This window comes from Candidatus Neomarinimicrobiota bacterium, from assembly GCA_034716895.1.
GTDB lineage: Bacteria > Fidelibacterota > UBA8477 > UBA8477 > JABMPR01 > JABMPR01.
The window spans coordinates 18470-76140 of sequence record JAYEKW010000114.1 but is presented as its reverse complement, the minus strand read 5'-3'; the positions used below and the strand labels follow the sequence as shown (position 1 = coordinate 76140).

Sequence of the window (57671 nt, the reverse complement as noted above, 5' to 3'; positions counted from 1 at the left end):
GGGATAGTGTAATTCCCAGTTCTTCCGGAACCAGTTTGGCAATGCGATCGGTTTCTTTGATGGGGATTTCTAAAACCCGACCCACATCCCGAATCACCGCCCGGGCTTTTAGCTTATTGAAGGTGATGATCTGAGTGACTGATTCTTCCCCAAAACGCCGACGCATATAGTCAATGACCTCTTCCCGGCGATCATAACAAAAATCGATATCAATATCCGGCATGCTAATTCGGTCCGGGTTAAGAAAGCGCTCGAACAGTAGATCATATTGCAAGGGATCCAGGTCAGTGATACCCAGAGAATAAGCAACCAGACTACCAGCGGCAGACCCACGACCAGGTCCAACAGGTATCCGTTGCTCCTTGGCGTAATGTACAAAATCATGGGTGATCAGGAAGTAGCCGGGGAAGCCCATCTTTTTGATAACACCCAGCTCATATTCCAGCCGCTCTTTATATTTTGAGTCAATTGTTTTAACCCGACGCTCCATACCTTCCCAGGTCAGATTGTCCAGATGATCGTTGAGTGAAAGTCCCTCAGGAATGGGGAACTCGGGCATATGGTTTACACCGGTTTCCAGCTTGAATTGGCACATCTCATCGATACGACGTGTATTGTCGATGGCTTCCGGGACATCTTTGAAAAGTTCCACCATCTGATCGGAACTTTTGATATAGATATCCTTTGTATCATATTTCAGACGCTTGATGTCGCTCACAAATTTTCCGTGTCCAATACAGAGCAAAGCATCATGGGCCTGATAATGGTCGGCGCTCACATAGTGGGCATCATTGGTGGCCACCAGGGGAATACCAGTGTCTTTGGAGATCTTGCGAATGACTTCTCGGGCAATGGCTTCCCGCTCCATCTCTCGACCTTCCAGGGTAAAGTGTCTCTGCAACTCAAGGAAATAATTACCCCGGCCAAAAATCTCATCATATTCAAGAGCCTGTTCTTTGGCCCTATCATAATCGCCGCGACTGGCGTGGTAGGTGACTTGACCGCTGAGGCAGGCAGAGGTGGCAATTAGACCCTCTGAGTATTTGCGCAGTAGGTCTTTATCAACCCGTGGTGTAAAATAAAACCCGTCCAGATAGGCCATGGACGTTAGTTTTAGGAGATTGCGATAGCCCGTATTGTTTTTTACCAGAAGGACAAGATGATAAGCTCGTTTTCCCTCTGTGGGCGTTCGCTTTTCAGTGTGGAGGCCGGGAGCAATATAAGCTTCCATTCCAATGATCGGCTTGATGTTGGCTTTGGTGGCAGCCTTGTAAAATTCAACAGCGCCAAACATGTTGCCGTGATCTGTAAGCGCAAAACTTTTCATCTCCAGTTCGGAGAGTTTTGCAATTATCTGGTCAATTCGAGCGGCACCATCCAGTAGTGAATAGTGAGAATGATTATGAAGATGTATAAAGTCGGACACGCGGTTTCCTTATAAAGATCCCTGACGGGAAAAACGGCTAAATTGGTCGACCAAGATAGAGTGCAGCCAGACCGATAAAAATATTGAGTTTTAAAAATAATTGAATTCGGGCAAAATTGTTTTTGGCAGGAAATCTCCATAAAATGATAGCGCAGATCAATATGGGGAAGTTTATCCCGATGATAACCAACCACAAGTACAACTCGTTGTAAGCCCCAAAAATATAGGGAAACAAATCCAGGACTATAAAAACAACCATGAGCAGAAGTGTAAAATTGATAGTAGCTGATTCTCCCCAGATCAGGGGCAGGGTTTTGGCGTTGACTTCCCGGTCACCTTCCTGGTCCTCCAGATCCTTCACAATTTCCCGGATAAAAGTGAAGCCGAATGCAAGGGCTCCCATGATTATCGTTTCTTGAATTGCTCCAAAAGCTGAACCCACATAAACAAAGGTCAATCCAAGCATAAAGGAAACCGTGATATTTCCGATCAGGGGCAGGCGTTTGAACCAGGCGCTGTAGGCGATGAGAAGCGGCATAGCGATCAACCCGGCTATGAGCAGAGTCGCGGCAGAAATGAGACTGGAAAAAAGGATACCAACCATAAAAAGGGTGATCATATATACTCTGGCGGTCATCAGGCTCATGTTTCCGGAAGGTAAGGGGCGACGTGGACGATTGATCTTGTCGATTTCAATATCGTAGATGTCATTGATAATGTTGCCTGCACCATTTATGGTGATAACCGAAAGAATAAGCCAAGCCAGGGTTTCGATCTGAGAAAGCTGATCTAGAAATGCAGCCGTCAGAATTACTGCCAGGGTGGCCTGGAGCAGGTTCAGTGGTCGCAAAATGGAGAGAAAAGCGGGCACGGTTTAAACTAAGGAAGAAGGAAGAAGGAAGAAGGAATAAGTAGAAAGGGGTCGGTGATTAAAATTACAGTTGTAGCGGACGAATATTCAAGTTCTCATTCTTTCTTGCTGTATTTCGACCTATACTTGACCCACTATTTTAAGTTAAGTAATTAAGAGGATGCAAAATGGATAAATTTTTAGCAGCAGCCATGGAAGAAGCCCGGAAAGGTTTGGCTGAAGGTGGTATTCCAATCGGCTCAGTCCTGGTAATTGATGGTGATATCGTAGGTCGTGGTCATAATCAACGCATCCAGAAAGGCAGCGCCATTTTACATGCTGAAATGGACTGTTTTGAAAATGCCGGCCGTCTAAAAGCGGCAGATTATCAAAAAGCCACTCTCTATTCAACCCTAAGTCCTTGTGATATGTGCAGCGGGACGGCCCTGCTATACGGGATTCCCAAAATTGTTATTGGAGAGAATCAAACCTTTCGGGGGCCGGAGGATTATGTAAGGTCACGTGGTGTTGAAGTTGAGGTTGTTGATAATCAGGAATGTCGAGATCTAATGAAGGCCTTTATTCAGACAAAACCTGAGCTTTGGAATGAGGATATTGGTGAGTGACAGGACTCCAGATATTGTTAAATCAGATTGAAGTCTTGTTGCCGTTCAAATATTGGAGAAATCAATAATGAATGAGAAAAAACAATCGATAGCTATACGAATAGTGTTGATCACCGCTTTTCTGCTAACGGTTCTATTTACATTACTGAGTGGGGTGGGAACCTATTGTGCTGCCTTTAAAACGGAACAATATCCCAGTATGGCAGCGCTGTTACCCTATCAATTGCTGTATCAAATACTGGTTATTGCCAGTATCAGTATCGGTTTGTGGGGGCTCTGGGGGTTTGGTGCACTGGTTCGAAAAAGAACCAATGCCTATCGGAATGCCATTATAATATTAAGTCTGGGACTATTGACTGGCACCATCCAAATGATTACTTCAGAAATAGTCCGGGGAAATTCAGTTCCAGTAAATTTTCGGGTTTACCTTACCCTGGTCACCCTGCTGATGTTTCTATTTGCCTGGTGGAAAGTCCAGGGGGCATTGATCGGCTTGGTAGAACCTGATAAAGAGGCCAATCCTGGATTGGTTGCCCTGGGGTCAGCATTAGTTGCTGGCGGGATTCTTACGCTAACAACCCACCTCTGGGTTGGGGACAGTCATTTTGCGGAGAATGGTTATAGTTGGGTTTATGATCTTAAAGGATATCTCCTGGTGTTTGGAGGAAGTCTGGTATTCTCAGGAAGCGGTCTCTGGTTACTTGTATTATTACGCAAACTGAGACACTTGAAGTCCCAAAATGTCGCGACTCTTGAGCGCAACGCATAGCTCTGAATCTAAAAGCAGAAGATGTGCTTGCTATTCTAGAGTTGGCTGATTTTAGCTTAAGTAAATATGAGCTAAGCGTCTTCTTTAGAAAACCGGACCACAAACACTACCGACGGCTTAGGAACCAAGTCCTGCGTAATTTTCTTAAAGGAATGCAAGTCAAGTACCAAGAAAAGCCAGAGTCTATTTCGCTGAGCTAAATGAGAAGACACCCTGCTTCCAGAAGATCCAACTGCTAAAGAGCAAGGCGGAACCGATGCTGATATCAAGTATGGCAACGGCTACCAGGAAAGTATGATTTCCTTGCGATGCCCGTGATAGGAATGATCCAGCCAGAATCATGATCACCAGAGCAATAAAGAACTGATAGCGGTAAAATTGCCACAACTTAGGTGATACCAGAGCATCAATACGAGCCATGTTCTTTTTGCAGCTCTTGATGAAGATAAAGCGGGTTTTAATTAAGCCGATACTGATACCTGCCATCCATGAAATGATCAACCCAAATCCTTCAGGTCGAAGTGTCTGGGCAGCATGGGAAAGAGTCCAACCTTTGGTTAAGAGCATATAGACACCAATGTACCAAAGGATGGCTGCCAGGACCTTTAAAGTTCTATGAGAGACATTCACCATGTCCCAAGGTAAGCAGGCGGATGCACGAGCAAAGCAAAACCGATTTTATACGAATTATTACAAAGTGTATTTTTAATACAGATGCTTGTATTGAGTAAAGTCGAAATGAAACACAGATATTCCCGGATTATACAAGCAGTATACTTTCTCGCCTGGAAGGGGTTGGACGAGTTCATGTTCAGGTTAATCGCGTCAGACGAAAAGTCCTCTCCTTGGGGAGGTGCCCAGCGGGCGGAGGGGGTCAATGACCTAGAGTAGATCACCTCCCGGCAAGAAGCCAAACATCAATATTACGGAGGATTAGGCTTTAAGGATGTTCTGGTACTGCTGTATGATCTCTGAGACAGGCAGTAGTTCCTGTATGCCCTCAACACTTTTCCCCGCTTGAAAATAGTTCTGGTAACTACCGCTTTTCCCAGAGGTGTCTTTCAGGTTTTTGAAAGAGCGTAGCGTATAAAACATCCGCATGTATTTCTTGGTCTTAGAACCGCGTAACATCCATTTGGCAAAAGAACCAGCCTTGACACCAATACGCTTGATATATCCATTTTCAATAACCGAAACAGGCACGCCAGATAGTTTATCCGTTAATACAATACTGGATTCATCTGCATCAAGAATGGCCTGCTTATAATCGGAGTGAGCGGTGCATTCGGTGCTGGCAATAAAACGGGTGCCCATCTGGATCCCGGAATAACCCAGGTCGATCATTGATTTGACATCCTGTGGATCACTGATACCACCGGCACAGATCAAGGGCTTTCCCAGGTCGATCAAATTTTCATAGAGTCGGGTGGCTGTCTCTGTCCCGGCATGTCCACCGGCCCGATCATTCACACCGATCAGTCCATCAACGCCACCATCCAATGCTTTTTCAGCCCATCTTCGGGTGGTTGTATTATGGTAGACCAGACCTCCCTGTGCATGTACTTTATCCACCACAAACCGTGGATTTCCCAATGCCGTCACAAAGAAGGATACCCCTTCCTCCAGCGAGATATCCAACCATTCCTTGACCCGGTCCAAGTACTTTTGTGAGCTCTTTTCAACCAGTAGATTTAGACCGATGGGTTTGTCTGTTAGTGTCCTGATGTAACGCAAACCAGCCCGGAACTCATAACCATGGACATAGGTCAGGCTCAAGGGCTGAACGACCCCAATGCCACCAGCCGCTGAGATTGCAGCGACTAATTCCGGATTAGAACAGGGATACATAGCACCCCCAATGATGGGCAGTTTGATATTTAGATCTTCACAAAATGATTTGGTTTGGTTTGTCATGATTTCCCCAACCTGTAATAAAACATTTATCCATAGATTTACGCAGAGACTTGATTGATATCATTGGTGTCTTTCCCTGACTTGGGATTTAAATAATAACTACTCCAGGCTGAGTAGACAGCGATGGTAAATATGATAACTGCCAGGCGAATCCAGTCATCACCCTCAGCGATCCGCAGCTGGATATATTGATAGGCAGAAAAGAGCCATGACAGGGCTGCCAGATATCCCACGCCCTGCAAAAGCGGAACTACCCAACCTCGCCTAATCAATAACAGGAAAGGAACAAACAGGACCAGCCCGGCAAAAAGGTTGTTATTAGCCCGGGAAAAGTGAGCCGCCAGAAGTAAGATCATAAAACTATAATTGATAATACGGATTCGCATGATGGTTGTCCTTTTTTTAAAGTACTAGGGGTGGTAACATCCGGAGATAACTCGCGGGTCACCATTATAATCTTGGATAATTTCCAAGTCACGATAACCTGCTTCCATAAAAATATTCAAGATGGATTTTTCCTGATGAACCCCTCCAAATTCGAAGTAGAAATGACCACCAGGGTTGAGTAAATCTGGCAAAATATCAGCATAGCGTCGATAAAAAGTAAGTCCATCAACTTCATCAAAAAGCGCGAGAGGCGGGTCAAAATCGACCACTTCTTTTTGAAGTTGATCTTTTTCTGAAGGGGCGATGTAAGGTGGGTTGGAAACTACCAGGTCAAAGCGTTCTTCAATATTAGGTAAGGTCTGAAGGATATCCAGCTCCTGAAAGGAAACCAGTGTGTCATTGAGAACAGCATTTTCACGAGCGAGTTGAAGCGCTTCAGAGGACACATCAATTGCCAGCACTTTTGCTTTTCCCAACTCTTGAGCAAGAGATAAAGCAATACAGCCTGAGCCGGTCCCAATATCCAAAATGCGAACCTCTCGATCTTGCACCAGACCCAGTGCTTTTTCAATCAGAACTTCTGTTTCAGGTCGGGGTATCAAAGCTGCCGGGCTGGTTTTGAGAGTCAGGTTCATAAACCCGGTTTCACCCACAATATGCTGAAGCGGTTCACGAGAACCCCGTCGCTTGATGTGTTCACGGTACTGATCCAGTTCTTCCGGGTTCAGAGGCCGGTCAAAGTAGAGGTAAAGTTCCAGACGGTTTTTGTCGAGAATGTCACCCAACAGTGTTTCCGCGTCCAAACGAGCATCAGGAACGCCTTTTTTTTCAAGAAAAGCAGTGCTCGACTTGATAATGTCTACTACACGCCAAATAGTCATGGGGGTCAATCTAGTTTTTATGGGTTAATGGTTGCTATTATATTAATGAAAATCGTATAATAAATAAGGTTTTTCTGAAGATATTTTAAAGGTTTAGGCCTTATCATCCTGAGATTCTCCAGGGATGATATCATCGCGCTTTGAGGGCACTTCGATAGATTCAGTGACTACTTTAGCGCGACACAGATGAGTGGGGTTTAACCAAACAAAATAATATTTACCAGCGAGACCAGGTCTTGAACATTGATATTTCCATCACCATTAATATCACCGGTTTCAAATTGAGGCGTGGTTGGAGTGATTTCACCAATGATAATATTTACCAGGATCACAATATCACTCACGGTATTTTGACCATCAAAATTCATGTCACCCGGCAAATATTGATCAAAGATTCTAATGTAATCAGTTTTTGTCTCAGTTAGAGGATTACCCAGGTTGTCCAGTACCGTAAGGCTTACCTCATAGAAACCGGCTTCGCGGTAAGTATGGGCTGGATTCTGTTCTATACTACTGCTTCCATCACCAAAGTTCCATTCCCACCAGCCAACGGGGCCTGCGGATAGATCACTAAAATGAATTTCTGTATCAACCAAAGCAATCGTCTCATCGGCCTGCAGGTCAACGGTTACAAGCTGGGGATCATTATAGACGGTTTCGGTAAATTCAACAGATGGATCCGGCATGGAAGAGCTATTACGTAGTTGCAGAAAATATAGATCATTTGGTGAGGTGATATTCAGGGCTGGAGCAGTATTCCAGTTGGTCCACTCGATCAAGTGAACCTCATCAAACCAGGTATAACCATCCCCTACGATGGGCATATCAGTATTTAGCCGGATATCAAAATACGCGGCGTTGTAAGGGGGGCTTGTTGCGTTGTGATAAAAGGTCCAATCGCTGGTTCCATCTACACCAGGTGTCAAATTATGGGTAGCCAAAGCAGTTGTGGTTGTCCGGCCAGCATAATAACGAACTTGAATCGTAGCGTTATTGCTGTTGAGGGTTTTGAGATAAGCCGAGACAGAATGTTGTTTGGTGGCATCAACCCGGATCCTGTTCTCAAGATTGGTGATCACATTATCACCAGAAGCCGGCGTGCGATGTTGACCGATGGAACGATCGCCGGCATAAGCTTCTGTGACATCCAGCCACTCATCACCACTGTTAATGTTCCATTGACTGGCGCCTTCATCTTCCATGTTTCCATACCAGAGCAGTTCCCGACCCAGCCGATATTCCCAGTTAGTGCCAGCAGGTGCCGACAAAGCAGAAATATTTCCCAGATGATGAATGTCCAGAGGAGCAGAAACCCAGTTGGGACCATTTTGTTCAAGCGTAAAAGAACGACGATTCAAAATATGGGTACGCGGCATGGATAGAGTATCCAGCCAAACCGAAGCGCGCACACCTTCCTGGTCAACATAGAGATAAGTGTCCAGTGCACGTGATCTTTCAGCCAGATAGTCCAGTAAATGGACACCCAGTGCTCCGGTTGCAGGCACGGGGATATAGTCATCAAGATATACTGGTGTTGCTGAAAAAGCGGTAAAGCCCGGCGCATCTATTTCGGCGTTGAGGATAACTGACGGAAAGGTTTCATGATAGTTCAGGTCAAAGACGAAATTCCCCAACGAATGGGCGATCAGTTTTCCGGCATAAACTTCAAGACCCTGGATAATATGTGGATGATGAACCACGACCAGGTCTGCCCCGGCATCAATGGCGAAATGTCTGATCTCACGATCCCACATATGCGGCACATCTAACAGAGGTGAATAGTTTTCGTCCTCGTCACTATCTTGAGGAAGATCCATATGCTCAATGATCTCTCTGGGAGCGATCCAGTCTTCTGGTAGAACTCCAGTTCCAAATTCATAGCTGTCATAACCAGCGCCGGGTTCAGAAGAGTATTCGCTGCCGGCATGCATTTGCATGACAACCAGGTCACTGACATCCCGAACGGTATTGACTTGCTGCAGCAGATAATAAGGTGTCAAATAGGCAAAACCGGGTTTGTTGTATCCGGCATTCAAGTAGGGTTGATAGTTGTTGTATTGACCGGTACGGTCGCTGTTGGCCAGCCAGGCGATAGCAATTCCTTTGGTGTTGGTGAAGATCGGTGAGTAGGCCTCATAAGTGTCAATACCAGAGCCGGAATAGAGAATATTATTGGCTGCCAAAGCCTGTTGAGTCGTCTGGAGTCCGATTAAACCATAGTCAAGCGTGTGGTTGTTTGCCAGGGTAACCAGATCGATCCCGGCTTCCACCAGTCCGGTGACATAATCCGGATGACCCTTAAAGACCACTGATTTGGTTGGATGTTCTTCACCATCTATGGTCATGGTACATTCTAAATTTGCAATGGTAAGGTCGGCTGCATTCCCCAGTTGCTCCAGTGTTGGCTCAAAAATTGAACCAACACCACCCGTTTCCAGAATACCACCTTCATTCTCATAGCGTCTGGCGATCATGATATCGCCCACAAAATTCAAGTTCAGAGGCAGGGAGCTGCTGCCGGGCTCAACCATAATTCGGGTGGTCGCCTGACCCATATAACCCGATTCATCACTGACCTGCAGCAAGACGGTATAATCATGGTCATCTTCGACCAGAAAAGAATGGATGGGGTGAACGGCCTGACTGGTTTCACCATCGCCAAAATTCCATAGATATGAGTGAGTATCGCTATCAGCATCATCAACAATGGATTGAAAACTAACGTCAACACTACGCTGATAGGTGCTATTACGATAAATCAGACCTTCGGTAAAACTGATATCAACTTCCGGGGCGAAAGCGATGGAGTTGGTGATATCAAACAGTTCGTCAAAATACACCTGCGCAGATGGATCTGAATCCCGGTCATTGATATATATAATATTGGTGAGTAGCGGATCGTAATCAAACCGGGCAAGCCAGTCATCCCCGATAGGCAAGCGATAGAGGTTCCAGGTGTCTTCAGGAAAATATCCCTGATAGACGGTGACCCACTCTTCGATATCCAATTGTTGGGAGCCGTCCAAAGCGTAGAACAAGGTGTTCAGGGAATCTTGAAAAGCGACCCCCTGGATCTCACCTAAATGATCCACATAAGCAGCGATCTGGAAAACCGAAGCCGGTGTAATGGAATAGGGGTCAATGGTTTGATTTTTCCAGGTGTTTCCCCATAGTTTCAGAGAATAGGGGGAATTCATAAAGGTACGACTTGAATTGAGCTCCCAGGAATCAGGATGTTGATCTTCATCAGAATATGACCCAAGGCTGATCTCGCCATCGTCAAAGTTCTCCAGGACATGGATCGATTCATGACCGGGAATACTATCCGTAATGGTTTCGCTCAATGGACCAATATTATCGAAATGATCCAGGGCCTGGATCTGGAATACATAGTTGGCAGATGGATCAAGGTTGTCAAACAGGAGGTGATCTGTGGCTGGATTAAGCAGGCGTACTTCTGAGAGGGCGTCCAGGTAGGGAGAGTCTTCAGTGAGACTATCGGTATCGTAAAAGATCCGGTAAGTCTTGTGATTTGTGTCGAAAACCGGATCCCAGTCCAAACTGACATAGGACTGTCCATCAAAGGCTGTATGCCAATTGTTGATCGCCTCAGGGGGTGAATTGTCGGGGACATCAACCCAGTTTTGGAGGTAGGCTTCCAGAGCATCAATAAATGGTTGATAATAATTCGCGAGGATACTGTAATTATGGTATGAACTTGGATATCCGCCTGCGTATAGTTCTGTCAGGGGCATCTCCATATTTTGAAAAAGCAGGGGTTTTTCAAATAGTTCGATCTGAACCCAGGGTTCATAGACAGCCCCATTGTTAAAAAACTGTCGGAGATAATTCATCTGAACACCGGTATTGGGTCCTAACAGGGTATAGGTATGGGGCATTTCATAATCCTGGCTGGCTCCATGATAGATCAGAGTGCCATTATAGTGGACCCTGTAGTATTCATCTACCCGGACGGCGGGATGTTCTCCAAAAGTGCCGGCGGCGATGGGGTATTCTGCAGTAAAATTTATCAGATCCAGATTATCATCTGCCAGATCCCGGATCGGTTTATTGGCGTTGCCGGCATCCCAACCCCCTGAGAGTACAATTGCTTGAAAATCAGTATGGGCTAAATTATCATCAAAACTATGGGTGTGAAGAATCAGGGGTGAATGTGGTCCGATCTGCATGAGCGAATCACACAAAACCTCATGGAACACCTGGAAAACGGTATTTGCATTACGGGAAGGATCAGAAAGTGATTTGTTGTTGGTATATGACCCGTAACCGGTCCATTTCAACTCACGACTTGCTCCGGCCATCATCATGGCAAAAGCATCGGTCTGGAGAAACATCTCAGTTCCGACATAGGGAGAAATAAAATCATCACAAGGATGGGGCATTTCGACCACAACATGTTGTCTGCTGGCATCAGGATTGAGAATAAACAAACCCCAGCCATTGGTAAAACTGCCTTCTACTTCATCACCGACAATATCGGGTTGATTGATATCCATATAGGATAGGTCAAGCTGTTCCCGTATGATGTAATAGGTACGGTTGTAGAGTACATCCTGGTACTCGACCAGTTCATAGTGAAAAGTGCTGCTGGAGTCACCGAGCATCTGGTCAACAGCATCAAGATCACCCACAAGCAAGGCCTCAAATATGTTACGCCAATGTTGCAGGGTGTATCCGAGTTCCGGGATAATCCGATAATCACCAAACCCATTGGTTTGAACATCAATCCAGTCCGGACCATAATCATTATAACCGGGATCAGCGATGCCTTCGGAAATATGGCTAACATAATTGTCATAAGCTGTCGTTGTTGATTCACCGCCGATAAACTCCATGAGATTCCCAGACTCATAAATGATCTCTGCCTGGAGGTCCGGCAGAAACAGGAGGAGCAAAAGGAATGCAGTGGATCGAGACCTGGAAATATTATTCACAATGGGCGGAAAATAAGGATTGTGAGGCTGAATGGTTACTGCCAATATCTAACATTTTAAGGCTCTTCCCCCAAATGCGTACCTGGAGACGAGGATATTAGGGATATAAGGGTATACGGTATAGAGGCTGTGTGAGAATAGGGACAACGTTTACCCCATGCTTTAGCTTGGGGGTATGATAACCTACTGTTTCCTTGGGCTTTAGCCCAGTATTGTTGGGCTAAAGCCCTCCTTTTTAATATTTTTATAACCCCCAGGCTGAAGCCTGGGGTAAGTATCGATAGTAACAGTACTATACGTAGATAATTAAAGATAATATTAGCAAGCAATTATTCCATTGCAATGAAGTTTTCACACAGCCTCTATAACCCTTATACCTTTATACCTCTGTACCCCAGAATATTTTATTGCCCCCCAATCTCAATGATTGTATCCAGGTACGCATTATTATAATGAACCCATTTTAAAAAGTGTCACCCCCTGATCTGTGGCAACCCCAGACTGGTTATTGACATAACTCTCCCCTTGCCCACAGTAGATCATATCGCATATTTTCACGAAGTAAAAACCAAAATGGGGATATTCATGTACACTAAGCTAAAAACAACCGTTCTGATCATGTTGCTAAGTGTGGGCGTCAGCGCTAAAAGCATTCACTATAAACTGTCCATGCCGGAGCCACATACTCACCTGTTTGAAGTCGAAATGCGTCTGGAGGGCGGTAGAGGTAAACAGGTTGTGGCCCTGCCAGTCTGGACCCCCGGATCCTACCTGGTGAGGGAGTATGCTAAAAATGTTCAGGACGTTTCAGCTCGTAGTGAAAATGGAACCCCTCTCATAATTCAAAAAATTGACAAGAACCATTGGGAAATTAGGGGGAAACGAGGGCAGGATATCATTGTTTCCTATAAGGTTTATTCCTTTGAGCACAGCGTCCGTACCAGCTTTCTCAACTCGGATCATGCTCTGGTCGTCCCAGCCAGCGTCCTGATGTATTGGCAGAAAAACCAGGGTCGCAAGCATCATCTGCACGTTGACCTACCCGAGGCCTGGTCGACGATTACCACCGCTCTTGAACCCTTTAATCAACCTGGCAATGTGGATTTTACCGCAGAAAATTATGATGAATTGGCGGACTCGCCCCTGGAGCTGGGCAACCAGCACGTCATCGAGTTTGAAGTGTTGGGTAAACCACATCTCATGGCTTTATACGGCGCCAGTAATTATATCGATTCGGTGCTGGTGGCTGATTTCACTCGGATCATAGAAGCAGAGGCGGCAATCTTTGGCGGCCTCCCCTATGATCATTATAACTTTATCTTTCATGTGGAAGAGGGGCGTGGTGGCCTGGAGCACGCCGGTTCATCGGTTAATTTTGTTTCACGCTGGTCATTTACAAACGAAAAACGGTATAAGCGTTTCCTGGCGTTGGTGGCCCACGAATTTTTTCATACCTGGAATGTGAAACGTCTCTATCCCAGAGGGATTGCCACCTTTGATTATGATAATGAGAACTATCTGGATGAGCTATGGATGGCCGAGGGATTTACCAGCTACTATGATGAACTGATCCTGCAGCGGATCGGTATCAGTAACCGGGAAGCTTATCTGGAAGTGATCAAGGATGAGATCAATACTCTGGAATCCCGTCCAGGTAAAAACCATCAGTCTGTCACCGAAGCCAGTTGGGATGCCTGGATCAAATATTATCGTCGCAATGAACATTCACCCAACTCTACGGTTTCCTACTACAACAAGGGACATCTTTTGGGCCTTCTGTTGGATCTGAAACTAATTTCAGCTACGGGGGGCAAAGCGGGTCTCGATGATGTGATGTTGAAGTTGTACCAGGATTTTGCCTTGAAGAAAAAGGGTTATTCTACCCAGGATGTGCGTCTGGCCTGTGAGTCCATCAGCGGACTAAAGTTGAATAACTTCTTCCAGGACTATGTTTTTGGGCTGAAACCACTACCCTATCAGTCAACTTTTGAGTTAGCGGGACTGGCATTGGATTCCACAGTCGAAAAAAGCGCATGGCTGGGTGCCAAACTGAGTAATCGGGGGGGCAAGGTCATGATCACCCGGGTGACGGAAGGATCTCCCGCCTGGAATGTGGGACTTAACGTGAACGACGAACTGATTGCCATCGATGGTTTTCGGGTAAAGTCAGCCACGCCTCAGTATTTCGGAGAAAAAGTCCCTGGAGACCGGATCATCTGTACTCTCAGTCGGAATGGTATTTTGCGGGATATCCATCTCACTGTAGGGTTTACCCCAACTACCATTGAAATAGTTAAACAGATCGAAGCACCAAGTGGTCAACAGAAGCAGGTGTTTGAAAAGTGGCTTGGTTTGGAGTGGGAGGCAGCAGAAACGGAGTCAGCACCGTAGGTACTTAAGTAGGATGACCTTTCCGAGGACTAGATCTACACCAGAAACAATCTCTGCGTTCATTGTGCACTCTGCTGTTCAACGTTTAAAGTGATCATTGCAAACAGGCATAAAAAAACCCCAGGAAATACCCGGGGTTTTTAATCTTCAGTGTTGTCCAGAGTTTAATATCTCGGACGCGTCTGACGGGCACGCTTTGCAGCTTTTGCTCGGCGTAAACGACGTTCTTCTGTAGGCTTTAAGTAGAAGGAGTTCTTCTTAACGTCTTTCAGAATGCCGGCTTTTTCATACTTCTTTTTGAAGCGTCTCAAAGCTTTTTCAAAAGGTTCATCCCGTTTTACGGTAACCATAACTGGCATAGTGCGATCTCACCTCCTTCCAATATTAACCTAAGTAGGTCTGCAGTTTACGACTACGGGATTTGTGCTGGAGACGCTTGATGGCTTTCTCCTTGATTTGACGAACACGCTCCCGCGTCAGGTTAAATTCTTCTCCAATTTCATTAAGGGTGAGTGCATACTCACGATCAATGCCGAAATACATCCGGATTACTTCCCGCTCTCGATCTTTTAAGGTATCAAGTGCAGAACGAATTTCTTTTTTAAGGGAATCAGACATGAGATCGAAATCGGGAGAGTCCTGATGCTCATCCTCGATCACGTCCATGAGTGAATTTTTTTCTTCTTCTTGAAAGGGCGCATCCAGAGAGTGATGACGCTTGGAAATCCTGATAGCATCGGCCACTTCTTCAGGTGCCATATCCAGCTCTTTGGCAATTTCGCGCTCAGTGGGTGTCCGTTCCAGCTTTTGCTCCAGACGATCGGAGGTTTTGGATATCTTGGAAATAGTCCCCACCCGGTTCAAGGGCAAACGTACAATTCTGGAATGCTCGGCCAGAGCCTGCAAAATGGACTGACGGATCCACCACACAGCGTAAGAGATAAACTTGAAGCCACGGGTTTCATCAAAGCGCTCAGCAGCCTTAATCAGTCCCAGATTACCTTCGTTGATCAGGTCAGTCAGTGGTAAACCCTGACCCTGATAATCTTTGGCTACAGAAACCACGAAACGCAGGTTGGCTTCAGTTAATTTTTTGAGAGCCAGACGATCACCTTGCTTCACCCGCTGGGCTAACGAGATTTCATCCTTAGGATCTAAAGGTTCGTATTGACCAATCTCCTCAAGGTACTTACTGAGGCTGCGATTTGTGTCTCCACCGATCCGTTTAACTTTTTTTGCCATAGGCTCCTGCTCTTACTGCTCAGGCCGTAGTTGACCCAGAGCCAGCGAAATTAATTTTAGACCCTAGACCTGTCAAGGCAAAAGGGGTTGTTTCTTTGATGAAAAAAGGGCTCTAAAGTGACAGGTTATTTTGATTTAACGGTGATAATAAATAGTGGCAATTATAATGGGGGGGCCGTGGTGTTTCGCACGGGTGGGCAATCAATCCAGTCGTGTTAATAGAATCTTAAACCGTTGAAACGGTTTCCCCTCTTTTCGAGTTTGCCGTTACCCACGATTGAAATCGTGGGCTTCCTCATCGTTCTTCTGGGTCTGTATCCGTGATTGAGATTGTGGGCTTCTCATCGTTTCTCTGGGTCTGTATCCGTGATTAAGATCGTGGGTGGATAAACATCTCCATGATGGTGAAAACCATGTCATTGGTCTATATGCAAATGATGGCTTTTGATCCTTCTGTGAAATCTGTGTAATCCGTGGTTAAAAACATTAGCTTGATGTGATCACGAACAAAAGGAAAAAGCTATGATTCGAAAGACCCAGGCGCGTAATCACTTCTACGATGGTTGGATCTATAAACAATTCATTGACCCTTCCCTGGGAGGTATCCGCAGACGGATCGCTGGAATTGTCCCCCAGGGCAGCCGGGTCATCGATATTGGATGTGGCACCGGTGATCAGCTCATGCATATCGCTGGACAGATCAGTACTGGCGTCTGTGTTGAGCTTTCAGAGACCATGGTAAAAACCGGTAGTCTTCAGGCCGAACAACAGGGCATCCAGAATTGTGAATTCCAGTTAGCAGACGCCACCAGTTTGGCGCATTTGGAGGACCAGAGTTTCGATTTTGCCATGAGCAGCATGGTGATCCATGAAATGCCTATTGAAAAGCGTCTGCCGGTCCTCCAGGAAATGAAACGATTGGGTAAACAGCTCATCCTGGTGGACTGGATCCATCCCCAGCCTTCTTATATCAAATTACTGGGCACTCATTTCATCGAATTTATGGCCGGTTGGGAACATTATTCAGGCTTCCGTTCATTTATGAAACATGGGGGTATACCAGCACTGATCGAGACGGTTGGCCTGGAGATCCTGGAAACTCAGATCACTACAAAAGGTACGATCCAACTCTGGATCTGTAAATCAAATTATTAAAGGGGAAAATTGAGCATGAAAAAGAATATTGAAATATGGCGAGATGAAAACGGAACACCTCACGTTAGCGCTCAATCCCTTGAGGATATGTATTGGGGACAGGGTTATGTCCATGGCCGTGACCGGGGTATGCAGATCCTGCTTATGAGGATCCTGGGCCAGGGGCGTGGTAGTGAACTATTAGATGCCAGTGATGATATGCTGGCTATCGACACCTTTTTTCGGCGGATGAACTGGCGGGATAAAACGGCTCCTGAGCTTGAAAAACTTTCCGCTAAAAACGCCCAGTATCTTAATGCTTACTGTGATGGCATCAATGCCGCCTTGGCCGAAAAAACAGCCTGGGAATATAAACTGCTAGGCTATAAGCCTGAGCAATGGGTTCCGGGAGACAGTATCATGCTGTCCAGAATGGTGGGTTACCTGACCTTATCCCAATCACAGGGTGAGGTCGAACGCTTGTTTGTTGAAATGGTGCAGGCCGGTGTCAGTCTTGAGAAGCTGGAAGCATTATTCCCGGGAATTTTAGGTGGACTGGATATCGAGCTTATCAAACAGGTCAAAATCCACGAACGCATCGTGAATCCGGAAACGTTGTGGAATCTGGCTGTCCCGCGAGCCATGGCATCCAATAATTGGGTGATTTCTGGAGATAAGACGCACTCAGGCAAACCAATTTTAGCCAATGACCCCCATTTAGAGGTGAATCGACTCCCTAATATCTGGAGTGAAATTGTACTTGGTTGTGATGGCCGGACCATGATGGGCGGATCCATGCCCGGTATGCCTGGTATCCTGGTTGGGCGTGGTCCGGAATTGGCCTGGGGCGCGACCTACTCCTTTGTTGATGCCGTCGATTCCTGGATCGAAAAGATTAAAGATGGTAAATACTATCGAGAAGAGGATGATCAATGGCATCAGTTTGAAATTCGAACCGAATTGATCAAGCGTAGGAAAAAGGAATCGGTCAGAGTTAAATTTTATGAAAATATACATGGCTCCCTGGATGGTCCACCCCAGGATGACGGTTACTATTTGGCAACACGTTGGGCTGCTGCAGATTCTGGTTCTGCTGCGGTTAATGCCATTATCGATATCTGGTCTGCGACATCAGTGGAAGACGGTATGAATACTTTGGGTCCTATGGAAACATCCTGGGATTTTGTGTTTGCTGATGCTCAGGGTAATATTGGTTTTCAAATGACAGGCAGTGCACCGATTCGTCGTAAGGGCATTAGCGGCTTTGTCCCCTTGCCAGGCTGGAAAACTGAGAATGACTGGCAGGGTTATCATTCACATCTGGATATGCCCCGTATAATCAATCCAGAACAAGGCTTTTTCTCCACGGCCAATCATGATCTAAACCATCTGGGAAAGACCAATTCCATCAATATGCCCATGGGTTCCTATCGAACGAACCGGATCGATGCTTTGTTGAAAGCAGGGTCTTCTTTTGGTGTGGAGGATATTTTTAAGATGCATGGTGATTTGTATTCCCTGCAGGCCAAAGCGTTTATGAATCATCTGAAACCACTTTTACCGGATACACAACTGGGACATATTCTGAAGGAATGGGACTTGTGTTACGATGCTCAAAGTCAGGGTGCTTATCTGTTTGAACAATTCTATAAGGAACTGTATCGAGAAGTTTTCGGCAAGGGTGGACTCAGTGAAACAGTGACTGACTACCTTTCCAGTGAGACCGGAACTTTTATCGATTTTTACAGCAATTTTGACGCGATTCTCCTGGCTGGGTCGTCGCCCTGGTTTAGTGGCAGAAGTCGTGAACAAATCTACAAGTCCGCGTTAGAGCAAATTTCTCAAGTTGAGATCAAGTCCTGGGGTGCTGTCCAGCAGTTCAAGATGAAGCATATTTTATTTGATGGCAAAATGCCTGGATTTTTGGGGTTTGATAAAGGACCTATAACCGGAGTGGGTGGACGAGCCACCATACACCAGGGACAGATCTATCGGAGTGCTGGTCGCGTGACAACCTTCATGCCTTCGTTTCGCATGACCATGGATATGGCAAGCTCAGAAATGCATTCCAATCTGGCTGGTGGACCTACTGATCGTCGTTTTTCCAAGTGGTATACTTCTGGTTTACAGGGATGGTTGGATGGTAGCTATAAACTGACCAAACCGGATGAGGATCAACCCAAATTAGAGTTTTAATTGCATGAGCCACAAAGACACAAAGGTTCTAAGGGTTTTTCTCTTTCTTTGCGAGAGAGTGATAACAACTGCAGTAATTCATATTAGCCCGGTGGATATTGAGCGTGTCTCCCTGAGACTCTCCAGGGGTGTACGCATGGGATTCTCTATGAACATAGCCCAACATTATTATCCGCCACTTTAATAATGCCCAAAAATAACCCTCATATCCGAGTCGAAATATCCTATTATCCGGGGACATTAAAATTATTGAAAGGGAATAAAATGCGGTTCAGTTTTATAGTAATTAGTAGTGTGGTCATGGTGACACTGGTTGCCTGTGATTCAAAAGAAAGAGTGAAAGCTCCCGAACAAAGTCAATCAACAGCTACTCCTCATCAGACTGCTTCAAATAATCATCAGGTCAAAGTGGAAGAAGTGATTCAGGCCAAATCGTACACTTATTTAAGAGTGACAGAGGGCAGTCAGGAATATTGGATCGCTACATCCAAACAGATCATTGAAGAAGGTCAGACTCTTCATTATGGGCAAGGTCTGGAGATGAAAAACTTTACAAGCAAGGAACTGGAACGAGATTTCGAGAGTATTTGGTTTGTGGGTCAAATGGACGGTGCCGGTAGTATGGCGCGAAGTACGAGTTCAACTTCTCCCAGCGGCAATCATCCAAACGTAAGAACTGAAAGTATCTCTGTCGAAAAGGTGACCGATGGTGTATCGATCCAGGAACTCTATGCTGATATGTCAGCATTTGAAGGTAAAACCGTGAGCGTGCGTGGTGAAGTAACAAAGTTTAACAGCAAGATCATGGGTCGTAATTGGGTTCATTTGCAGGATGGCACCAGCTCAGGTGAATATTTTGATGTGACCATCACCACCATGGATCCGGTTAAAGTGGGTGATGTAGTGGTTTTTAAAGGGAAAGTGACCCTGAAAAAAGATTTTGGCGCTGGTTACAAGTATGACCTGATCATAGAAGAGGCTGTGCTGGTAGCTGAGAGTTAAGCAAATTGTTTTCAGTTTGAAACTGCATTTGGTATAAACCATCTAACCCAGCTTCACAATCTTAAGAGACCGGTTGAAACCAGGACCTTGAATATTGAAGAAATAGATCCCGCTGGATTGCTGTCCCCCGTGATCACCTGTTCCATTCCAACTTAGCTCGTAATTGCCGGCCCTTTGCAGCTGCCTGTTCTGGATCGAGGTGACGACCCTTCCCCGGACATCAAGAATAGTGATCGTGACTTTCATATCCCGCTCCAAAGTATAATTCAGGGTGGTGCTGGGGTTAAAAGGGTTGGGGTAATTGAACATGGTGATCTGTGGTTGAGCGGGTTGGGGATTCCAAATTGCTGTCTCCGGATTTAAACGACTTTTCAGATTAAGAATTCGTTGATATGATTCTTCTATTCGAAAACGGGGAATAGTCTCACTCAGTACCTGAGTCGTGATATGTTCCACCAGCAGGGGCACAAGCCGGTGTCCATCCAGATCATCATCCCAGTTATAGAGTAAAATATCTACACCGGCATTGATAGCCAGGGTGACAGCCTCGGTCAAGCCATAGTTCTGGGTAATGGCACCCATCATCATGGCATCAGTCACGACGACGCCATTGTAGCCCATGGTTTCCCGCAACAGGCCGTTGATCGTGGCCGCCGAGAGAGTCGCTGGATAGAGAGGGTCAAAATCTGTGTTGAAAACATGGGCGCTCATAATCATATCCACGCAGCCGGAATCCATGAGTGAGTAATAGGGCTCCAGTTCGATCTCCTGCCAGGTGTCGGTTATATCCGTAAAGCCCAGATGACTGTCACCAACGGAACTACCGTGTCCGGGAAAATGCTTAAGGGCAGTGAGTTGATCATTCTGGTGGAATTCATCCATAAACCAATAGGCGTTCTGAGTGACGATATTCGGGTCGGCACCATAGCTACGATCACCAATGACATTTCCCGGATTCAAGCGTAGATCAACCACCGGGGCAAAATTGGTGTTAAGCCCAATGTCGTTGAACCAGGAACTGAACATCGAGGCTACCTCACGTGTAGTTGTTTCATCGTTTTGCTGACCCAGCTCATAGGCGCTTGGCGAATTATGGAAGCCATTTGAGAGCCTCAGATTTGTTACTGAACCGCCTTCCTGATCAGTAGCTATAAAGAGAGGTATCAGGGCGTTAGCCTGAAGTTCAGAGACAAGCTGAGATGCCTGACTCGCATTTTCAATATTACCATAGACCCGATAAAGTAGCACTCCGCCCACATTGTATTCAGTAATTTCATCCAGAACTACTTGAGGGGTTGTTTCCCCCGAGAAGCCGAAGATGATCATTTGACCAATTTTGTAACGTAGGCTGTCATGTTCCCAAAGATCGTTTTGGGCAGATAATGAATTTAATAGCAATACATGGCTTAAGAGCAGGAGAAGAAGTTTTTTCATGGTGTCCTTTTTAGCGTTGTTGAAAAATAACTAAAGGGCAGGAACAAGACCAACACATAATGACCTTTGTGCAAAATTGACGCCCTCGCAAAAAGCGCAGAGACGCAAAGTGTTGATATATAGGAATTTAGGCTTGTTCATTATATGTGGTTGTATTTAATGGTTTTAGGGCACATTTCATGAATTCTCAGATACTTCTAGCGGTTTCGTGCAAAATTGTATTATTCATAAGTGGGTACATCTGATTGCAGGACTCGGTCACACCGTTTAGATTGAGCCATGTCAAAACAAGCAGAAGCAAAGCGAAGCGATAAGCCAAAGATATTCATCATCCATGGTCCCAACCTGAACTTATTGGGTTCCCGTGACCCTGAGCAATACGGCACGTTAACCTTGGATAAAGTAAATACCGCCATCCGCAAAAAGTCCCGTGAACTGAACTTGGAAACCCGGATTATTCAGACCAACCATGAAGGTCGCATCATTGATCTCCTGCATCGACGCCGGAAATGGGCGGATGGCATTATTATAAATCCCGGTGCCTTCACCCATTATTCCTACGCTATTCGAGATGCCATCGAAGCCATCAGAACGCCTGTGGTAGAGGTGCATCTTTCCAATATTTATGACCGGGAAGACTTCCGCAAAATTTCCGTAACGAAAGAGGTCTGCGTTGCCCAGTTCTATGGTAAACAAGTCGAATCATATCTGGAAGCACTGGAATATTTCGGATTGAAGATTGAAGATTGATGGTCTCGCAAAAACTACCTCTCGCAGAGCACGCAGAGGCGCAGAGTATTGATATTTATGGATTTAGCAGCATTTGCGTTATATGGTTAATATTAAATGAGTTAGGGCGTATTTGGTGATTTTTATATTACTTTTTGCGGTTTCGTCAAGATTGAAGATTGAAGATTGAAGAAATTCAGCGTTCGTCAAATGAGTGTTTGATATTAATAATGCGCTAAGAAAAGAACACTTGTCAATAGAAGGGGTCTAGATATACGAGCAAGGATTAATTGACTTTGAATAAAGAAGAGGCTATTACTTCGGCGTTCTTCAATTGTTTATCGGTGCTCGATATTCACACCACCCCCAAACCTCTAACCCCAAACATCTAACTGAGGAATAACAATGTTATCAACCCTGGACTTTAGTATCATCATCATTTTCCTGGTGGGAATTTCTGCCTACGGGCTTTATAATAGTCGATTTAACAAAACCTCGGAAGATTATTTTTTGGCAGGACGGGATATGCCCTGGTGGGCGGCCATGCTTTCTATTGTGGCGACAGAAACGTCGGTTCTCACCTTCATTAGCATTCCGGGTCTAGCTTATCGAGATGATTGGTTTTTTCTCCAACTGGCACTGGGTTACATCTTAGGACGAATTTTAGTCAGCATTTTTCTACTTCCTGCCTATTTCAAAAGTGGAATCACATCCATCTATGAGGTGCTGGGTGAGCGTTTTGGTGCTCGAATCCAAAAAACAGCATCAGGCGTTTTTCTCGTCACCCGCATTTTGGCAGACGGGATCCGTTTTCTTGCCACAGCTGTTATTGTGCAAGTAGTTACGGGCTGGACATTACCGGTTGCGGTTCTGGTTATTGGGGCTGTGACAGTGATCTACACTCTCATGGGTGGGATTCGAACGGTGGTCTGGGTGGACAGTTTTCAGTTTGTTCTTTATCTCGGAGGGGGATTGGTGGCTGTATTCTATATTTTAGGTCATAGTGATGCAAGTCTTGGCAATATGCTTTCCCAGCTAAGCTCAGAAGGAAAGCTTGATGTATTACGATGGGGATGGAATTTCTTTTCAGACCCCTGGCTCCTCTTCTCTGCTGTATTGGGAGGAATGCTGCTGTCCTTTGCTTCTCATGGGGCAGACTATATGATGGTTCAAAGAGTTTTATCTGTACGTGACTTATCTGGTGCCAGGAAGGCCATGATTGGCAGTGGCTTCTTCGTCTTTTTACAGTTTTCTGTTTTCCTTCTGGCCGGCTCCCTGATCTATATCTATCTCGGAGGTATTGAGATTGAGAAAGATCGTGAGTTCTCCACATTTATTGTAAATGAGCTCCCGGTAGGATTAAAAGGTTTGTTACTTGCGGGAGTTTTATCGGCAGCCATGTCCACCCTGAGTTCATCAATAAACTCCCTGGCCTCCTCTACGGCAACTGATTGGATCGGCAAGGCTGTAACCATTAAGACCTCTCGGTTGATAAGTCTGGCGTGGGCTATCGTTTTAATTGGAATTGCCCTGGTCTTTGATGAGTCAGATAAGTCTATTGTGGTGATGGGCTTGCAGATCGCATCGTTTACTTACGGTGGACTATTGGGATTATTTTTACTGACCAAGATTGACAGAGACTTCTCACAAGCCAGTCTTATTGCAGGCCTGGTTGCTTCTATGCTGATCGTATTTGTCTTAAAAGAAGCTGGGTTAGCCTGGACCTGGTTTATAGGTTTTTCAGTATTGACCAATATGATCGTGGTTTATGCTGTTGATTGGGGAATGAAACTAGCGCCCCGTAAGTAATCCTAGGATCACAAGAATGATGGTCATCAACCAGGTGTTGAAGTATTGAGTGAGATTCAGCCCCAGCAGTAGCAAAATGTCGCGTTCCTCAGCAGAGAGATCTTTTGCTTGATTTTCGATGGTTCCTGAGCGCTGGAGGGGGCTGTCAATCCGGAAAACAAACTGTTCATTGGGAGCATCCTCTTTGATCCAACTCCAAGCCCCCCGGATCAGATCGAAAGACCTGAAATAATAAATGCTGCCACTGGATAGTTCCAGTTTACTACGTTGGAAATCCTTCCAGTGAAAATCAAGATGCCCCAATTCTTTCTCAGAGACACGATCAAAAATCGTCAGATGCATGTTGGCTTTTCCATTTGACCTAAAACGGAGCTTACGACTTCCTACTTCGGCCGAACCATCAGGGCTCCAGAATCCTTTGCGCCTCCACTTACCAAAGAGTTTAGGGCTGAATTGAAATCCATAACTACGAGGAACAGCGCCCTCTTTGGACCAATTGATCATCGATTTTTCAGTCATAGCATTAATCTCCTATAGGTTGCCACAAAGGCATGCAGTCACAAAGTATCACAAATTAAATAAAAAGTACATTTCAATATTTGCCACTATCCCCTGGTCATCCAGCGCATAATATTTGAAAATTTGAGAGGAACCCCCTGCATCAGGATGGCAGCCCGAAAGATGCGGGAGCCGCCCCAGACGACCAGCAAGGTAAACATTATCACACCGATCAAGCCGACCCAGGGTTGCCAGGCAGGGATAGTCACCGGAGTTGCCAATCGTAAAACCATTACCATGGGTGTGAAAGGCGGTATAAGTGAAAGCCAGGTGGCGAAGGTCGATAAGGGTTCCTTAAGGACTGGAAACATGACAAACATGGGGATCATCATGGGAAACATGGCTGGAAAAGACAGTGATTGGGCATCTTTAGCATCATTCGCCACAGATCCTAAACTGGTCATTAAAGCACCAAGCATAAATAAAAGGATGACCAGATTTACGAAGAACCAGGGCAGGATATCATAGGGAATAAAGGCATCAAAACCACGATATTTCATAAACAGAACGCCACCACCAACATAGACTAGTGTGCTGGTTAACGCCACGGCCAGGCCTCCAAGAATTTTGCCCAACATGAATTGAAAGGGCGTGATAGAACCCAGGATGACCTCAACGATCCGCTGAGTTTTCTCTTCCATAACGGCACTTAACTGGGGCATGGCTCCCATCATGGACATCATGAACATAAGCATGACCATTACCAGCGGGATTGCAATTGATTGTAATTCATTGCTGGCAACAGCATCAATAATGTTTCCGTCTTGATCTACAGTCAGTAAGCCCTGGGGGCTAATATTTGCCCAATTAAACAGATCGGGGATCTGGGATTCTTCTATTCCGGCCTGCTCCAGGCGTAATCGTCGGAGATGATCATTAATTGGACCACGGATCCAGCGCCGGACATCATCCAAAGCTGCACTTTCAGAATGATAGTTGATCTGAGAGTTTTCCGGATCAACCCCAGGATGTATTGCTGATGCTCCAATATGTAGGAACGCGTGAATTTCGGCATCACGGATCCGGTCAGAGAGTTGACTCATCTGGAGGGTCAGATCGGATTCGACCTGCTGCAGTTCGATCAGATACTCAGGTTGGTTCTGTTCACCATTTTCCTCATCAAAAATGGCCGTCTCATTGCGTTGTTCTGCCGCTGCAACCAGAATATGCCCCAATTGATGGGTCTCATCAATAACCACAACATGTCTTGTACGCGTGTCAACATGGTCTTTTAGTAGCGCCATGGCAATGATACTGCCACTCATAAATATGGGTAGCATGACCAGGCCGATGATAAACCCCTTGGTTTTAACAGCAGCGATATACTCACGTAAAGCCAGACGCCAGATCTTATACATTTGCGACCTCCTTTGCGCCGGCAATCCGGATGAAAATATCGTGCAGTGAGGGCTTCATGATCTCGAAGCTCAATAATGTGTTGGATTTCATAATTTCTTTTAGAATGACCTGGTGATCAAAATCTGGCGCGAGTCTCAGTTCCTGGATCTGTCCGAAATCATGCACTTTTTCAACGCCCGTGATTGTGTCCAGTCCCCTGGTTTTATCCTCGCAACGTATCTTTAAAGTGTCTGATCCATAGGTGTTCTGAATCTCTTCCAGTGTACCATCCAGCACCTTTTTCCCTTTATGGATCATGAAGATATAGTCACAAACCTTCTCAGCAGTGCCCATATCATGGGTTGAAAAAATGATGGTGGCACCCTGCTTCTGCAGATCCAGCATGGCGGATAGCAAGTTGTTGGTATTGACAGGATCGAGACCGCTGAAGGGCTCATCGAGAATGATCAGATCTGGCTTGGAAATGACAGTAGCGATAAACTGGACCTTTTGACTCATCCCCTTGCTCAGGGTATCCACCTTCTTGTTGGCCCAGTCACTTAAATCCATTTTTTCCAGCCATTGATCGATCTCGCCTGTTTCTGCTCGTCCTACCTTTAATTCACAGTAAAACTTGAGCAAATCCCGGATTTTCATCTTCTTATAGAGACCACGTTCTTCAGGCAGATATCCAATACGGTCGGTGTGTGTGTCAGTACGAGGTTCCCCAAAAACTTTAATTGAGCCTGAATCAGGATAAAAAATATTCATCATCATGCGAATGGTAGTTGTTTTCCCGGAACCGTTTGGTCCAATAAAGCCATAAATACTACCAGCGGGCACTTCTAGTGACAGGTCATCAACCGCTATAAAGCCGTTGAAGCTTTTGGTGATATTTTGAAGAGCAATTGTGTTCATTCAGCGTAGATCCTCTTTAATATTCGTATCAGTAAGTATGTGTCAATATAAACGGTAATTGAGGGTTAACTGATTAAATCGTCAAGTGGTCATGTAAAGCTTGTTGATCGGAGCTTGTCATTTTCAGGCAGGGAAGACCACTGGGGGTGACTAAAAATCTGCTTTTTCAAGGAGAGCTTTTGGATATCATCAGCAAAACTTTGGTCTGTTGCATCAAGCAATAGCTGTAGAATTTCCAGATCCGTGAATCGGTGGATCTCTCGAAGTCCCTGAAATTCGGCTGCAAGGGATGTTTGAAATAGAACAGGATCATCAGAATTGATAGAGATGGGGATGCCAAGATCGTAGAGTGTACGAACGGGATGGTCACTATAATGGGGATAAAGAGCTGTTCGAATATTGGAGAAGGGGCAGATTTCCAGTGGTATGCGGTGGTCTTTTAAGTAGGCGAGAAGTTTTGGATCCTCTACTGCTCTGATACCATGGCCAATACGATCGGGATGTAATTCAGTCAAAGCTTCCCAAATGCTGGTCGGTCCAAGGGCTTCACCAGCGTGGACTGTGGTGTGTAGATCATGATGTTTAGCTTTGGTATAAATACCTTTGTATAGACCGGGAGGATGTTTTGCTTCATCACCACCAAGGCCTATACCAATGACACCCTCGTTTTTCAACTCTAACACCTGATCAAGCATCAAGCCAGCCATGGCGGTGTCACTTCCCCGAACGAGATCAGCAATGAGATTGACATGGATGCCATCAACCATTGCTAAACCTTGACGAATGGATTGGCTGATTAACGAAACGTCCAAACCAGTATGAGCAAAATCAGGAGGAGAGAAAAATGCTTCCGCGTAAATAATATTTTGATGCTTTAGTTGCCGGGCAACAGCCTGGGCAATATGAGTGAAATCGTCAGGTTCTCGGATAAAAGTATTCTTCCAGGACCACAACTGCAGGAAGTGATGAAAGTTTGTGTATTGAAACTTTGAGTTTAATGATTCAAGGGTAAGTGTTTTACTTAAAACTGGATCATATTTATTGATGAGTTGCCAGAGTGTATCCAGCGGAATGGCTCCTTCCAGGTGAAGGTGGAGTTCGATCTTGGGTATCTTCGTAAAATTGACCATTTGGTGAGACATCCTCTTCGTTTTTAGAGACAAATAAGATAGGAGGTGACTCATGAATCCACAGTGGTTTCGTGAGGAGCAGAAATTTGCACTAGCGTAAAAGAGTGGCAACTCTCAGACAGAGAGATGTAGCCATGTGCTTTTAGCATACCCAGCAGGTCGCTATAGTTTGGCTGGAAACAGGTAATTATGGTGACTGTCCAGTCAGTCTGCAATATGTCATCATTTACTTCTTGCGGTATTTGTGCGCATCTGCTAAGGTAAGCAATTTCTGGTGTTGTGTTAATAGCTGATATTTATGTAGATACAGCATGACTAATGGGTCGGTATAAAATATTTTCTTCGAATATGTTGAGAATAGTGTCACATCTCATGATGTTGATAAGGTTATGGCTCTCGTAGCTATATTATGCGGAAAGAGGCTCATTTCAGGTGTTTTTGATCATTGCTTTGAAAGATAAACCGCTTTCCTGATGCGTTCATTCAGACCAGTGGGTGCAAGAACGTGCGTCTCACGTAAAAAATGTAAGGAATTGGATCGAACTGTGCACCTCGGGAGAAAAGCAAGATCAATGCTCAGAAAATGCAAAATCCTCTTCCAGTCACTACCTCCAACAAATATCTTGAAAGTTCGAATTGAGGAATTTATGCATAATGAGAAATTAATTGTTCATGGTGCTCGCGAGCACAACTTAAAAAATATTGATCTAGAACTTCCCCGGGAAAAGTTCATCGTTATAACCGGGTTATCCGGGTCAGGTAAAACATCACTGGCTTTTGATACGATTTATGCTGAGGGCCAACGTAGATATGTCGAGTCATTATCTGCCTATGCACGACAGTTTCTTGGTTTGATGGAAAAACCAGATGTTGATTACATCGATGGTTTATCACCAGCAATATCCATTGAACAAAAGACAGCCGGAAGAAATCCACGCTCAACAGTTGGAACCGTGACAGAGATACATGATTACTTAAGATTACTCTTTTCCAGAATCGGTAAACCAATATGCTACAATTGCGGTAGACCCGTAACCAAACAAACGGTTCAGCAAGTTGTAGATTCAGTATTGAACCTAAAACATGATGCAAACATTCAAATTCTAGCACCCATTGTCCGTGGTCGTAAAGGAGAGTTTAAGGAAACTTTCAAAGAGATCAAGCGAGAAGGATTTGTCAGAATTCGCGTTGACGGTAAAATACAGGAAGTAGCCCGGCTCAAAGCTCTAGAGAAAAATATAAAACACAACATTGAAATTGTTGTAGATCGCCTGGTTATCAACGAAAGATTCAAGGATCGATTAACAGACTCCGTTGAACTTGCCCTCAAACATGGTTCTGGAATGATCATCATTGATGTGGTAGGCGAAGAAGAACATATATTTTCAGAACACTACGCTTGTCCATATTGTGAGATAAGCTATCCAGAGCTGGAGCCAAGATTATTTTCCTTCAATGGTCCCTATGGTGCATGCCAAAGCTGCGATGGTCTTGGCATGCAAACGAGTATGGATGTAAATCTTATTGTACCAGATAAAAGGAGATCTTTGATTCAAGGTGCCGTTGCACCGCTTGGTGAACAACCCCGGGGCAATTGGTATGCAGCCATTCTAAAAAGTTTAGCAAAACACTATAACTTTAAATTTACCCAACCCTGGAATACAATAAGTGATGAAGCAAAGCATGCGATAATTCGAGGAACCGGTGACAAAAAAATTAAAATGGCTTATGAATCTGATCGCTGGAAGGGTGAATATGAGGGTGGCTTTGAAGGTGTGATTCCCAATCTGGAAAGACGCTATAAGCAGACTACATCGCCAGGGATAAGAAAATGGATAGAAGGCTTCATGAGTTCACTTCCCTGCGAATCCTGTGGTGGAACAAGATTGCGGGTTGAAGCAAATCATGTATTTGTTGGTGGAAAAAGCATAAATGACTTGAGTCAAATGCCCATTAAAGATATCTATCAGTTTATAGAAAAAATAAAACTCTCTAAAACTGATCAGATAATTGGTGATCAAATATTAAAGGAAGTGCAAGCCAGATTAAGATTTCTGATAAACGTTGGGTTGGATTACTTAAATCTATCACGAACAGCAGGCACTTTATCTGGAGGAGAAGCACAAAGGATCCGATTGGCAACCCAAATTGGTTCCCAGTTAGTTGGTGTGCTTTATATTCTGGACGAACCATCAATCGGCCTTCATCAACGCGACAACAGAAAGCTGATTGAGACCCTGAAACATCTTCGAGATCTTGGTAATACTGTGATTGTTATCGAACATGATCAGGAAACCATGGAAGAAGCCGATATCCTGGTAGATATGGGACCAGGAGCCGGAGAGCATGGTGGAGAAATTGTGGCAGTTGGCCCCCCAAAGTCTTTCCGGAAAAACAAAGCGTCGCTCACCGCAAAATATCTTACTGGTGAATTATCGATTCCTGTACCACTCCTGCGGCGTGAAGGACGCAATAGCAAGATCAAACTTATTGGAGCTCGGGGAAACAATCTTCAAAAACTGACCCTGGATTTTCCCTTGGGAAAATTTATTTGCGTCACCGGAGTCTCCGGTTCAGGAAAATCTTCTTTGATCAACCAGACTCTTTATCCGGCTCTGGCCAGATCGATATACAACACAAAGATCACAGCTCTCCCCTTTGACAGAGTTGAAGGCCTGGCATACATCGACAAAGTCATCAATATAGACCAGTCCGCAATCGGGCGCACTCCCCGATCAAATCCAGCCACCTATACGGGATCCTTTACATTCATTAGAGATCTGTTTTCACAACTTCCAGAGTCAAAATTGCGGGGTTACAAACCAGGGCGATTTTCTTTTAATGTTAAGGGCGGACGTTGTGAAAGCTGTCGGGGTGACGGAATTCGCAAGATAGAAATGCATTTTTTGCCGGATGTATATGTACAATGTGAAGATTGCAGGGGTAAACGTTATAATCGCGAGACTCTGCAAATTCAGTTCAAGGGTAAGAATATCTCCGACATTTTAGAGATGTCCATCGAGGATGCTTTCGCTTTTTTCAAAGCGATACCGGGCTTAAAACGTAAACTCAAAACGCTGGTAGAAGTAGGCCTGGGCTATGTCAAGTTAGGTCAGCAAGCCACTACTTTATCCGGAGGAGAAGCTCAACGCGTTAAACTTGCCAGCGAATTGAGCAAAATGGGAACAGGGCGGACATTCTATATTCTGGATGAGCCGACAACCGGTCTGCATTTTGAGGATGTGAAAATGCTGCTTTCCGTGCTTAATCGTTTGGTTGACAAAGGCAATACAGTTCTGGTTATTGAACACAACCTGGATGTGATCAAATCAGCAGACCATGTGATCGATTTGGGTCCCGAAGGAGGAGATGGCGGAGGCGAAATACTGGCCATGGGCACTCCTGAAGAGATCATCCGGGTTGAAAGATCGTATACCGGACATTATCTAAAAACAATGCTAAACAAGTAGACATGCAGCACGCTACCCCCTACGGGATTTGAATCATTATCAAACATTTCAATACGTTTTCTATGACAGGATCTGAATGATAAAACAAAACATGACCATATTCTTTGTCAAGAACCAGGAAGTCGCGACCTGTTTTTACCAGAATCTATTTGAAGTTGAGCCAATTCTCAACGTGCCCGGAATGACCGAATTCAGACAGGATACAGGTTTTAGCTTGGGCTTGATGCCGTTGACAGGTATAAAAAAGCTGATTGGTGAACAATATTTCCAACCATCCCCGGGAAAGACCCCACCGGTTGAATTGTATCTGACAGTGGATGATCCGGAGGTCTATCTGGAACGAGCAATAAAAAATGGTGCCGAGTTAATATTGCCCGTGGCAAGACGTGACTGGGGTGACCGTGCTGGCTATTGTATGGATATAGATGATCATGTCCTGGCTTTTGCAGAACCGAATATAAATGATGGTCTCAGATCTTAATTCTTCAATAATCAATTGTTAAAGGCCTATCAGGCTTCCCTTGGAAAACGCCCCACCCACCGACTATATTTGCCGGTTCAAATTTTGCCGAAATGACATCTGCAAAAACAATATGAAAGATAAGTATTATTACATTTGATGAGTGATTTGACCCAACCCGGACAATTAACAGAGGAGCAGGAATTCGACCGGGCTTTACGGCCCCAGAGTTTGGCTGATTTTGTGGGACAGAAACGTACTGTTGATCAGCTGAAGATTTTTATTGAGGCAGCCAAGCAACGAAATGAGGCCTTGGATCATGTGCTTCTTTTTGGGCCTCCCGGATTGGGAAAGACCACCCTGGCAATGCTCATGGCCAAAGAATTAGAAGTGAATATCAAGATCACATCTGGTCCGGTTATGGATAAAGCAGCTGATCTTGCCGGGCTTCTGACCAACCTGGAAGATCGAGACGTGTTTTTCATTGATGAAATACACCGGCTGAACCACGTTGTTGAAGAATATCTTTACTCAGCCATGGAAGATTACCGAATTGATATCATGATCGATAAAGGTCCAAGCGCTCGAAGTGTCCAGCTCAATCTAGAACCTTTCACCCTCATCGGGGCAACTACCCGGGCTGGTTTGTTGACGCCGCCCATGCGGGCTCGTTTTGGAGTGGTTCTGAGGTTAGATTTTTATGAGCCAGAGCAGCTACAACTGATTATTAAGCGTTCCGCCAATATTCTTAATGTACCCATTGATGATGAGGGTGCAATGGAACTGGCCAAACGCAGTCGTGGTACCCCGAGAATTGCTAATCGGTTGTTACGCCGTACCCGGGATTATGCTCAGGTAAAAGGTAGCGGATCCATCAATAAACAGATCGCAAATAATGCTCTGTCCATGCTAAGTGTGGATGAATACGGTCTGGACGATATGGACAAAAGAATCCTTTCCGCATTAATCGAGAAATTTGATGGGGGACCAGTTGGCCTGAATTCTTTGTCAGTAGCTGTGGGAGAAGAAGCCAACACACTTGAAGAAGTTTACGAACCCTTTCTGATTATGGAAGGGTTTTTAGTGAGAACCGCCCGGGGACGTCAGGCAACACCACAGGCTTATCGCCACCTGGGCTTTGTCCTAAAATCTGAGTTACCGCAAACCAGTTTATTTCAAAAAGAGAAAGACTAATATATGTTGTTTGATCGCGCAAAGGCTCTGACCTTATCCGACTTTGACTATGAACTTCCAGATGATATGATCGCCCAATATCCGGCTACCAAGAGAGATGGTTCAAAACTATTACTCCTGGATGCCCAATCTGGCGATGTAAAACATAGTAAATTTTCAAGTGTTGTTGATGTTCTGGAATCTGGAGATCTCCTGATTTTGAACAACACGAAAGTTTTCCCTTCCAGATTATTCGCCCGTAAAGACAAGACCGATACCGAAATAGAACTGTTTCTGCTTCGCGAACTAGGTAATAATTTATGGGAAACACTAGTAAAACCAGCTCGCAAGGTTAGGGTTGGCAACAAATTGGTTATAGGGGATAAGATCACCTGTGATGTTGTTGATAATACGGTTTCAGGGGGACGGGTTGTCCGGTTTGACAAGAATGGTGGAGACTTCTTTTCAATCCTGGATGAAGTCGGTCACTGGCCTCTACCGCCTTATATTGATCGTGAAGCTGATGACAAGGACAAAGAGCGCTACCAAACGGTTTATGCTGAACATCGGGGAGCTGTTGCAGCTCCAACTGCCGGTCTCCATTTTACCGAAGCTTTGCTGAAAAAAGCTGAAGCCAAAGGTGTTGAGTTCCAATATGTGACGCTGCATGTAGGCCTGGGAACGTTCAGACCGGTGAATGTTGAAGATATCACCAAGCATCAAATGGATGCGGAATATTTTAATGTTCCTGAAGAGACGGTGGCCGCCATTAAAAAGGCCAAAACCGAGGGCCGCCGGGTGATCGGTGTGGGGACTACCGTGGTAAGAGCTTTGGAATCGGCTGTTATGTATCCCCGGGAATTGGAAGCCGGTGATGGGTGGACCAACAAGTTTATTTATCCACCTTATACATTTCGGGTGATTGATGGGATCATTACGAATTTCCATCAACCCAAATCAACTTTGCTAATGCTGGTTTCGGCCCTGTCGTCCAAGGAAAAGATTCTCAATGCCTATAAGATCGCAGTGGAAAAGGGGTATCGCTTCTTCAGTTATGGCGATGCAATGTTCATTCGATAACATGAAAATTTGAAACCACGAATTACGCGAATTACGCTAAGAAGAAAAACTTCATGGTGAATTTGAAAATAGAAAATAGAAAATAGAAAATAGAAGACAGAAGACAGAAGACAGAAGACAGAAAATGCCCAAACCACCTAACCCCCAACCCCTAACCCCTAACCTCAGAATAGGAACTGGTTATGATGTTCACCGCCTGGTAGAGGGGCGGGATATGATCCTGGGGGGGGTTAAAATTCCTTTTGAGAAAGGAACCTTGGGTCACTCCGATGGCGATGCCTTGACCCATGCCATTGCCGATGCTGCGCTTGGCGCTCTGGCTCTTGGTGATATTGGTCAGCATTTTCCTGATACAGCTGCAGAATATGAAGGCGTTTATTCTATTGACCTTTTAAAACAGGTGAATGGGCTGATAAAAGCACAGGGCTATGTGGTTTTCAACCTGGATTCAACTATCGTATTACAACGCCCCAAAGTGATGGGTTTTCTGCCAGAAATGCGTCAAAAGCTGGCGATTGCATTGGACATTTCATTAGAACAAATCTCGGTGAAAGCCACAACCACCGAAGGTCTTGGAATAACTGGTCAGGGTGATGCTGTAGCGGCTCAGGCCGTTTGTTTACTGACCAGGTGTAAATAAGCCGCTGATTCACGCGGATAAATGCGGATAAAGCATAGATATGTACTTTATTGCCACCTTTGATTATTACGTTTCAATCCGTGATAATCTGCGAAAACCCGTGGTAAAAAGAGTATATCGATAATTCTGATCTATGCTAGATACGCTTTTTAATTTTATTGAACAAGCACCAGCCTGGCTCGTCTTTGTAGCGGTATTCTTAGCCTCATATATCGAGAATATTTTTCCGCCCATTCCTGGAGATACCATTCTGATCTTTGGTGCTTATCTGGTTGGTCGAGGTGATCTATCTTTTAGTATGGCCATGGGCACAACTCTACTGGGTAGTGTGCTGGGATTTATGACGCTCTATGTTGTGGGCTATAAATATGGCCGTGGTTTCATGTACTCAAAACAGCAGACCTGGTTTTCTGCGAATAGTATGGAGCGGGTTGAAAAATTATTTGATAAGTGGGGCTATGGTGTTGTTTTGATCAATCGCTTTCTGGCCGGTCTTAGAAGTGTGGTCGGTTTGTTTTCTGGTATTGGTCAATTAAAGGTTTGGAAGGTCCTGGTCCTTTCAACAGTTTCAAGTTTACTCTGGAATGGTACGCTCATCTGGCTGGGTAGCTCAATTGGTGAGAACTGGGATCAGATAGCGGCTTACTTAAAGCGCTACAACACAGTTGTGACCATCATCATCATGCTGGTTATTAGTGGTTTTCTGATTCATCGCTATGTTATCGTGAAAACCAACATAATGGAAAAGCCAGATTAGAATCTCAGTTTGACACGAATGCCACGAAAAAAATGACTTGGTATAAAAAAACACCGATGATAATAATCCGGACACTTTTGTGAACATTTGTGATATTCGGATCTAAATGAAAACAATGAATTTCAAACCTTTCTCTATTCCCGCTCACACCAAGGTAAATCTGGCTCTTCGGGTTTTACAGAAACGCCCGGATGGTTACCATAATCTGGATACGATCTTTCAGGAACTGGACTGGGGTGATGTGCTCTATTTTAAACCGGCTGACAGTTTTTCATTTGAAATGACCGGTCTCGCCTTTGATGATGGCGGCAATAATATTTGTCTACATGCAGTTGAATTATTCAAGAAAATGACCAATGAAAACTACCCGATCAAAATCACACTGGAGAAAAAAGTACCACCTGGCTCTGGTATTGGTGGGGGCAGCGCTGATGGTGCCGCCGTTCTCAAGGGCTTGAATCAGATTGCTGCCAAACCACTTTCCACCAGTCAGTTGCATGAACTCGCACTTCAACTAGGGGCTGATGTACCTTTCTTTCTAGAAGGGGGATTGCAACATGGTTGGGGTGTTGGTGAGAAACTGGAACAGCTGGAATTGGGCTTTGAAAGTGTCTTTCTGTTGATCATTCCACCTATTCATGTATCGACAAAACAAGCATTTGAAGCATTAAAAATACCATTGACAGCCCCTAGGCCGCCGTTTACTTTTGGCCGCCTTTTAGATAAGGCGACACTGGTACGGTTTTTTGAAAATAATTTTGAATCTGTTGTCTTTCATATACATCCAGAAATTGGCACCCTGAAAGGGGAGCTCCTGAAACAGGGAGCATTCTTCGCCAGTTTGTCGGGTAGTGGCTCGACTGTGTATGGCATCTTTGACAATCTGGCCCAAGCCCAGGTTGCGCAATCGTTTTTTATAAACCGTTACCATACTCAGATTACCCACCCCTATAACTGATTTTTTTCCGGGATCGTTCAATGGTAGGACCCCAGCTTTTGGAGCTGGTTATGGGGGTTCGAATCCTCCTCCCGGAACAATTCAATAATTCATACAACAGTGCACTTGCGGTTTGACCAAAGTCAGCTTCAGGGCGGTATGGATTAGAATTCAACCTAAAACGCCAATTACTAAAAACGGAAACAGCGCTAATGAAGGCAAAACTGTTTTGTGGCCGATCAAATCCCGAATTCGGGATTGCTGTCGCCAATTATCTGGATATGAAATTAGGGAAAATGACCATCAAGCCCTTTAGTGATGGAGAATTATGGATCCGCTTTGATGAAAATATCCGTGGTGAGGATGTCTTTATCATTCAGAGCACCAATCCGCCTGATACCAATATAATCGAGTTGTTACTCATGCTGGACGCTGCCAAACGTGCCTCAGCTAGAAGGGTAACGGCAGTGATTCCCTACTATGGATATGCCCGTCAGGATCGTAAAGATCAACCTCGGGTTCCCATCAGTGCTAAACTGTTTGCTGACCTGATCCAAACAGCTGGTGCAGACCGGGTGGTTTCCATGGATCTTCACAGTAGTCAGATCCAGGGGTACTTTAACAGCCCCTTTGATCACCTCTACTCAAAGAAGGTGCTGGTCGGTGCGATTAAAGATTTGGAACTTGAGAACATGGTCGTTCTGGCACCTGATATCGGATCTGTTCCCATGTCCCGTTCGTATGCGAAATTGTTGAATGCTACCTTGGCGATTATTGATAAACGTCGACCAGGCCACAACAAAGCTGAAGTGATGCATTTGATCGGCAAAGTGGGCGCCAAGAATGTTTTGATCATGGATGATATGATCGATACAGCTGGAACCATGGTTGCTGCTGCGAAAAAAGCAAGGGCCATGGGTGCTGTATCCGTGAATGCCGCAGTTACCCACGGTGTTCTTTCAGGACCGGCTATCCGGCGTTTGAAACAGGCTCCAATCGATCGGATTTTGATCACAGACACGATCAAGATCATCGAGAAGAAACAAATTGATAAATTGGTGCCGGTGAGTGTGGCATCAGTATTTGGAGAGGCGATCCTACGGATTCATCAAGAAAAATCGATCAGTGTTTTATTTGATGTATAGTATATAGAGATAAAGGAAGTAAGAAAATGGCTCAAGCAAAAACCAAAGAACGTTTTGAATTGCAAGTTGAGCAGAGAAGTGATTTCGGCAGAAAAGCTACCAAAGAGCTTCGAAAGAAGGGCTACGTCCCCGTGAATTTTTATTCAAAGGGTGATCCAGCACATTCATTCGTTATGACCGAAACACACCTCCGCGAGGCATTGCACTCAAGAGAAAAGATCTTTAATATCACTATTGATGGCGAACAACTTCGCGCAATGGTGAAAGATGTTCAGTGGCATCCAGTCACAGAAAAAATCTTACATATGGATTTTCTAGGTGTTCGTTTACGCGACATTATTGAAATTCCGGTACCAGTCATCGCTATTGGAACCCCTCTTGGTGTACAAGAAGGTGGTCTTCTTCAGCAACCGATTCACGAAGTTTTAGTTAGTTGTAAGGGTGAAGATGTACCTGATTCTATAGAAGTGGATGTTTCTGAATTGAATATCGGAGACGCTATTCATGCTGCTGAGATCACAAGCGATACTTATGAAATCCTGATAGCAGATGACATCACTATCGTATCTGTGGTTATACCGCAGAAAATGGAAGAAGCTGTTGTTGAAGTGGATGAGGATGAGTTGGAATTCGAAGATGAAGAAGGTTCCGAGGACTCTGATAGCTCTGACAGTTCTGATGAAAGTAAAAAAGAATAATTAATCACTTTTTTAAGAGACGTACTGTGCCACGAGCTATCATTGGACTGGGAAACCCGGGTGAACGCTATGCCAAAACCAGGCATAATGCCGGCTTTATGGTCGTTGATGAACTGGCTCAACGTTGGCAGGTCACTTTTCGGCCCGGCAAAGGCAGCTATGTTTTTGCCAAAAGTCCCCAATGGGATGCCGTCCTGATGAAACCCGCCACTTACATGAATCATAGTGGACAGGCCGTACGTCATTTAACTGATTATTTCAAGATCGATCCGATGGACTGTATGCTCGTTTTTGATGATCTGGACATACCTTTTCCTGAGATTCGCTTTCGCAAACAAGGCGGAGCCGGAACTCACCGGGGAATGCAATCAGTCATCACACATTTGAATACGCCGAGTTTTCCCCGAACAAGGATGGGGATCGGGGGTTCACAAGGGCGCCGTCTTGCAGAAGATTTTGTTTTGGAAAATTATTTAAAAGTTGAATTAGATATCCTATCTGAACAGTTGGGAAAAGCAGTCGATGCTCTTGAGTATTGGCTGAAGGAAGACATTGATAATACAATGAATCGTTTCAATGTGAATCCACGTAAAGCTGTGACTGAGGATATAAAGGAGGAAAATTAATATGAGTGACATGATGATTTGGGTCCCTGTCATGGGTTTTGTTGCGCTGGCATTTTCATTCTGGCGTACTGATTGGATTACCAAGCAGGATGAAGGCTCGGAAAAGATGATTATGATCGGGAAGCACATTTCTGATGGTGCCATGGCTTTTCTGAAAGCGGAATATCGCGTTTTGGCAATATTCATTATTGCAGTTGCCATCCTGTTGGGAATCGCCAATAGTGGTGAAGGTAAAAGTCCCCTGGTAGCGGCTTCATTTATCGTGGGTGCCCTGGCTTCCGGTTTAGCCGGTTTTCTGGGAATGCGCGTTGCCACTAAAGCAAATTATAGAACTGCCCAGGCTGCCCGTAGTAGTTTGTCGAAAGCGCTTGGAGTTGCCTTTACCGGTGGGTCAGTTATGGGCCTCAGTGTGGTTGGATTAGGTGTCATTGGATTGGGCGGTTTATTCCTGGTCTATCGTGAGATTTTTACCGATCTAAGTATGGTAATGTCTGTGCTTTCAGGGTTCTCTCTAGGAGCCAGTTCCATTGCTTTGTTTGCTCGCGTTGGTGGTGGTATTTATACTAAAGCTGCCGATGTTGGTGCTGATCTGGTTGGTAAAGTTGAGGCCGGTATCCCTGAGGATCACCCCTTGAATCCTGCAACTATCGCTGATAATGTTGGAGACAATGTTGGTGATGTTGCTGGCATGGGTGCTGATCTTTTTGAATCATATGTTGGCTCAATCGTTGGTTCCATGGTTTTAGGAGCCACTATTGTAGTAAGTGGAGCACTAGCTCCCCAATTCGTTTTTCTGCCCCTGCTCATCGCCGCAGCCGGTATACTGGTTTCCATATCAGGTACTTTTATGGTTGCTGTAAAAGAGGGTGGTGACCCGCAAAAGGGTCTCAATATTGGCGAGTTTGGATCATCGGCTATCATGGTTGTGGTCATGTACTTTATGATCACCAAGATGCTGCCGGCTACTTTCACCCTGGGTGGTGCAGAATATACTAATTATGGTGTTTTCTGGGCATCTACCATCGGGTTGATAGCTGGACTAGGTATCGGGTTCATTACAGAATACTATACTGGAACAGATTCTTCACCAGTGAATTCAATTGTGAATCAGTCAAAAACTGGTGCTGCTACAAATCTGATCGCCGGTCTTGGCGTGGGTATGCAGTCTACAGCTGTTCCCGTGCTAATCATTGCTGCCAGTATCATGGGTGCTTTTTATTTTGCCGGTCTGTATGGTATTGCTATGGCTGCATTGGGTATGCTGGCTAATACCGGTATGCAGTTAGCAGTCGATGCCTATGGTCCTGTCTCTGACAATGCCGGCGGCATTGCCGAAATGGCTCAGTTACCAGCTGAAGTTCGCAAACGGACAGACAAACTGGATGCAGTAGGAAACACGACAGCTGCCATTGGTAAAGGTTTTGCCATTGGTTCTGCTGCTTTGACTGCTCTGGCTTTGTTTGCCGCTTTTCGCGCAACCGTGGATGCTATTCGTGGAGGGGACCCCATGAGCATTAATATCACGGATCCAAGTGTTATGGCCGGCTTGTTTGTTGGTGGGATGCTGCCCTTCCTCTTTTCATCAATGGCAATGGGCGCGGTTGGTCGTGCCGCCATGGCCATGATTGAGGAAGTACGTCGTCAGTTCAAGACCATTCCTGAACTGGCTGCTGCTTTGACAGTTATGAAAAAGTACGAAGAAGATGAGAAAATGTCTGCCGAAGATCAAAAGACCTTTGATGCTGCTGATGGCAAAGCTGAATATGGAAAATGTGTAACTATTTCCACTGAAGCCGCCATCAAAGAGATGATGCTTCCTGGTTTGTTGGCTATCCTGACACCAGTCGTTGTTGGCTATATCTTTGGTGCTGAGGCACTGGGTGGAGTATTGGCTGGCGTGACTGTTACCGGTGTACTGATGGCTATTTTTCAGTCCAATTCAGGTGGTGCCTGGGACAATGCCAAAAAAATGATTGAAAACGGAGTTGAGATCAACGGAATCAAATATGGAAAAGGTTCTGATGTTCATAAAGCTGCCGTAGTTGGTGACACTGTAGGTGACCCCTTTAAGGATACCTCTGGTCCATCGCTGAATATTCTGATAAAATTAATGTCGGTTGTCGCATTGGTGATTGCACCTCTGATCGCAACCATAGGTTATTAAGGAGGTTCGCTCTTGAAAAAGTATGAGTGCCTTTATATTGTAAATATCAACTATGATAGTGAGGGAACCTCTGCCGTTGTTGCTAAAATAGAAGAGGTTCTGAAAAACGTTGGTGCCGAAGTTGTGAACACACAACATTGGGGCAAACGGAAATTGGCATACGCCATTGATAAAGAACGTTATGGCAATTATATCCTGTTGCATTTTCAGGGTGAGAATCCTGATGTTACTGAGCTTCAGCGTGAGTTTGAAATTGAAAAAGGGGTGCTGCACTATATGACCATCCGTCTGGGTGAGTTCCCTGATTTCGAGGCCCTGTCTGTACCTCAAGCTTTTGAAACCGATCGTCGCAAACCAGCTTATGGAAGTCGTAAACCTCGTCGCTATGATGAAGATAGCCAACCGCAAAACACAGAAGCAGAGAAAGCTAAAAAACCGGCTGAAAGTGAAACTGTAGAACAGACAGAGGCTACTGAAGCGGTAAAGGATGAGACTGTTGTAGAAGTTGCTGAAGAAGTTGCTGAAAAGGTTGCTCCGGCAGCTGAGGAAGTAACTGAATCCGCCGATGAGCCCACAAAAGAAGAAGCTGATAAACCTGCTGACGCAGAGTGATCGGCCGGATTAGAGAAAGAGAGTATTCAACATGAGAATGTTCACCTATAGAAAAAAGATCTGCAAATTCTGTGAGAACAAGAAAATGCAAATTGATTATAAGAACCCGGCCATGCTGCGTCGCTTTGTTACCGAACAGGGTAAGATATTGCCTCGTCGCATTACGGGAACCTGTGCTCGTCATCAGCGATCTTTGGTAACGGCTATCAAAAGGGCGAGGAATATCGCACTGCTGCCGTACACCAACGATGTAAAAAACGCCTAATGGAAAGGATCTGATCATGAAAGTAATTTTACGTGAAGACGTCGAATCCTTAGGACACGCTGGTGAAACCGTCAATGTTAAAGATGGCTTTGGTCGCAATTATCTGATTCCACAGAAGCTGGCCTACCCGGCGACTCGCAGTTTTTCTCGGGTCTTTGAGGAAGAGAAAAAGCTGAAAAGTAATCGGGATGCACGGGCTACTGTTCAGGCAGAACAATTGGCAGCCAAACTGGGCAACTTGTCATTGGAAACTTCCGTCAAGGTTGGTGAAGAAGACAAGGTCTTTGGAGCGGTTACAGCTGCAGATATTGCCGCGTTGTTGGCTGATAAAGGCTATGAGATCGATAAACGCGATATCTTGCTGGAAGAGCCCCTCAAGGCCCTGGGAATATATAATGTTCCTATAAAAGTTGCCTCAGAGATCAAGGCTGAAGTAAAAATCTGGGTCATCAAAGAGTAAACTGAAAGCAAACTGCTTTTCGGGGTGAGAATGGTGGCTGTAAACACAGTCCTCATTTTCACCCCTTATAATTTTAACAAGTATAGCCCGCAGATTCCATGAGGGAGCGCAAAAGAACAAGTCAGATTGTGCTGCTTCATGAAATATACGGGATAGAAACAATTGCTAAAATAACCACGGTCTAACTCAGAATATATCATCGTTGATATGAAGCATAACTCACTACACATCTTTACAACCAGGGAAGCATATTTGCTGGTCGCCACCAGCATGTTCATGGGTCTATTCGTTAGTCTCGCCTTCCAGGGTATCTTCTCAGGACGTGAAAACGCAGCTCTCCTGGGGCGCATTGTAGTACTGTTGGGCGAACTGGCAATTCTGCTACCACCGCTTCTGATCTTAAAACAAAGAAATGTAAAGCTACAACAAGTACTACCCTTAAAGCAAATTTCTCCAGTGACAGCTATCATGGCTATTGTGCTTGTCGCTGGTGTAATTGGATTAGTCTCTGTATTTGAGGTTGTTGTATTACCCTATTTCCCGATCCCGGATTTTCTCAAACAGCTCGAGTCGGATCTTATCAGGGCTGATCTTATTGATAATTTGGTTTTGATCATAGCCAGTACACTGGCAGCTCCTCTTGTTGAGGAATTTATTTTCAGGGGGATCATGCAGCAGAGTCTGTTTTACCGCTACGGATCATTGATGCCTGCCATAGTGGTTCCCACAGTGATCTTTGCCCTGTTCCATGTTGCCTATCTTTTTTATCTGCCAGCCTTGATAGAGTTGATCGCCTTGGCCATACTACTGGCTTGGCTCATGATCAAGACCGGCAATATCTTCATTCCGATCCTGGTTCATGGACTATTTAATCTTTCTTCGTTTTTTGGTGTTTTTATCACTGATTTGGAGGAGGTCACCTCTTTGGCAGACCTGGGTATACTCTGGATCACCTTATCTGTGATTTTATCTGTTATCGGTTGGTTCTATTTCAAACAAATGCATATTGTGGTGTTTGAGGAAGTGTATCTAATACCACCACTCAGAGAAAAGGAAGTCTAGGATATTGGATATTAGTAAGATCCTGGCTGTTGGCCTGGGTGGATTTATCGGTGCAGTGAGCCGTTATTGGGTGAGCGGATTGGCTCAAAGAATGAGTGATCGATTCCCCTTTGGAACCCTTTCTGTCAACTTGTTTGGAAGCTTTCTTCTGGGGGTTTTGGCGACTCTCTTTCTAGAAAAAGTAATTGTGAGTCAGGAAGTGCGTCTCTTCGTTCTCGTAGGTCTTCTGGGAGCTTTTACTACCTATTCGACCTTTTCGTTAGAGACTTTGAACCTCATGCGTAATAATGAGTGGTTGTTTGCCGGTTTCAATATCCTTACCAATGTATTGGGGACACTTATTGCTGTGTGGGCGGGGGTTAGCATTGCTAAATTGTGGTGATAAATGCGGAAGCCACCACAACACCAAAACGCTTTATTTTTTGGTCCGTGTGTTCTCTGCGACTTTCCAGCTGAATGTTTGAGGTAATTATGCGAGAAGAATACTCAGGTCAAAAGCTTTGCATCTTTATTGGTGAAAATGACAAACATGAGGGCAGAGCACTTCAGGAACTGCTTTTGGAAGTAGCGCTTAAAAGTGGTTTATCAGGTGGTACGGTTATTCGAGGACGAGAAGGATTTGGAGCACATGGTGAGATCCACTCTATCAAGATCCTGCGCCTGGCTGAGAATTTACCGTTGGTACTGGAGTTTATTGGTCGGGCAGAGAAGATCGATGATTTTGTTGAGCGCATCGAACCCATGCTTACAGAAGGGTTGATGACCAGAACGACAGTAACCATCACCAAATTCAGACAAACCGATTGATCTAAAGATGTGTTTGACATCACAGCCCGATTAATAAATGATAACAATCACACAATTGATGAATTGATAGAGTAATTTTCAACGATTTATTATTGATAACAAACCAAAGGAGTATAACATGAAAAAAATCATCGTCCTTTTAATCACTCTCACAGTTGCAGGTAGCATTATGGCCGCCAGCCCTCCCTCATCATATTCAACATCACGTGGCTCCGGCACCATCATGATCTCAGGATCAGGAACCTATACAACTGATCTTGGCCAGGATTTAAAAAGTTCAGCTTGGAATTTGGGTGTTGATGGAGCCCTGTTCCTCTTTCCCCAATTAGCAGGCGGGATCGAGTTTGGATACCAAAAGTCCATGGATGAGTCTGGAGATATGGACGATCCTACGGTTGAGGAAGATGTGGTCATGTTTTTAGGACCAAGAGCCTACTTTTTTCTGGGTGGCAAGAACAGTGAGCTGACCCCTTTTGTGAAAGGTGGTGCCAATTACCTGATCAATAAATCCTATATCGATGATGATGAACAGGGACGAGATAATACCGAGTTGGGTTTAACCGCCAGCGTCGGTGTCTTATTGAATCTGGCAAAAAATGTGGGACTGTCCGTTGAAGCGGAATACAATTTTGAAAAAGGGACTGCTGTCGAAGATATAGATACTCAACAACTTCTGATCAAATTTGGTATCCGTTCTTTCCTCAGTGATTAACAATTGATCATCATTCTTTTCCTGGGATTATGATGGTCTCAACATTTGACGAGCTGCACCGTCTGGTTCAAGGTGCTAAGCCCAAAAAAGTTGCTTTGGTGGCGGCTGATGACCCCATTCTTATTGAAGCTGCCGGAAGAGCACAAAACGAAGGATTGGCTCATTTTATCCTGATAGGGGACCAAGCTAATATTCAATCTTTGATCTCTGGTGTAGAGACTAAGTTCGAGATCATTGATTCACGAATGCCTGCTGAAACTGCTGTAGCTCTGATCAATCAGGGGCAGGCAGATCTCATGATGAAGGGCAAGCTTCCGACAGGAGACCTGCTAAAAGCAGTTTTGAATAGAGAGACCGGTTTAAGAAAAGGTGAGCTACTCAATCATATTGCTGTCATAGAGTCGCCCTCCTACCACAAACTGCTTTTCATCAGCGATGGCGGTATTAATCTCAAGTTTGATGAGCAAACTTATTGTCACATGGTTCAAAATATTGCTGATTATATGCAACGACTTGGAATTGAAGAACCTCGTTTTGCCATGCTGACGCTGATCGAAAAAGTGAACCAAAAGATACCGGAGACAGTCATTGCTCAGAATGTAGTAGCAAGACTTGGTTCAGAATATCGGATCGAAGGACCGATTGCTCCAGATGTAGCTCTCTCTGTGGATGCCGCCAGACTCAAGGGGCTGAATTCTGAGATTGCCGGTGAAGTAGATGTCTTTCTGATGCCTAATACCACGGCGGCAAATCATCTGGTCAAAGGCTTGTCTATTTTAGGTGGATGTAAGGTAGGTGGTGTTATCGTTGGTGCCAGGGTGCCCATTATTCTACTCAGTCGTTCTGATGATGCGGAAGCCAAATACAGATCGATTCTGTTGGGGCTGGTATAAAAAACCATTTCAATGGTTTATCGGGATTAAACAAAACCAATACCATCTTTTCGAAACTCATCTATTGCAGCGTTACTTAACTCATGCTGGGTCATTTGAATCAAGGTTTCATAAGGAAGCGTCAGGTGTTGTGCACCTGATGTGAAAGCATCAACAGCTTCTGCTGGTGACTTGAGGCTGGCCGCCAGCAATGCAGTATTACTACCGATAAGTACTGCTGCAATATCACGCACCAATTGAATGCCATCTCCCATGAGTCTTGAAGCTCTGTTCACATATACTGCAAGATATTGAGCGCCAGCTTCCCGGGCAACCAGGGCTTGAGCAGGGGCATAGATCGCTGTGGGACAGCAGGCAATTTTTGAGGAGAGTTGGGCGCAAACATTAAAACCCAGATCGCTAGGCGGTAACTTAAGGACTAATTGTTTATCCAGAATTTCTTGCACTTGATAGGCTTCAGCAATCATCTGCTCAAAGTGGGTGGACGTGAGCTGATAAAATATGGGGCCAGATGTTAATTGTTTGATCGCCGAAAGCAAGCTGTCAACCAGCATCCCTGACTGGGCTAACAGTAAAGGATTGGTGGTGACGCCTTTGATCCATCCCTTATCCGAAACAGTTTGAAGATGTTGTAGATTTGTTGAGTCAATAAATATGGACATGCGTTCTCCTGGGTCAGCCGCAAATGTTTCACATAAAAGGGCAGATTCAAAATAATATTTAATACAGTTCGGACTGGAATATATCTGTGTTTTGGGTTCACAGAACAGCTTGAGAACTATTAGTTGCTGCAGAGCAATACCTTGCTACAGTCAAACCACAAATCGCCTCTGTATTCTCAGCGTTGTGGTTAGAAAATAATTGCATATCGTTTTGGACATCAAGCCCCTCGATTACATTGTGGCATGGAAAGCATGAACCATCAGAAGATCCACTCACGCAATACCATCTTCAATGTCATTGGTGAAGGCTTATGGGGTTTTGCCATGGCTTTTCACAATATGAATTCAGTGATTCCAATGTTTTTGGCTCAAATGGGTGCCTCGGCCTTTATTATCGGAATCATTCCCGGGGGGTTTGTTCTGCTGGTGGCCATTCCTCAGTTGATGTCTGCAGCCCTGTTTCATCAGGCATCCGATATTAAAAAATTAAATATCGGGTTTCATTTTGCTCTTACTCCAGTTGCTTTACTTATTGCCCTGGCTTTTTATAAATATGAATTCACAGGACAAACCGGTGTTATGGTCTACCTGCTTCTCTGGGTTATCTGGTCTCTTGGTGTTGGTCTTCTGATTCCGATTTGGGCGGATTTTCTAGCATCAGTCACTGTCGCTACCCGGCGTGGACGTTTTTTTGGAATAACATTTACTGTGAGTGGGATCATGGGTATGGTTGGCGGATATGTGCTGAAAGAAGTCCTGGCCTTGGAGAGCCTGACGTTTCCACAAAATTTTGGTGTGGCTTTTTTGATCATGACAGCAGCTATTTTTATAGGCAACAGCTTTTTTTTGCCCATCAACGTTATTCATCCACCTACTGCAAAGATAGGGCAGGTTGAGTATTGGTGGCGTAGGCTAAAAGCGATCTATGTCAGTGATCATAATTTTCGCAATTACATCATCAGTCGGGCGCTTGCCGCCGCCACTATGATGCCCCTGGCTTTTTATGGTGTAGACCTTCAGGCGCGTTTTGATCTACCATTAAGTGCTGCCGGTACCTTCACTTTTTTCCTGGTGGTCGGTCAGGCAATCTTCAATATTTTATTTGGGTATCTGGGTGATATTTATGGCCGCAAGTTAGCTATCAGCGGATTTTTTATTGGTCATTTTCTGGCTGGTTTTATGGCTTTGATCGCCACAGAACCATGGATGGCTTATCTGGCATTTGTTTTTGTAGGAATGGGTTTTGGTGCAGGGCAATCATCCTTTATGGTCTATATCTACGAATTTGCCGGGGAAAAGGGAGATCGCAAACTGTACTATGCTGCATTGGATACAGCGGTGGCGCCATTCATAATTGTCTATATTTCTGTAGCAGGATTAATTGTGGAAACTTTTGGTCATGCCACCTTATATATACTTTCAATGGCTTTGGTTGCAGCAGGTCTCACGCTCTTCCTCTTAAAAGTACAATCACCGAAAGCAGCACAACAATAAAAATGCAGGCTAGCCTGGCTCTCAAGAAAAACTATCTAAGTACCAAGCTGATGGGACAGTGATCCGACCCCATGACATTGGGGTGAATTCGGGATGCCTCTACTTGATCTTCGATCTTTTCACTTACCAGAAAGTAATCGATTCTCCAGCCCACGTTGTTCACCCGGGAATTGGCTCGGAAACTCCACCAGGAATAATAACCTTTGGCACCAGGATGTTCTTGGCGGAAGGTATCCACAAAACCAGTATCTAGATAACGATCTACCCAAACCCGTTCTTCAGGCAGAAAACCAGAAGTTTTCTCGTTAGGTTTTGGTCGAGCCAGATCGATGTCTGTATGGGCCGTGTTAAAATCACCTACGATGATCACCGGTTTTATCTTGTCCTTTTCCCGCATGTGTTCCTGTAGGGCACCATAGAAACGCAATTTATAGTCCAGCCGATCCTGGTCTTTCTGACCATTGGGGAAGTAAACATTATACAAAAAGAATTTGGGATGTTCAGTAAGTACAATACGACCTTCCCGATTAAAAGAATCATCCAGGATAGCGGTTTCCACCGACAAAGGCTTGGTCTTGCACCAGGTGGCAACACTACTGTAACCCTTCCGCTCGGCCGAGTGGTAATAGGCGTGATAACCCAGTGGCTTGGTCAGGGTTTCATCCAGTTGATCCGGTTGAGCCTTGGTCTCTTGAAAACACATAATATCAGGTGTCTCCAGATTAAACCAATCCCAAAAACCTTTTTTAACAACGGCACGAATACCATTAACATTCCATGAAATAATTCGCATGCAGATCTCCTTTGCTGCCATGAAAATAGTCAGAATATTAAGCTGGAGTACTTAAAATATGATTGTATGAAAAAGGTCAAACTTGTCAACTCAAAACCTGAAAGACGGATCTGAAAACCGGCATTTATAGAAAATAGTTATTAATAAATTAATGACAAAGGGTCAATCTCCGACTAATTTGCACTAAAGTAAAGGAACCTGAAATGATCCCCAAAATTGCACTGACGATAGTGTCGACCATACTATTATTGACTTGCGCTAAAACCGTTGAAACTGCTATCCCTGATCCTCTTCCCATTGTTGAGCCTACTTTGGAAATAATGTCCCGGGCTGACTGGGGTTGGGTGCCCCTAACTGATAGTATTCCCACCCACGAGATCAAGTATATCACTATTCACCATGGTGGTGAGAATTTTCCGGAAGATAAAGATGTCATAGCTTATCTGCGAGGTTTACAATCCTGGAGTCGCTCGGAGAAACATTGGATCGATAACCCCTATCATTATATGATCGATCTCAAGGGTAATATCTATGAAACCCGTCCTATTAAATATCCCGGTGATACCAACACCAGTTATGATGTACGTGGTCATGCTTTAATATGTGTTATGGGTAACTATGAGCATCAGATTCTCAGTCAAACACAATTTGAGCAATTGGCCAAACTAACGGCGGTTTTAGCAGATAAATATGAGGTAGCTCCTGATCTTATTAAGACCCACAAAGATTATGTCGAAACCCTGTGTCCGGGTAAAGACCTGTATCGCTACTTTGAAGATGGCAGTTTTCTGGAGCGGGTAGCTGAGATAAGACAATAATTTACCAAGGCCCTTTTTGATTATGCAGTTTAATCCCTTTAGTATTCCCATTATCCTGGGTATTGGTTTTCTTTCCTTTTTGATGCGCCTGGTTGTGCATCGTAATAGAGGGCGGGTTGTGATCGCTTTTACGGTCTTTGGCAGTCTTGTGCTGTTGCACGGCGCCTTTTTCAGCGCATACCTTATTGCTGCAAACCCAACTGTGCAAACGCTTCTGTTTTACCTCATGGTTTATAGCACGATGCTGATTCCCGTGGCCGTTTTATTCTTTGTTCTGGAATATTTTGGCTACGAAAACTGGATTACCTGGAAAAGCGTCTCCACCTTACTGTTTTTTCCGATCCTCTCTGGTGTTATGGCACTTACTGATCCAATACATGGACTTTTCTGGGAAAAGGTCAGTATTGTTGCTTACAATGGTTTTTCTTATGTGCAGGTAACCATGGGTTTGATCCCGATACTGGTTACAACCTATTTATATTTTATTCTGGGGATATCTGTTGCGCTCATGTTCTGGGGTATTTCTCATATTCCCAAACAACGACGACCGGAAATAAATATATTGATCGTTGCGCTATCCATTCCCCTGCTTGTTGATATGGTGCGTACCTTTGATCTGAATCCCTGGCCTCATCTATATATTACGCCTTATGGTACCCTGGTTTCAGTTATTCTGTTAAGTATCAGTATCGTTCGATATGACTTTTTGAATGCCATTCCGGCCGCCTACAGTCGTCTTTTCTCAGAGGTTACCGATGCGATCCTGGTGTTTGACCACAAGCTAAACTTGTTGGATCTTAATATTGCCGCCCGACAGTTGTTTTTTAGCCAGGAAGATGCTCGAACAATGGTTTTTACCAAGGAACTACCTGAATTATTGCAGCAAGCCATACGCAATCAGGATGTAGAAATTGCATTAAGTACAAAAGATAGCATAAAATACTATGATTTAGAACGCTCTGAAATAGCTGAAAAATCCGGATTATTAAGATCTGTGGTCATTACACTGCATGACATCAGTCTACGAAAGCAAACAGAATTACAGCTTCAGGGGCTCATTGAAGAAAAAGAGTCACTTCTAGGCGAAAAGGAAGTCCTTTTACGAGAGATCAATCATCGCGTAAAAAACAATTTCAATCTGGCTGGCAGCTTGCTTTTTCTGGAAGCTCAAAAATTTAAAGACAAAGCAGTCAAGAATGCTTTTGAAGTCAGCCGAGATCGTCTCAGAACGATGTCACTGCTGAACGAAAGGCTGTACCGGTCGGACACGTTTAATAATCTGGATCTGGGCAATTATCTATGCTCCATTGCTGAGGACCTGATGAGCGTTCTGTCGTCCCAACAGGATCAAGTTAAATTGCATTGTAATACCGATGTAGTTCTTGTGGAACCACGTGAAGCGATTCCCTGTGGATTGATCGTAAATGAGCTGGTAACAAATTCACTGAAATATGCGTTTAGGGAAAAATGTGAGCGGGCACCAGCTATCTTCATCAAGCTGACCCAGGGGAAAGAAGGCTTAATAAAACTACAGGTAGATGATACAGGTTGTGGTTATCCGGATTCTTTTGACCGTGAGAAAAGTGATTCACTGGGGTTGAGGCTGGTATATATGCTGGGGCAGGATCAACTTGGCGGGAGCGTCAATATCGGTAATGAAAAGGGCGCCTTTTTCAGCCTGTCATTTTTTGCCGAGCCGGAAGAAGCTTGAGGTTGTAGTCCGTGGCATCCAGAACCAAACAAAGATATTTTAAGCAATCCGGTGTTATCCCGGTATACAAAGGAAAAGTTGTTCTCATCACAGCCAGAGGAAGTCAGCGCTGGATCACGCCAAAAGGTTCAGTTGAGTGGGAATTGTCAGCACAGGATTCGGCTGCCAAGGAAGCGCTGGAAGAGGCTGGGATAAAGGGTAAGGTTTTCCCGGAAGAGATCGGAACCTATACCTATGAGAAAATGGGTGGTCGCTACAAAGTGCGCCTATACTTCATGGAGGTCACCAAGCTTAAAGATAAATGGGATGAAAAACATTTTCGAAAACGGAAATTGTTTTCTCCAAAACAGGCCATCAAAAAGGTTGTGCCCGTATCAGTATCTAAGATCATGGCTAAATACTTTCATGAGAGTCGCCATTCGATCAAAAAGAAAAGAAAAAAAGCAAAGAAGAAGGGATCCAGCACAAAGTAACGATTCAAATCGTCGTCTGGACCAGGTGGATCTCGCAGTGAGTATGTGAACGAGAACATGAACAAACCAAGCAAATGGGAAGTGATTTATTCCGTGGTCAAACAGATCCCCTTTGGGAAAGTGGCTACCTACGGTCAAATTGCCACTCTGGCAGGCTATTACCGCCAAGCCCGGCAAGTTGGCTATGCCCTGCATGCCGTCCCTTCTGAAGATATCCCCTGGCACCGGGTGATCAATGCCCAGGGCAAGATCAGTCTCAACCTGGAGATGGGGGGAGCGGTTCAACGCAAACTGCTGGAAAATGAAGATGTGGTTTTTAGTCGTGCAGGAATTGTTGTGCTACGGGAATATCAATGGCAGCCGACTATTGATCCTTTGGCTGGCGAATCACGCGAATAGGATCGTTAACCCCTTTTTGTTAAATGCCAGCCATGTCCATGCTCACATTTATAAACAGATAGTTTAACCCCTTGTTCCTTGCGAAGATGTCCAGCTCGGCGCAGGGCATCTCTTTCTGAGGTATAAGCTTCTTTGGGCTTGCCATCTGCTCCGCGGCAGACCGGACAGGTCTCGCTGGGTGTCTGTCGGTCAGTGGGAGAGAGATGCCAGAAGCCACACTGATTGCACTTGTAGGGAATCAGATCGTTTCCAGCATAGTTTTTATTCGCGTGCCGAGCTGCTGTTTTTGCTTCAGCTTTAGTATCGTACTCCATGAGAGGACGTCCGGTTTTCCCAGCTTTACAGGTAGGGCTTTTTCGATTCACTAATATCCTTCCTCTAATTGCGCTGAATATAGATGTTTAGTATGATTTACAGCTAATCAAAATCTTGTTTTTTACAACGAACTTCAATTTGTACAATGCCAAAAAAAGCCCCGGAATAACCCGGGGCTTGATTAAAAATCTCGAATTTGGGCCAGGATGTTACGAACCGGTAGAATCAGCCTTCATTTCTTTGATACGGTTCTGCAAAGTACGGGTTTCCCGAGCCATGGGTGCCAGAGCTGCCAGACGGTTGACCCACTCCTCACCTTCCACAGCATTTCCATCCTTGACATAAGAGCGGGCGATCTCATAGACAACCTGAGCATTCAAAGGAGCCTCCATGCTTAAAGGAAGGAGAATGTCAAGTGCTTTGGAGGTTTCATCAAAGAGATCATTCCAGATCGAGGCCACTTTCACTTTTTCCATGAGCGGCAGATCTTCACGTCCATTTTTAAAGGCATCATCCATATAGCGCCAGGCACTGGTGTCATCCTCAAGTTGATGATACATTTGTGCGATCTGCAAGTATAGATCCATGTAGGTAATGGGGATTGTTGCATCAGGAACCAGCTCGTCCATCTTGTGCAAAACGTGAAGCGCCTTTTCACGGTTTTCTTTTCCGGTTAAACCGTACTCATAGACCAATTGTAGAAAGCCCTTGCGGTAATTTTGCAGCAGGCGTTGGACATTTGGTGGATAATACACATCCGGATCATCCAGGTTGGTGTAGCGATAGGTGTCAATGATCTTCTCGTACATAACATCTTCATCGATACTTAAACCAACTTTGTAAGGCATAAGCTGATATGCCTGACCATCCATACGCAGATAATCACCCAATCCGATCTGATTGCTGGGTGAAACTGTGACAGCAAAATAGATGGGCTGTTTCCAGGCATTCATGCGCAGGATCTCAAAGATCATGACATCCTGAACCCTTAAACCACCAACGAGTTTACCCGTTTGTGGATTCTTTTGCCGGGAGATGGTTGGCTGCAAATTCCAACTTAAGCCGGAAGCACCTTTTTCCAGGGAGCCAGCTTCCGGTTTATCATAAAAATTGGCAGGACCGGGAATAAACATCTCACGCTCTTCAAATCTGGTCAGACCCAGGCCATCGATCTCATCATCAGACAAACTGATGGGAACAGTTGGTTCAATGTTCTTTAATTGTTTGATATACCAGGGCGTATTCAGAAGACTTAGATTTACAACCCTCACATCTTTCCGAATGCCCTCAACCTCCTGAAGATACCAGAGCGGAAAGGTATCGTTATCACCATTGGTGAAAATGATTCCATCCGGTTCGCAGGTGTTGAGTAGATTATAGGAATATTCCCAGGCAACATAATTTCCGGAACGATCATGGGTGTGGTAATTAGCCCGAATCATATTAACGGGTATCGCCAGCAGCATAACAGCCAGAACAGCACTATATATCACAGGTGAATCTTTACGCCAATCCTTGAGCTTTTCGAAAACTGCTGCTGCCCCAATACCGATCCAGATGGCAAAGGCATAAAACGAGCCCACATAGGAATAATCCCGCTCTCTGGGTTGGGGATCATCCTGATTGAGATAAAGCAAAATAGCAAATCCGGTGAGCATGAATAAGGCAGCCACCGCGAAAGCCCGTCGAGAATCTTTTGCAAAATGGTGTCCCATGCCAAGCAATCCCAGTAGAAACGGGATGCCCCAGAGTTGTGAGAGGTCAGCGCGGTCTCCACTGCGCCCCCAGAATTGCCATTTGAAGTAACGGACGTACATATGGTTAATCTGATAGCGCCAGAAAAAATCTGTACTGGATCGATAACCATTAACGATGGCACTCAAATTTGAGATGCGCTGATTAACTTCACGTCCACCCACCTCCAATTTGATCTGGTCACCTTGTACAGAGATGATCTCTCCGATCTTGCCTGTACTTTTAATCTTCACTACCCGTCCGGGATTTGCTGTGTTTTTATTCAAAGGTTTCTCACCCCAGCGATCACGATAGAACATGGGGTAACTTCCGTATTGCTCACGCTCAAGGTAGGAGACAGCCCGGGCAACCGTTTCAGGGTCATTTTCATCAATATTGGGATTCTGAGCAGAGCGGATAAAAATGGTTTCGTAGGATGTAAAGCCAATCAACACCATCAACAGTGCCATGATCGAAAGCCGGATCTCTGTAGCGCGTGAACGAGAGAAGATTGGAACAAAATAAATGAGTGCCATTAAGATGGCAATACTCACAGCAAAGGTGGCTCCAATGGCCGACACTGCATCTTGAGTATTCATAAGATTGCCCATAAAATTGGCCAGCTTGGGCATGCCCTTAATAATGCCCAGATAAATTATTAAATAGGCTGCACCAGCTGCACCCATGAGCAGGACCTGTTTCCAGAGTCGCCTCCTCCGTTCGGCTTTAAATGCCTGCGAAAGTCCCCAGACACCCCCGCCTGTAATAACCAAGAAGATCACCCCAAGAACCATAAGTTTAGAGCCTCTATCACCATCTGAGAGCCTCAAATATTCCATAGAGGTTGCTGGCAGAGCCATTTCAATGGCGATGAGGATTCCCATTGCCATAATGCCAATAACAGCCAGAATGTTCACCATCATCTCTATACCGTCATCATCTGGGTTAAGTTTTATATACATAATTAAGGCGATAAAAGGAATGGTTAACAGGTTGAGCATGTGGACGGAGATCGCAAGACCCATCATATATGAAATGATCAGGATATAGCGGGAACCAGCGCCCCCCTCATCCACTTTTTCAGACCATTTCAGGATTAGCCACACCACAATAGCTGTGAAAAAGATACTCATGGAGTAAACTTCAGCTTCAACTGCATTGAACCAATGGCTGTCAGAAAAAGCGATTGAAAGGGAACCGACCAGCCCGCCTCCATAGGCAATCCATTTGTCGGTAGTATCTTTGATCTTACCCCGCCATTCAACGACCAGGCGGACGATGATCAGGAAGAGAAACATGTTGGCAAAAGCGGTAGCCAGTGGTGACAACAGATTAATACGGTAGGCTATATAATGGAATTGGGGTTCATTCAGTACCGGGTCAAGGGCAGCACCGCCAGCAATGGGCAACATGGAGATTACACGTCCCAATAACAGATAAAGGGGTGATCCAGGTGGATGCGGAACGCTCAGAGTGTGTGAGACAGCAATAAATTCCCCACAATCCCAGAATGATACCGTGGGAGCCATGGTGTCCAGATAAAGCAGGAAGGTAAAGACCAGCACAAAGGCTGCTATGAGCGTTTTTACCATGTCTCGAGGTTTAAGAAATTCCATTGTTGATCCCTTTTTCATGCGCCTGTGTTGACCACACAGATAAAAGCTTATTAAAAATATGCCCTTGCTTCATTTGGAGATTGTGCTGGTGTAAGTATCGAGCTCATTCCCTTAATTTATCAAGCTTCCCCATCCATGCGGGCTAAGGCCGAGCAATATATATTTATGTACGTCAGTTGCCAAGGTGATGTTCCAGAAACGATAGCGCTGGATTTGGGGTTAAAAAGCAGACTATCTCAGGAAAGGTCCTGATGGTTATGTCTATTCACCGCCGGTTTAATTGGTATAATAGAACGATATTCAAATGCAAGACAGTATGATAGCTGTCGTTACTGACTGATTATTGGCCCATGATGATATTGACCAACAGGACCAGATCCCCGATATCAATGATTGTGTCACCATTCATATTTCCGCAATATAATTCATATGGCTGCACCTCGGCGCCTTGACCCAGGATGATATTCACCAGACGAACAATGTCTTGAACATTGATCTGAGCATCAGCTGTGACATCACCTATGATGGTTCCAGGAACCTCAGAAAGGGGTAGAATGATAAAATCTATCCAGGCACAATCAGACCCGGAAGCGCCACTTGAGTTCTTGGTATATTTCCAGGTCAATTCGTGTTCTCCGGTTGTCAGGGGATAGACTGCTTCACTCCATGGAATTTCGCCCTGCCAGGTATTCTGGAGGATACCGTCAATTAGAAAGAGAAGTCCATCCGAACCGGCCTGCGAAGACACTTTATAGTTAAAGCTTAAGACAGCCTCTTCATCAGCTTCAATTATCAGGCTTAACTCGGAATTCTGGTTATTGTTGATGACTCCTGAGCGTGCTGAGAACTGGCCTTCAAGAAAGTCACTATTGTCAATAACCCAATCCTGATGTCCACTAAAAAGCCAATCAAAAGCAGTAAAATCCGAACTCTCAAAATCTTCCACGATCAAGCCAGCCAGCATCGAAAAGGCTCCGGTGGCAGCATACCCCTGATCGCTTTCAAGGATCCAGGAAAACTCGATCTCATATCCTGGTGGAGTAGCGTATTCAAGTTCGATATCAAAGCTGCAGGAGTCTAGCGTTCCAGCCTCAAAATTGCCCAGAGTTATCATGGGACCCAAAGCAGCAACGTAGGGGTCGCTACTGGCCAGGGTAACGTTGGCAGAAGCCAGCCCGGAACCGCCCAGGTTGTTAAGGCTCAATTTAAGAACTGCAGATTCACCAATATCCAGCCGTCCATTTCCGTCATCAAGAACAGTTACATTTGCAAAAGTCACTGCAGGAGCCTGAATGTTGATAATGATCTCAGATTCCCAGGTGTCCATTCCATTATCCATAAATACAGCGATATGAACCGGATGACCATTGGGAACATTCTCAGCGATAATGAGCTCGTAAGGTCCAAGGGCTACCACGCTATCACCTGGAAGGATCGTTGAACTGAAAAAATCATTGACCAGCGAGATGTAGGGGTCATCCAGGGAAATTTGGGCGTTTACCAGATCGCAGGTATCAGCACCAACATTCTGGATTATAAGGTTCAGGTCAACCACTTCGCCAAAGTCGACCAGGCCATTGCCATTCCCGAAAACGTCATCAGTTATGGTAAAGCCCTGGGTAACAAGATAAGGATCTTCCGGTGCTATGATCAGCAGCTCCTGTTGCCAGGGGATTCGATTTTGACCGGTTATGGTGAGTATGCAGGTGTCGATCTCCGTGAGTGGCTCAAAATTTAAAACAGTCGTTCCAAAACCGGAAATCGCTGCTGCATCCAACAATTCACCATTTTTGCTAAGACTGATAATTGCATTGCTGATCCCGGTAGTATTGATACTGAGTTGTGAAGTACCCAGGATTAAAATATCAGAAACTGAAACATTTGTAAAAGGTTGAGGTGTTTGCGTACGCAGAGGCATACTGGGATCACCAAAAATATGCCAGGTCGCATACATTGCAAAACCACTGCTCCCATATTCATCGATCATCAGCGCTGATCCGGAAAAC

The 57671-nt window shown here is 44.9% G+C and carries 51 protein-coding genes, 1 tRNA gene and 1 pseudogene (1 of these 53 cut by a window edge); 34 read left to right on the top strand and 19 right to left on the bottom strand.

From position 1 onward, the window contains the following. Both dnaE and U9Q77_07500 read right to left on the bottom strand, forming a co-directional pair. Nucleotides 1–1426, bottom strand: partial view of a DNA polymerase III subunit alpha gene (gene dnaE / locus U9Q77_07505; GenBank protein MEA3287205.1) — the beginning only. The gene continues 2018 nt to the left of window position 1, outside the view; the window shows 1426 of its 3444 coding nt (coding positions 1–1426); its start codon is at nt 1424–1426; its stop codon lies off the left edge, out of view. A 37-nt stretch (nt 1427–1463) separates the two neighbouring features. Then, complete coding sequence (locus U9Q77_07500) at nt 1464–2297, bottom strand: geranylgeranylglycerol-phosphate geranylgeranyltransferase (GenBank protein ID MEA3287204.1); 834 nt, start codon at nt 2295–2297, stop codon at nt 1464–1466. Nucleotides 2298–2464: 167 nt separating this feature from the next. Here U9Q77_07500 and U9Q77_07495 point away from each other — a divergent pair, with 167 nt between their 5' ends. From U9Q77_07495 to U9Q77_07485, 3 genes and pseudogenes are all read left to right on the top strand, one after another. Then, nucleotides 2465–2902 (top strand): nucleoside deaminase, encoded by a 438-nt coding sequence (locus U9Q77_07495; protein MEA3287203.1) that lies wholly within the window; start codon nt 2465–2467, stop codon nt 2900–2902. A gap of 67 nt (nt 2903–2969) precedes the next feature. Beyond that, entirely contained in the window at nt 2970–3671 is a 702-nt protein-coding gene (locus U9Q77_07490; GenBank protein MEA3287202.1) for a hypothetical protein, read from the top strand. After that, a pseudogene (locus U9Q77_07485) lies at nt 3665–3871 on the top strand (DUF1456 family protein). Before U9Q77_07490 ends, U9Q77_07485 begins: the two are co-directional and overlap by 7 nt. Here U9Q77_07485 and U9Q77_07480 read toward each other — a convergent pair. The 5 genes from U9Q77_07480 to U9Q77_07460 form a co-directional block, all read right to left on the bottom strand. Next, the gene (locus U9Q77_07480) at nt 3855–4238 is read right to left on the bottom strand and encodes a hypothetical protein (GenBank protein MEA3287201.1); all 384 of its coding nucleotides are present in this window, start codon (nt 4236–4238) and stop codon (nt 3855–3857) included. The pseudogene U9Q77_07485 and the gene U9Q77_07480 overlap by 17 nt on opposite strands. Nucleotides 4239–4604: 366 nt before the next feature. Next, nucleotides 4605–5585 (bottom strand): nitronate monooxygenase, encoded by a 981-nt coding sequence (locus tag U9Q77_07475; protein MEA3287200.1) that lies wholly within the window; start codon nt 5583–5585, stop codon nt 4605–4607. 38 nt (nt 5586–5623) lie between these two features. Continuing rightward, complete coding sequence (locus U9Q77_07470) at nt 5624–5971, bottom strand: hypothetical protein (protein ID MEA3287199.1); 348 nt, start codon at nt 5969–5971, stop codon at nt 5624–5626. Between the two features lie 24 nt (nt 5972–5995). Then, nucleotides 5996–6853: a peptide chain release factor N(5)-glutamine methyltransferase gene (gene prmC / locus U9Q77_07465; protein MEA3287198.1), complete on the bottom strand. Its 858-nt coding sequence runs from the start codon at nt 6851–6853 to the stop codon at nt 5996–5998. A gap of 197 nt (nt 6854–7050) precedes the next feature. Further along, nucleotides 7051–11853 carry a CapA family protein gene (locus U9Q77_07460; protein ID MEA3287197.1) on the bottom strand — a complete coding sequence of 1601 codons (4803 nt, stop codon included), beginning with the start codon at nt 11851–11853 and terminating at the stop codon, nt 7051–7053. 540 nt (nt 11854–12393) lie between these two features. On the opposite strand from U9Q77_07460, the gene U9Q77_07455 reads away from it, so the two are divergent. Beyond that, entirely contained in the window at nt 12394–14199 is a 1806-nt protein-coding gene (locus U9Q77_07455; GenBank protein ID MEA3287196.1) for a PDZ domain-containing protein, read from the top strand. 164 nt (nt 14200–14363) lie between these two features. On the opposite strand, the gene rpsU is transcribed toward U9Q77_07455, so the two are convergent. Together rpsU and U9Q77_07445 are read right to left on the bottom strand one after the other, a co-directional pair. Then, nucleotides 14364–14558 (bottom strand): 30S ribosomal protein S21, encoded by a 195-nt coding sequence (rpsU, locus tag U9Q77_07450; GenBank protein ID MEA3287195.1) that lies wholly within the window; start codon nt 14556–14558, stop codon nt 14364–14366. Between the two features lie 25 nt (nt 14559–14583). Further along, nucleotides 14584–15441: an RNA polymerase sigma factor RpoD/SigA gene (locus tag U9Q77_07445; protein ID MEA3287194.1), complete on the bottom strand. Its 858-nt coding sequence runs from the start codon at nt 15439–15441 to the stop codon at nt 14584–14586. Between the two features lie 522 nt (nt 15442–15963). On the opposite strand from U9Q77_07445, the gene U9Q77_07440 reads away from it, so the two are divergent. The 3 genes from U9Q77_07440 to U9Q77_07430 all read left to right on the top strand — a co-directional run bounded on the left by U9Q77_07440 (nt 15964) and on the right by U9Q77_07430 (nt 19773). Beyond that, complete coding sequence (locus U9Q77_07440) at nt 15964–16596, top strand: class I SAM-dependent methyltransferase (protein ID MEA3287193.1); 633 nt, start codon at nt 15964–15966, stop codon at nt 16594–16596. A gap of 15 nt (nt 16597–16611) precedes the next feature. Then, complete coding sequence (locus tag U9Q77_07435; GenBank protein ID MEA3287192.1) at nt 16612–18771, top strand: penicillin acylase family protein; 2160 nt, start codon at nt 16612–16614, stop codon at nt 18769–18771. Nucleotides 18772–19035: 264 nt separating this feature from the next. Continuing rightward, complete coding sequence (locus tag U9Q77_07430; GenBank protein ID MEA3287191.1) at nt 19036–19773, top strand: GW dipeptide domain-containing protein; 738 nt, start codon at nt 19036–19038, stop codon at nt 19771–19773. 42 nt (nt 19774–19815) lie between these two features. Here the strand turns inward: U9Q77_07430 and U9Q77_07425 are convergent, their stop codons facing one another. Further along, nucleotides 19816–21207, bottom strand: coding sequence for a glycoside hydrolase family 3 N-terminal domain-containing protein (locus U9Q77_07425; GenBank protein MEA3287190.1), 1392 nt, complete (start codon nt 21205–21207; stop codon nt 19816–19818). Between the two features lie 279 nt (nt 21208–21486). On the opposite strand from U9Q77_07425, the gene aroQ reads away from it, so the two are divergent. Together aroQ and U9Q77_07415 are read left to right on the top strand one after the other, a co-directional pair. Beyond that, nucleotides 21487–21957 carry a type II 3-dehydroquinate dehydratase gene (gene aroQ, locus U9Q77_07420; protein MEA3287189.1) on the top strand — a complete coding sequence of 157 codons (471 nt, stop codon included), beginning with the start codon at nt 21487–21489 and terminating at the stop codon, nt 21955–21957. Nucleotides 21958–22341: 384 nt separating this feature from the next. Further along, nucleotides 22342–23745: a sodium:solute symporter gene (locus tag U9Q77_07415; GenBank protein ID MEA3287188.1), complete on the top strand. Its 1404-nt coding sequence runs from the start codon at nt 22342–22344 to the stop codon at nt 23743–23745. Here the strand turns inward: U9Q77_07415 and U9Q77_07410 are convergent. The 4 genes from U9Q77_07410 to add form a co-directional block, all read right to left on the bottom strand. Continuing rightward, on the bottom strand, nt 23728–24264 hold the full coding sequence (locus U9Q77_07410; GenBank protein ID MEA3287187.1) for a hypothetical protein: 537 nt from the start codon (nt 24262–24264) through the stop codon (nt 23728–23730). The two genes, U9Q77_07415 and U9Q77_07410, sit on opposite strands and share 18 nt — an antisense overlap. 86 nt (nt 24265–24350) lie before the next feature. After that, nucleotides 24351–25661: an ABC transporter permease gene (locus tag U9Q77_07405; GenBank protein MEA3287186.1), complete on the bottom strand. Its 1311-nt coding sequence runs from the start codon at nt 25659–25661 to the stop codon at nt 24351–24353. Further along, nucleotides 25654–26559: an ATP-binding cassette domain-containing protein gene (locus U9Q77_07400; protein MEA3287185.1), complete on the bottom strand. Its 906-nt coding sequence runs from the start codon at nt 26557–26559 to the stop codon at nt 25654–25656. Before U9Q77_07400 ends, U9Q77_07405 begins: the two co-directional genes overlap by 8 nt. An 89-nt stretch (nt 26560–26648) precedes the next feature. Then, a complete protein-coding gene (gene add, locus U9Q77_07395; protein MEA3287184.1) occupies nt 26649–27689 on the bottom strand; it encodes an adenosine deaminase in 1041 nt (346 codons plus the stop codon). Nucleotides 27690–28336: 647 nt separating this feature from the next. Here add and uvrA point away from each other — a divergent pair. The 20 genes from uvrA (at nt 28337) to U9Q77_07295 (ending at nt 45650) form a co-directional block, all read left to right on the top strand. Further along, a complete protein-coding gene (uvrA, locus tag U9Q77_07390) occupies nt 28337–31159 on the top strand; it encodes an excinuclease ABC subunit UvrA (GenBank protein ID MEA3287183.1) in 2823 nt (940 codons plus the stop codon). A 76-nt stretch (nt 31160–31235) separates the two neighbouring features. Further along, nucleotides 31236–31640, top strand: a complete 405-nt coding sequence (locus tag U9Q77_07385; GenBank protein MEA3287182.1) for a glyoxalase — start codon at nt 31236–31238, stop codon at nt 31638–31640. 138 nt (nt 31641–31778) lie between these two features. Next, nucleotides 31779–32813: a Holliday junction branch migration DNA helicase RuvB gene (ruvB, locus tag U9Q77_07380; GenBank protein ID MEA3287181.1), complete on the top strand. Its 1035-nt coding sequence runs from the start codon at nt 31779–31781 to the stop codon at nt 32811–32813. 27 nt (nt 32814–32840) lie between these two features. Continuing rightward, nucleotides 32841–33872 (top strand): tRNA preQ1(34) S-adenosylmethionine ribosyltransferase-isomerase QueA, encoded by a 1032-nt coding sequence (gene queA / locus U9Q77_07375; protein MEA3287180.1) that lies wholly within the window; start codon nt 32841–32843, stop codon nt 33870–33872. Between the two features lie 124 nt (nt 33873–33996). Continuing rightward, complete coding sequence (gene ispF, locus U9Q77_07370) at nt 33997–34512, top strand: 2-C-methyl-D-erythritol 2,4-cyclodiphosphate synthase (GenBank protein MEA3287179.1); 516 nt, start codon at nt 33997–33999, stop codon at nt 34510–34512. Between the two features lie 133 nt (nt 34513–34645). Then, a complete protein-coding gene (locus tag U9Q77_07365) occupies nt 34646–35269 on the top strand; it encodes a DedA family protein (GenBank protein MEA3287178.1) in 624 nt (207 codons plus the stop codon). A gap of 106 nt (nt 35270–35375) precedes the next feature. After that, the gene (gene ispE / locus U9Q77_07360) at nt 35376–36227 is read left to right on the top strand and encodes a 4-(cytidine 5'-diphospho)-2-C-methyl-D-erythritol kinase (GenBank protein MEA3287177.1); all 852 of its coding nucleotides are present in this window, start codon (nt 35376–35378) and stop codon (nt 36225–36227) included. Between the two features lie 6 nt (nt 36228–36233). Then, a tRNA-Gln gene (locus U9Q77_07355) sits at nt 36234–36304 on the top strand. A 114-nt stretch (nt 36305–36418) separates the two neighbouring features. Further along, nucleotides 36419–37351, top strand: a complete 933-nt coding sequence (locus U9Q77_07350; protein ID MEA3287176.1) for a ribose-phosphate pyrophosphokinase — start codon at nt 36419–36421, stop codon at nt 37349–37351. Between the two features lie 26 nt (nt 37352–37377). Beyond that, a complete protein-coding gene (locus U9Q77_07345) occupies nt 37378–38049 on the top strand; it encodes a 50S ribosomal protein L25 (GenBank protein ID MEA3287175.1) in 672 nt (223 codons plus the stop codon). 26 nt (nt 38050–38075) lie between these two features. After that, nucleotides 38076–38675 carry an aminoacyl-tRNA hydrolase gene (pth, locus tag U9Q77_07340; GenBank protein MEA3287174.1) on the top strand — a complete coding sequence of 200 codons (600 nt, stop codon included), beginning with the start codon at nt 38076–38078 and terminating at the stop codon, nt 38673–38675. A gap of 1 nt (nt 38676) precedes the next feature. Continuing rightward, nucleotides 38677–40839 carry a sodium-translocating pyrophosphatase gene (locus tag U9Q77_07335; protein MEA3287173.1) on the top strand — a complete coding sequence of 721 codons (2163 nt, stop codon included), beginning with the start codon at nt 38677–38679 and terminating at the stop codon, nt 40837–40839. Nucleotides 40840–40851: 12 nt separating this feature from the next. Further along, nucleotides 40852–41451 carry a 30S ribosomal protein S6 gene (rpsF, locus tag U9Q77_07330; protein MEA3287172.1) on the top strand — a complete coding sequence of 200 codons (600 nt, stop codon included), beginning with the start codon at nt 40852–40854 and terminating at the stop codon, nt 41449–41451. 37 nt (nt 41452–41488) lie between these two features. Then, complete coding sequence (gene rpsR / locus U9Q77_07325) at nt 41489–41716, top strand: 30S ribosomal protein S18 (protein ID MEA3287171.1); 228 nt, start codon at nt 41489–41491, stop codon at nt 41714–41716. A gap of 16 nt (nt 41717–41732) precedes the next feature. After that, nucleotides 41733–42176: a 50S ribosomal protein L9 gene (gene rplI / locus U9Q77_07320; GenBank protein ID MEA3287170.1), complete on the top strand. Its 444-nt coding sequence runs from the start codon at nt 41733–41735 to the stop codon at nt 42174–42176. A gap of 207 nt (nt 42177–42383) precedes the next feature. Continuing rightward, a complete protein-coding gene (locus U9Q77_07315; protein MEA3287169.1) occupies nt 42384–43238 on the top strand; it encodes a CPBP family intramembrane glutamic endopeptidase in 855 nt (284 codons plus the stop codon). Nucleotides 43239–43242: 4 nt separating this feature from the next. Continuing rightward, a complete protein-coding gene (gene crcB, locus U9Q77_07310; protein ID MEA3287168.1) occupies nt 43243–43620 on the top strand; it encodes a fluoride efflux transporter CrcB in 378 nt (125 codons plus the stop codon). An 89-nt stretch (nt 43621–43709) separates the two neighbouring features. After that, nucleotides 43710–44045: a DUF190 domain-containing protein gene (locus U9Q77_07305; GenBank protein ID MEA3287167.1), complete on the top strand. Its 336-nt coding sequence runs from the start codon at nt 43710–43712 to the stop codon at nt 44043–44045. A 118-nt stretch (nt 44046–44163) separates the two neighbouring features. Beyond that, entirely contained in the window at nt 44164–44757 is a 594-nt protein-coding gene (locus U9Q77_07300) for an outer membrane beta-barrel protein (GenBank protein ID MEA3287166.1), read from the top strand. Between the two features lie 29 nt (nt 44758–44786). Beyond that, nucleotides 44787–45650, top strand: a complete 864-nt coding sequence (locus tag U9Q77_07295; GenBank protein ID MEA3287165.1) for a phosphate acyltransferase — start codon at nt 44787–44789, stop codon at nt 45648–45650. A 26-nt stretch (nt 45651–45676) separates the two neighbouring features. Here U9Q77_07295 and U9Q77_07290 read toward each other — a convergent pair whose 3' ends face one another. Then, complete coding sequence (locus U9Q77_07290; GenBank protein ID MEA3287164.1) at nt 45677–46312, bottom strand: transaldolase family protein; 636 nt, start codon at nt 46310–46312, stop codon at nt 45677–45679. A 252-nt stretch (nt 46313–46564) separates the two neighbouring features. Here U9Q77_07290 and U9Q77_07285 point away from each other — a divergent pair, with 252 nt between their 5' ends. Beyond that, nucleotides 46565–47806, top strand: coding sequence for an MFS transporter (locus U9Q77_07285; GenBank protein ID MEA3287163.1), 1242 nt, complete (start codon nt 46565–46567; stop codon nt 47804–47806). Nucleotides 47807–47837: 31 nt separating this feature from the next. Here the strand turns inward: U9Q77_07285 and U9Q77_07280 are convergent, their stop codons facing one another. Continuing rightward, entirely contained in the window at nt 47838–48599 is a 762-nt protein-coding gene (locus U9Q77_07280) for an exodeoxyribonuclease III (protein MEA3287162.1), read from the bottom strand. Between the two features lie 203 nt (nt 48600–48802). Between U9Q77_07280 and U9Q77_07275 the strand changes: the two genes are divergently transcribed. From U9Q77_07275 to U9Q77_07260, 4 genes are read left to right on the top strand one after another with little or no spacing between them, the layout of a single operon-like run. Next, on the top strand, nt 48803–49417 hold the full coding sequence (locus U9Q77_07275; GenBank protein MEA3287161.1) for a peptidoglycan recognition family protein: 615 nt from the start codon (nt 48803–48805) through the stop codon (nt 49415–49417). 22 nt (nt 49418–49439) lie between these two features. Continuing rightward, nucleotides 49440–51128, top strand: coding sequence for a histidine kinase N-terminal 7TM domain-containing protein (locus U9Q77_07270; protein MEA3287160.1), 1689 nt, complete (start codon nt 49440–49442; stop codon nt 51126–51128). Between the two features lie 11 nt (nt 51129–51139). Next, on the top strand, nt 51140–51601 hold the full coding sequence (locus U9Q77_07265; protein ID MEA3287159.1) for an NUDIX hydrolase: 462 nt from the start codon (nt 51140–51142) through the stop codon (nt 51599–51601). Nucleotides 51602–51658: 57 nt separating this feature from the next. After that, nucleotides 51659–52000, top strand: coding sequence for an MGMT family protein (locus U9Q77_07260; GenBank protein ID MEA3287158.1), 342 nt, complete (start codon nt 51659–51661; stop codon nt 51998–52000). 5 nt (nt 52001–52005) lie between these two features. Here U9Q77_07260 and U9Q77_07255 read toward each other — a convergent pair whose 3' ends face one another. The 3 genes from U9Q77_07255 to U9Q77_07245 form a co-directional block, all read right to left on the bottom strand. Further along, the gene (locus U9Q77_07255; GenBank protein MEA3287157.1) at nt 52006–52365 is read right to left on the bottom strand and encodes a hypothetical protein; all 360 of its coding nucleotides are present in this window, start codon (nt 52363–52365) and stop codon (nt 52006–52008) included. 159 nt (nt 52366–52524) lie between these two features. Further along, on the bottom strand, nt 52525–55665 hold the full coding sequence (locus U9Q77_07250) for a DUF2723 domain-containing protein (protein MEA3287156.1): 3141 nt from the start codon (nt 55663–55665) through the stop codon (nt 52525–52527). Nucleotides 55666–56005: 340 nt separating this feature from the next. Continuing rightward, on the bottom strand, nt 56006–57671 hold a 1666-nt coding region (locus U9Q77_07245), incomplete at its 5' end, for a C25 family peptidase C-terminal domain-containing protein (GenBank protein MEA3287155.1).

Coding starts and splice junctions, on each gene's coding strand:
- U9Q77_07430 (MEA3287191.1), top strand. CDS start 19,036: ATGCGGTTCAGTTTTATAGTAATTAGTAGTGTGGTCATGGTGACACTG.
- U9Q77_07280 (MEA3287162.1), bottom strand. CDS start 48,599: ATGCGAATTATTTCATGGAATGTTAATGGTATTCGTGCCGTTGTTAAA.
- U9Q77_07475 (MEA3287200.1), bottom strand. CDS start 5,585: ATGACAAACCAAACCAAATCATTTTGTGAAGATCTAAATATCAAACTG.
- U9Q77_07495 (MEA3287203.1), top strand. CDS start 2,465: ATGGATAAATTTTTAGCAGCAGCCATGGAAGAAGCCCGGAAAGGTTTG.
- U9Q77_07270 (MEA3287160.1), top strand. CDS start 49,440: ATGCAGTTTAATCCCTTTAGTATTCCCATTATCCTGGGTATTGGTTTT.
- U9Q77_07275 (MEA3287161.1), top strand. CDS start 48,803: ATGATCCCCAAAATTGCACTGACGATAGTGTCGACCATACTATTATTG.
- U9Q77_07405 (MEA3287186.1), bottom strand. CDS start 25,661: ATGTATAAGATCTGGCGTCTGGCTTTACGTGAGTATATCGCTGCTGTT.
- U9Q77_07400 (MEA3287185.1), bottom strand. CDS start 26,559: ATGAACACAATTGCTCTTCAAAATATCACCAAAAGCTTCAACGGCTTT.
- U9Q77_07455 (MEA3287196.1), top strand. CDS start 12,394: ATGTACACTAAGCTAAAAACAACCGTTCTGATCATGTTGCTAAGTGTG.
- U9Q77_07335 (MEA3287173.1), top strand. CDS start 38,677: ATGAGTGACATGATGATTTGGGTCCCTGTCATGGGTTTTGTTGCGCTG.
- U9Q77_07345 (MEA3287175.1), top strand. CDS start 37,378: ATGGCTCAAGCAAAAACCAAAGAACGTTTTGAATTGCAAGTTGAGCAG.
- ispF (MEA3287179.1), top strand. CDS start 33,997: ATGCCCAAACCACCTAACCCCCAACCCCTAACCCCTAACCTCAGAATA.
- rplI (MEA3287170.1), top strand. CDS start 41,733: ATGAAAGTAATTTTACGTGAAGACGTCGAATCCTTAGGACACGCTGGT.
- U9Q77_07260 (MEA3287158.1), top strand. CDS start 51,659: ATGAACAAACCAAGCAAATGGGAAGTGATTTATTCCGTGGTCAAACAG.
- U9Q77_07300 (MEA3287166.1), top strand. CDS start 44,164: ATGAAAAAAATCATCGTCCTTTTAATCACTCTCACAGTTGCAGGTAGC.
- U9Q77_07315 (MEA3287169.1), top strand. CDS start 42,384: ATGAAGCATAACTCACTACACATCTTTACAACCAGGGAAGCATATTTG.
- rpsR (MEA3287171.1), top strand. CDS start 41,489: ATGTTCACCTATAGAAAAAAGATCTGCAAATTCTGTGAGAACAAGAAA.
- U9Q77_07350 (MEA3287176.1), top strand. CDS start 36,419: ATGAAGGCAAAACTGTTTTGTGGCCGATCAAATCCCGAATTCGGGATT.
- U9Q77_07440 (MEA3287193.1), top strand. CDS start 15,964: ATGATTCGAAAGACCCAGGCGCGTAATCACTTCTACGATGGTTGGATC.
- U9Q77_07365 (MEA3287178.1), top strand. CDS start 34,646: ATGCTAGATACGCTTTTTAATTTTATTGAACAAGCACCAGCCTGGCTC.
- U9Q77_07290 (MEA3287164.1), bottom strand. CDS start 46,312: ATGTCCATATTTATTGACTCAACAAATCTACAACATCTTCAAACTGTT.
- ispE (MEA3287177.1), top strand. CDS start 35,376: ATGAAAACAATGAATTTCAAACCTTTCTCTATTCCCGCTCACACCAAG.
- U9Q77_07385 (MEA3287182.1), top strand. CDS start 31,236: ATGATAAAACAAAACATGACCATATTCTTTGTCAAGAACCAGGAAGTC.
- U9Q77_07490 (MEA3287202.1), top strand. CDS start 2,970: ATGAATGAGAAAAAACAATCGATAGCTATACGAATAGTGTTGATCACC.
- U9Q77_07285 (MEA3287163.1), top strand. CDS start 46,565: ATGAACCATCAGAAGATCCACTCACGCAATACCATCTTCAATGTCATT.
- U9Q77_07480 (MEA3287201.1), bottom strand. CDS start 4,238: ATGCTCTTAACCAAAGGTTGGACTCTTTCCCATGCTGCCCAGACACTT.
- add (MEA3287184.1), bottom strand. CDS start 27,689: ATGGTCAATTTTACGAAGATACCCAAGATCGAACTCCACCTTCACCTG.
- U9Q77_07410 (MEA3287187.1), bottom strand. CDS start 24,264: ATGACTGAAAAATCGATGATCAATTGGTCCAAAGAGGGCGCTGTTCCT.
- U9Q77_07305 (MEA3287167.1), top strand. CDS start 43,710: ATGCGAGAAGAATACTCAGGTCAAAAGCTTTGCATCTTTATTGGTGAA.
- U9Q77_07435 (MEA3287192.1), top strand. CDS start 16,612: ATGAAAAAGAATATTGAAATATGGCGAGATGAAAACGGAACACCTCAC.
- aroQ (MEA3287189.1), top strand. CDS start 21,487: ATGTCAAAACAAGCAGAAGCAAAGCGAAGCGATAAGCCAAAGATATTC.
- ruvB (MEA3287181.1), top strand. CDS start 31,779: ATGAGTGATTTGACCCAACCCGGACAATTAACAGAGGAGCAGGAATTC.
- U9Q77_07295 (MEA3287165.1), top strand. CDS start 44,787: ATGATGGTCTCAACATTTGACGAGCTGCACCGTCTGGTTCAAGGTGCT.
- U9Q77_07470 (MEA3287199.1), bottom strand. CDS start 5,971: ATGCGAATCCGTATTATCAATTATAGTTTTATGATCTTACTTCTGGCG.
- rpsU (MEA3287195.1), bottom strand. CDS start 14,558: ATGCCAGTTATGGTTACCGTAAAACGGGATGAACCTTTTGAAAAAGCT.
- uvrA (MEA3287183.1), top strand. CDS start 28,337: ATGCATAATGAGAAATTAATTGTTCATGGTGCTCGCGAGCACAACTTA.
- prmC (MEA3287198.1), bottom strand. CDS start 6,853: ATGACTATTTGGCGTGTAGTAGACATTATCAAGTCGAGCACTGCTTTT.
- U9Q77_07445 (MEA3287194.1), bottom strand. CDS start 15,441: ATGGCAAAAAAAGTTAAACGGATCGGTGGAGACACAAATCGCAGCCTC.
- U9Q77_07425 (MEA3287190.1), bottom strand. CDS start 21,207: ATGAAAAAACTTCTTCTCCTGCTCTTAAGCCATGTATTGCTATTAAAT.
- U9Q77_07250 (MEA3287156.1), bottom strand. CDS start 55,665: ATGGAATTTCTTAAACCTCGAGACATGGTAAAAACGCTCATAGCAGCC.
- U9Q77_07415 (MEA3287188.1), top strand. CDS start 22,342: ATGTTATCAACCCTGGACTTTAGTATCATCATCATTTTCCTGGTGGGA.